General features: G+C 59.9%; 48 protein-coding genes (1 of these 48 running past the window's edge). 17 read left to right on the top strand and 31 right to left on the bottom strand.

Annotated elements, in window-relative coordinates; genetic code table 11:
- Positions 1 to 22 precede the first annotated feature (22 nt).
- The 3 genes from AB5Y84_RS11815 to mscL all read right to left on the bottom strand — a co-directional run bounded on the left by AB5Y84_RS11815 (position 23) and on the right by mscL (position 2,926).
- Positions 23 to 1,054 carry an IS630-like element ISAhy2 family transposase gene (locus tag AB5Y84_RS11815; RefSeq protein ID WP_001809438.1) on the bottom strand — a complete coding sequence of 344 codons (1,032 nt, stop codon included), beginning with the start codon at positions 1,052 to 1,054 and terminating at the stop codon, positions 23 to 25.
- A gap of 88 nt (positions 1,055 to 1,142) precedes the next feature.
- Complete coding sequence (locus AB5Y84_RS11810; RefSeq protein WP_368176999.1) at positions 1,143 to 2,429, bottom strand: diguanylate cyclase; 1,287 nt, start codon at positions 2,427 to 2,429, stop codon at positions 1,143 to 1,145.
- Positions 2,430 to 2,515: 86 nt separating this feature from the next.
- On the bottom strand, positions 2,516 to 2,926 hold the full coding sequence (mscL, locus tag AB5Y84_RS11805) for a large-conductance mechanosensitive channel protein MscL (RefSeq protein ID WP_005335147.1): 411 nt from the start codon (positions 2,924 to 2,926) through the stop codon (positions 2,516 to 2,518).
- A gap of 316 nt (positions 2,927 to 3,242) precedes the next feature.
- On the opposite strand from mscL, the gene AB5Y84_RS11800 reads away from it, so the two are divergent.
- From AB5Y84_RS11800 to nqrE, 5 genes are all read left to right on the top strand, one after another.
- The gene (locus tag AB5Y84_RS11800) at positions 3,243 to 3,890 is read left to right on the top strand and encodes a disulfide isomerase DsbC N-terminal domain-containing protein (RefSeq protein ID WP_005335146.1); all 648 of its coding nucleotides are present in this window, start codon (positions 3,243 to 3,245) and stop codon (positions 3,888 to 3,890) included.
- Positions 3,856 to 5,586, top strand: coding sequence for a single-stranded-DNA-specific exonuclease RecJ (gene recJ, locus AB5Y84_RS11795; protein ID WP_368176998.1), 1,731 nt, complete (start codon positions 3,856 to 3,858; stop codon positions 5,584 to 5,586). Before AB5Y84_RS11800 ends, recJ begins: the two co-directional genes overlap by 35 nt.
- A gap of 152 nt (positions 5,587 to 5,738) precedes the next feature.
- The gene (locus AB5Y84_RS11790; protein WP_368176997.1) at positions 5,739 to 6,920 is read left to right on the top strand and encodes a MerR family transcriptional regulator; all 1,182 of its coding nucleotides are present in this window, start codon (positions 5,739 to 5,741) and stop codon (positions 6,918 to 6,920) included.
- 259 nt (positions 6,921 to 7,179) lie between these two features.
- The gene (locus AB5Y84_RS11785) at positions 7,180 to 7,572 is read left to right on the top strand and encodes a hypothetical protein (protein WP_064335663.1); all 393 of its coding nucleotides are present in this window, start codon (positions 7,180 to 7,182) and stop codon (positions 7,570 to 7,572) included.
- A 199-nt stretch (positions 7,573 to 7,771) separates the two neighbouring features.
- Entirely contained in the window at positions 7,772 to 8,371 is a 600-nt protein-coding gene (nqrE, locus tag AB5Y84_RS11780) for an NADH:ubiquinone reductase (Na(+)-transporting) subunit E (RefSeq protein ID WP_368177003.1), read from the top strand.
- 67 nt (positions 8,372 to 8,438) lie between these two features.
- Here nqrE and lnt read toward each other — a convergent pair whose 3' ends face one another.
- The 5 genes from lnt to miaB all read right to left on the bottom strand — a co-directional run bounded on the left by lnt (position 8,439) and on the right by miaB (position 14,110).
- Positions 8,439 to 9,983, bottom strand: a complete 1,545-nt coding sequence (lnt, locus tag AB5Y84_RS11775) for an apolipoprotein N-acyltransferase (RefSeq protein ID WP_368176996.1) — start codon at positions 9,981 to 9,983, stop codon at positions 8,439 to 8,441.
- 148 nt (positions 9,984 to 10,131) lie between these two features.
- Positions 10,132 to 11,016 carry a CNNM family magnesium/cobalt transport protein CorC gene (corC, locus tag AB5Y84_RS11770; RefSeq protein WP_368176995.1) on the bottom strand — a complete coding sequence of 295 codons (885 nt, stop codon included), beginning with the start codon at positions 11,014 to 11,016 and terminating at the stop codon, positions 10,132 to 10,134.
- Between the two features lie 95 nt (positions 11,017 to 11,111).
- Positions 11,112 to 11,576 carry an rRNA maturation RNase YbeY gene (gene ybeY / locus AB5Y84_RS11765; RefSeq protein ID WP_368176994.1) on the bottom strand — a complete coding sequence of 155 codons (465 nt, stop codon included), beginning with the start codon at positions 11,574 to 11,576 and terminating at the stop codon, positions 11,112 to 11,114.
- On the bottom strand, positions 11,573 to 12,622 hold the full coding sequence (locus tag AB5Y84_RS11760; protein ID WP_368176993.1) for a PhoH family protein: 1,050 nt from the start codon (positions 12,620 to 12,622) through the stop codon (positions 11,573 to 11,575). Before AB5Y84_RS11760 ends, ybeY begins: the two co-directional genes overlap by 4 nt.
- A 54-nt stretch (positions 12,623 to 12,676) precedes the next feature.
- On the bottom strand, positions 12,677 to 14,110 hold the full coding sequence (gene miaB, locus AB5Y84_RS11755; protein ID WP_005335132.1) for a tRNA (N6-isopentenyl adenosine(37)-C2)-methylthiotransferase MiaB: 1,434 nt from the start codon (positions 14,108 to 14,110) through the stop codon (positions 12,677 to 12,679).
- Positions 14,111 to 14,375: 265 nt separating this feature from the next.
- Between miaB and AB5Y84_RS11750 the strand changes: the two genes are divergently transcribed.
- The 4 genes from AB5Y84_RS11750 (at position 14,376) to AB5Y84_RS11735 (ending at position 18,106) form a co-directional block, all read left to right on the top strand.
- A complete protein-coding gene (locus AB5Y84_RS11750; protein ID WP_368176992.1) occupies positions 14,376 to 15,539 on the top strand; it encodes an FAD-dependent oxidoreductase in 1,164 nt (387 codons plus the stop codon).
- A 49-nt stretch (positions 15,540 to 15,588) separates the two neighbouring features.
- Complete coding sequence (locus tag AB5Y84_RS11745) at positions 15,589 to 16,155, top strand: cysteine hydrolase family protein (RefSeq protein WP_368176991.1); 567 nt, start codon at positions 15,589 to 15,591, stop codon at positions 16,153 to 16,155.
- 132 nt (positions 16,156 to 16,287) lie between these two features.
- A complete protein-coding gene (locus AB5Y84_RS11740; protein ID WP_368177002.1) occupies positions 16,288 to 16,968 on the top strand; it encodes an excalibur calcium-binding domain-containing protein in 681 nt (226 codons plus the stop codon).
- Positions 16,969 to 17,167: 199 nt separating this feature from the next.
- Positions 17,168 to 18,106, top strand: coding sequence for a diguanylate cyclase (locus AB5Y84_RS11735; RefSeq protein ID WP_368176990.1), 939 nt, complete (start codon positions 17,168 to 17,170; stop codon positions 18,104 to 18,106).
- 94 nt (positions 18,107 to 18,200) lie between these two features.
- On the opposite strand, the gene AB5Y84_RS11730 is transcribed toward AB5Y84_RS11735, so the two are convergent.
- The gene (locus AB5Y84_RS11730; protein WP_368176989.1) at positions 18,201 to 19,109 is read right to left on the bottom strand and encodes a LysR family transcriptional regulator; all 909 of its coding nucleotides are present in this window, start codon (positions 19,107 to 19,109) and stop codon (positions 18,201 to 18,203) included.
- Between the two features lie 116 nt (positions 19,110 to 19,225).
- On the opposite strand from AB5Y84_RS11730, the gene AB5Y84_RS11725 reads away from it, so the two are divergent.
- A complete protein-coding gene (locus tag AB5Y84_RS11725) occupies positions 19,226 to 19,471 on the top strand; it encodes a hypothetical protein (RefSeq protein WP_368176988.1) in 246 nt (81 codons plus the stop codon).
- 32 nt (positions 19,472 to 19,503) lie between these two features.
- Entirely contained in the window at positions 19,504 to 20,154 is a 651-nt protein-coding gene (locus tag AB5Y84_RS11720) for an HAD-IA family hydrolase (protein ID WP_368177001.1), read from the top strand.
- A gap of 114 nt (positions 20,155 to 20,268) precedes the next feature.
- Here AB5Y84_RS11720 and AB5Y84_RS11715 read toward each other — a convergent pair whose 3' ends face one another.
- The gene (locus AB5Y84_RS11715) at positions 20,269 to 20,871 is read right to left on the bottom strand and encodes a nitroreductase family protein (RefSeq protein ID WP_005348028.1); all 603 of its coding nucleotides are present in this window, start codon (positions 20,869 to 20,871) and stop codon (positions 20,269 to 20,271) included.
- Positions 20,872 to 21,358: 487 nt separating this feature from the next.
- Here AB5Y84_RS11715 and AB5Y84_RS11710 point away from each other — a divergent pair, with 487 nt between their 5' ends.
- Positions 21,359 to 21,841 (top strand): YMGG-like glycine zipper-containing protein, encoded by a 483-nt coding sequence (locus AB5Y84_RS11710; RefSeq protein WP_021229759.1) that lies wholly within the window; start codon positions 21,359 to 21,361, stop codon positions 21,839 to 21,841.
- Between the two features lie 80 nt (positions 21,842 to 21,921).
- Here the strand turns inward: AB5Y84_RS11710 and AB5Y84_RS11705 are convergent, their stop codons facing one another.
- From AB5Y84_RS11705 to AB5Y84_RS11685, 5 genes are all read right to left on the bottom strand, one after another.
- The gene (locus tag AB5Y84_RS11705) at positions 21,922 to 22,878 is read right to left on the bottom strand and encodes a D-2-hydroxyacid dehydrogenase (protein WP_323897021.1); all 957 of its coding nucleotides are present in this window, start codon (positions 22,876 to 22,878) and stop codon (positions 21,922 to 21,924) included.
- A 133-nt stretch (positions 22,879 to 23,011) separates the two neighbouring features.
- The gene (locus AB5Y84_RS11700) at positions 23,012 to 23,776 is read right to left on the bottom strand and encodes a DUF3530 family protein (protein ID WP_368176987.1); all 765 of its coding nucleotides are present in this window, start codon (positions 23,774 to 23,776) and stop codon (positions 23,012 to 23,014) included.
- Between the two features lie 136 nt (positions 23,777 to 23,912).
- The gene (efp, locus tag AB5Y84_RS11695) at positions 23,913 to 24,479 is read right to left on the bottom strand and encodes an elongation factor P (RefSeq protein WP_005335100.1); all 567 of its coding nucleotides are present in this window, start codon (positions 24,477 to 24,479) and stop codon (positions 23,913 to 23,915) included.
- A gap of 45 nt (positions 24,480 to 24,524) precedes the next feature.
- The gene (earP, locus tag AB5Y84_RS11690; protein ID WP_368176986.1) at positions 24,525 to 25,733 is read right to left on the bottom strand and encodes an elongation factor P maturation arginine rhamnosyltransferase EarP; all 1,209 of its coding nucleotides are present in this window, start codon (positions 25,731 to 25,733) and stop codon (positions 24,525 to 24,527) included.
- A 95-nt stretch (positions 25,734 to 25,828) separates the two neighbouring features.
- Positions 25,829 to 26,872, bottom strand: a complete 1,044-nt coding sequence (locus tag AB5Y84_RS11685; RefSeq protein WP_005348017.1) for a GMP reductase — start codon at positions 26,870 to 26,872, stop codon at positions 25,829 to 25,831.
- 381 nt (positions 26,873 to 27,253) lie between these two features.
- On the opposite strand from AB5Y84_RS11685, the gene AB5Y84_RS11680 reads away from it, so the two are divergent.
- Positions 27,254 to 27,748: a RimK/LysX family protein gene (locus AB5Y84_RS11680; protein WP_081990717.1), complete on the top strand. Its 495-nt coding sequence runs from the start codon at positions 27,254 to 27,256 to the stop codon at positions 27,746 to 27,748.
- Between the two features lie 38 nt (positions 27,749 to 27,786).
- On the opposite strand, the gene AB5Y84_RS11675 is transcribed toward AB5Y84_RS11680, so the two are convergent.
- The 7 genes from AB5Y84_RS11675 to AB5Y84_RS11645 all read right to left on the bottom strand — a co-directional run bounded on the left by AB5Y84_RS11675 (position 27,787) and on the right by AB5Y84_RS11645 (position 34,362).
- Positions 27,787 to 29,223 (bottom strand): ATP-binding protein, encoded by a 1,437-nt coding sequence (locus AB5Y84_RS11675; protein WP_368176985.1) that lies wholly within the window; start codon positions 29,221 to 29,223, stop codon positions 27,787 to 27,789.
- Positions 29,220 to 29,906, bottom strand: coding sequence for a response regulator (locus AB5Y84_RS11670; protein ID WP_005335091.1), 687 nt, complete (start codon positions 29,904 to 29,906; stop codon positions 29,220 to 29,222). Before AB5Y84_RS11670 ends, AB5Y84_RS11675 begins: the two co-directional genes overlap by 4 nt.
- A gap of 130 nt (positions 29,907 to 30,036) precedes the next feature.
- Positions 30,037 to 30,603: a tetratricopeptide repeat protein gene (locus AB5Y84_RS11665; RefSeq protein WP_235664727.1), complete on the bottom strand. Its 567-nt coding sequence runs from the start codon at positions 30,601 to 30,603 to the stop codon at positions 30,037 to 30,039.
- Positions 30,604 to 30,670: 67 nt separating this feature from the next.
- The gene (locus tag AB5Y84_RS11660; protein WP_368176984.1) at positions 30,671 to 31,540 is read right to left on the bottom strand and encodes an SDR family oxidoreductase; all 870 of its coding nucleotides are present in this window, start codon (positions 31,538 to 31,540) and stop codon (positions 30,671 to 30,673) included.
- A 34-nt stretch (positions 31,541 to 31,574) separates the two neighbouring features.
- Positions 31,575 to 32,228 (bottom strand): TenA family transcriptional regulator, encoded by a 654-nt coding sequence (locus AB5Y84_RS11655; protein WP_368176983.1) that lies wholly within the window; start codon positions 32,226 to 32,228, stop codon positions 31,575 to 31,577.
- Positions 32,225 to 33,691, bottom strand: coding sequence for an AMP-dependent synthetase/ligase (locus tag AB5Y84_RS11650; RefSeq protein ID WP_368176982.1), 1,467 nt, complete (start codon positions 33,689 to 33,691; stop codon positions 32,225 to 32,227). Before AB5Y84_RS11650 ends, AB5Y84_RS11655 begins: the two co-directional genes overlap by 4 nt.
- Positions 33,688 to 34,362: a thermostable hemolysin gene (locus AB5Y84_RS11645; protein WP_368176981.1), complete on the bottom strand. Its 675-nt coding sequence runs from the start codon at positions 34,360 to 34,362 to the stop codon at positions 33,688 to 33,690. The genes AB5Y84_RS11650 and AB5Y84_RS11645 overlap by 4 nt, the downstream gene beginning before the upstream one ends.
- Positions 34,363 to 34,506: 144 nt before the next feature.
- Between AB5Y84_RS11645 and AB5Y84_RS11640 the strand changes: the two genes are divergently transcribed.
- Positions 34,507 to 35,154 carry a class I SAM-dependent methyltransferase gene (locus AB5Y84_RS11640; RefSeq protein ID WP_368176980.1) on the top strand — a complete coding sequence of 216 codons (648 nt, stop codon included), beginning with the start codon at positions 34,507 to 34,509 and terminating at the stop codon, positions 35,152 to 35,154.
- Positions 35,155 to 35,195: 41 nt separating this feature from the next.
- Here AB5Y84_RS11640 and AB5Y84_RS11635 read toward each other — a convergent pair whose 3' ends face one another.
- Together AB5Y84_RS11635 and AB5Y84_RS11630 are read right to left on the bottom strand one after the other, a co-directional pair.
- Positions 35,196 to 36,584 carry an NAD(P)/FAD-dependent oxidoreductase gene (locus tag AB5Y84_RS11635; RefSeq protein ID WP_368176979.1) on the bottom strand — a complete coding sequence of 463 codons (1,389 nt, stop codon included), beginning with the start codon at positions 36,582 to 36,584 and terminating at the stop codon, positions 35,196 to 35,198.
- Positions 36,585 to 36,612: 28 nt separating this feature from the next.
- Positions 36,613 to 37,536, bottom strand: coding sequence for an ABC transporter six-transmembrane domain-containing protein (locus AB5Y84_RS11630; protein ID WP_139433304.1), 924 nt, complete (start codon positions 37,534 to 37,536; stop codon positions 36,613 to 36,615).
- Positions 37,537 to 37,643: 107 nt separating this feature from the next.
- Between AB5Y84_RS11630 and AB5Y84_RS11625 the strand changes: the two genes are divergently transcribed.
- From AB5Y84_RS11625 to AB5Y84_RS11615, 3 genes are all read left to right on the top strand, one after another.
- A complete protein-coding gene (locus AB5Y84_RS11625; protein WP_368176978.1) occupies positions 37,644 to 38,237 on the top strand; it encodes a TetR/AcrR family transcriptional regulator in 594 nt (197 codons plus the stop codon).
- Positions 38,238 to 38,344: 107 nt separating this feature from the next.
- The gene (locus AB5Y84_RS11620) at positions 38,345 to 39,571 is read left to right on the top strand and encodes a winged helix-turn-helix domain-containing protein (protein ID WP_368176977.1); all 1,227 of its coding nucleotides are present in this window, start codon (positions 38,345 to 38,347) and stop codon (positions 39,569 to 39,571) included.
- 91 nt (positions 39,572 to 39,662) lie between these two features.
- Positions 39,663 to 40,412: a substrate-binding periplasmic protein gene (locus AB5Y84_RS11615; protein WP_368176976.1), complete on the top strand. Its 750-nt coding sequence runs from the start codon at positions 39,663 to 39,665 to the stop codon at positions 40,410 to 40,412.
- Between the two features lie 89 nt (positions 40,413 to 40,501).
- Here the strand turns inward: AB5Y84_RS11615 and AB5Y84_RS11610 are convergent, their stop codons facing one another.
- The 7 genes from AB5Y84_RS11610 to frdA all read right to left on the bottom strand — a co-directional run.
- Entirely contained in the window at positions 40,502 to 41,626 is a 1,125-nt protein-coding gene (locus tag AB5Y84_RS11610) for a M20 family metallopeptidase (protein ID WP_368176975.1), read from the bottom strand.
- A 25-nt stretch (positions 41,627 to 41,651) separates the two neighbouring features.
- On the bottom strand, positions 41,652 to 42,119 hold the full coding sequence (locus AB5Y84_RS11605) for a YjiG family protein (RefSeq protein WP_005335063.1): 468 nt from the start codon (positions 42,117 to 42,119) through the stop codon (positions 41,652 to 41,654).
- Positions 42,116 to 42,844 carry a nucleoside recognition domain-containing protein gene (locus AB5Y84_RS11600; protein ID WP_005335061.1) on the bottom strand — a complete coding sequence of 243 codons (729 nt, stop codon included), beginning with the start codon at positions 42,842 to 42,844 and terminating at the stop codon, positions 42,116 to 42,118. Before AB5Y84_RS11600 ends, AB5Y84_RS11605 begins: the two co-directional genes overlap by 4 nt.
- Positions 42,845 to 43,096: 252 nt before the next feature.
- Positions 43,097 to 43,453: a fumarate reductase subunit FrdD gene (gene frdD, locus AB5Y84_RS11595; protein ID WP_368176974.1), complete on the bottom strand. Its 357-nt coding sequence runs from the start codon at positions 43,451 to 43,453 to the stop codon at positions 43,097 to 43,099.
- Between the two features lie 10 nt (positions 43,454 to 43,463).
- Positions 43,464 to 43,862 carry a hypothetical protein gene (locus AB5Y84_RS11590; protein WP_005335058.1) on the bottom strand — a complete coding sequence of 133 codons (399 nt, stop codon included), beginning with the start codon at positions 43,860 to 43,862 and terminating at the stop codon, positions 43,464 to 43,466.
- Positions 43,863 to 43,878: 16 nt separating this feature from the next.
- Positions 43,879 to 44,613, bottom strand: a complete 735-nt coding sequence (locus tag AB5Y84_RS11585) for a succinate dehydrogenase/fumarate reductase iron-sulfur subunit (RefSeq protein ID WP_005335057.1) — start codon at positions 44,611 to 44,613, stop codon at positions 43,879 to 43,881.
- Positions 44,606 to 45,592, bottom strand: partial view of a fumarate reductase (quinol) flavoprotein subunit gene (gene frdA / locus AB5Y84_RS11580; RefSeq protein ID WP_005362288.1) — the 3' portion only. The gene runs 798 nt beyond the window's last position; only the last 987 of its 1,785 coding nucleotides appear in the window; its start codon lies off the right edge, out of view — the gene reads right to left on this strand; the stop codon is at positions 44,606 to 44,608. The genes AB5Y84_RS11585 and frdA overlap by 8 nt, the downstream gene beginning before the upstream one ends.

Raw genomic sequence — 45,592 nt, 5'->3', positions numbered from 1 at the left:
TAAATAACTGATCCCAATAGTGCTACACCTTCGCTGTGCCATAGCCATTCCCCGGGAAAGGAGACACGGTATCCATGAAGTGTTTCACTCGGGCCAGCAGGTTTGCCATCCCTCTGCATTGATGATTGCGCGTGATGGTTTCATGTAACTTGTGCCATAGCCGTTCTATGTGATTAACCCAAGGGCTGTAAACTGGCTGGAACACCAGGCAGAACTTGGGATTCTTCTTCAACCATCGCTCGGTCTGTTTGCTTTTGTGAATGATGTAGTTATCGAGGATCAACGTGATGGTTTTGGCTCGTCGGTAGTGGTGGCGCAGCTTTTCCAGCATGGCAATAAACAGCGATGAGTTTTTCTTGATCCCGCTGACGTAAAGTACCCTTCCGTTGCCTGCGTGGAGAACGCCTGCCAGATAATGCTTGGCATTCTGCCCCGGTGTGACAACCCGCTTTTGCTGCGCTCTGAACATCCAGTCGGCTCCTAATTTGGGATTGAGGTCTATATCGACTTCATCCTCATAAAACACCGGATTATCGGCATCACAGCGGGCCAGCGCGGCGTCGATATTCGCCATTTTTTCCTGATAGGCTGGGTCTTTTATCCGCAAGGTCGGCACGGGCCTGCGCCAGACAATGCCCATACGAGGTAACCATCGGCGGAGCGTGGAGGCTGCCACATTGAGCCCTGTTAACCGATTGATTTTTATAGCCAATAGTTCAGTACACCAACGGCTGCGCTGATAACCAAAATCTTGCGGAGAAAACTGCATGAGCAGCACCAGTAAGGTGACAATCTTGGCGATAGGTAAGACTGGGGCACGGCCAGCCGGTAAGGCTTCTAGCGCATCTATGCCTTCATCTCGATACCACCGAAGCCAACGACCGATGGTCGAGCGCGCAGCGCCGGTAAGGTGATGAACATCGGTGATCGTGCGTCCTTCATGTAACAGCAAGATGGCCATCAAGCGACGAGCATGTCCTTTATCACGGGTGGCATGGATGATTTTGTGAATGCGGCGCCGTTGTGGTCGTGGCAGAGGTGGTAGGATAGGCATCAACTCAGTCCTTTGGGTGTGGCTTGTTTTGTTTAGCGACTAATCAGATCGCACAAACTGGACTGAGTTCCCTTCCTCCGGTGATCTACTATTCGGAACAGCTATTTAGCAATTGGCTACCTAGCTGAGCGGTGCGTTTCAAAACGGCATCACCGATGGGATGACCATAGGTATCATTTATTTTTTTAAAGTTATCAATGTCGATAATCGCCAATATATATTGGCTATTTTCTTTATGTAGAGTGGCGAGCTCCTCTTCCAAATGACGGCGGTTGTACAAGCCGGTTAATGCATCACGCAGCGATTTTTCTGTTTCGGCCTGCATTTTGTCTGAAATCATCACTATTTCATCCTCCAGCTCCTCTATACCAGCTAGCTTGGGGATAATAATTTGTTGCCCTGGAGGGGTGATACGCAATTGTCTAACAACTTGTACCAATGTGCTGATAGTATGCTCCAGACGTTGCCTGAAAATAATAGCAACCAGTGTGAATATCGATAATGATAATACCAGAGTGATAAATATAGTTGGCAGTATCTCACCAATCAAAATATTGCTCTTGAATGGAAATACGGTAATAACCAGCCACGATGGGTTGTTGTGAAGGGCGTGATATGAAATGAGATCACCATTTTTACTCATTAAGGTACCATTCCTGCCTTTCAATTCAGAAATCCATGGTTGGTCAAGTCGACTGCCGTTTTCCTGAGGGTCGCTGTGAGCCACAATCATCTTGCTGCCTCGGTCAAAGAGCATATATACAACATTGTTACTACTCTCCAGAATCCGCCCTATACGTGCTGAAAATACTTTCAAGTTCAGGTCGATGCCAATCACGCCAAGAAATTCCCCCTGGTTATTAAAAACAGCATGGGAAAGGGTGACGACCGGCATTTTTTCAATCGCGTCAATGTAAGGGGAACTCCAGATATTGATGCCGGGATGCTCGATAGCATTGCGGTACCATGGACGTTCCGACTCTTTGAACTCAATCGGGGTAGGATGAAGAGAGAAATTGATATGCTTGTTATCCTGAAGCATGTAGTACACGGTTTTTATTGGGCCATCAGGGTAAAGAAGGTATTGCCAAATGTCGCGATAACGTTGTTTTAATTCCGGGGGAAGATCTCCATTATTCTCAGTAATGTCGGCAATGATGATATTTATTTGCCTCTCAACCGAAGAGAGTGAGTTATCCCATTGCTGCGCAGTACTATCGTTAAAAAATCTGGCGGTGCTTAGCAAGGTGTTTTTCTGCATAACAGAAAAAAGGTACGCACTACCCAATGTGGTCAAAACAAGTGGCAGCGCAAGCAGCAAAAGAAAACGGAGAATAAAGCTGTGATTGGAGTTTGCAGCAGTGGAGGTTTGCATAGTCACGACGCCTATATAACTTTACGCCATCTAACCATAGCCCATGGGCATCGTGACACACATACACACCAGTCTGGGGAGTCGGCTTAACGCTCCTGTTGAGATTTCAGCAGATCACGGATCTCGGTCAGCAGCTCCTGATCCTTGGTCGGGCCTGCCGGGGCGGCGGCTTCTTCTTCCTGCTTTTTCTTGAGGGTGTTGATGGCCTTCAGTCCCATGAAGATGGCGAAGGAGATGATCAGAAAGTCGATGATGGTCTGGATGAACTTGCCATAGGCGATGACCACGGCGGGTGTTGCACCTTCTGCGGCTTTCAGGGTGACCGCCAGGTCGCTGAAGTCCACGCCGCCCAGGATCAGGCCGATGGGCGGCATGATCACGTCACCGACAAAAGAGGAGACAATTTTGCCGAAGGCGGCACCAATGATGATACCGACCGCCATATCGATGACGTTGCCGCGGGCGGCAAAGGCTTTGAACTCTTGAATCAGACTCATTATTTCCTCCGAAATTAAACAAGATAGCGCGTTGATTACCCTTGCCAAAGGGCGAACTCTTGTCAGGAAAAACAGAGGCTAAGCCGCGTTGTTCCTGTCGTCCTGACTAGCTTGCGGGCGTTATGAGTCCTTGGCAATCGGGGGGAGCCATTTTTTTGGTACAAAGTGATATTAATTTTTTGGTAAGTAGCTGGTTGAATGATGAGCTGTGCTGCTGTAGTTTGCTGGGTCGATTCATTCATACCACGTGAGTAAACAAGTGAAGTATTTACTACTGGGAATGATGCTTTTGTGCACATTTGCTGCCAGAGCGGGGATGGATACCCAAGCCTTGAAACAGACCATCACGGCCCGGCTGGGGGTCCCCGTCTATCTGGTTGAACCGACCCCGATCGCGGGGTTGTATATGCTGGGCACCTCGCAGGGGGTGCTCTACAGCGATGCCAAAGGGGATTATGTGGTGCAGGGGGTCATGCTGGATATGACCCGCGACATGAAGAACCTGACCATCTCGGGTATGCGCGAGCAGCGCCGACTTGGCTTGGCACAGGTGGCCCATGCCCCCATCGTGCTCAAGGCTCGGGATGAGCGTCACCGGGTTGCGCTGTTTCTCGGTGAGCAGGATGCCAAACGTCGTCAGCTCTCCGGCACCTTGCAACACCTGCAGGCATCCGGGGTGAGCGTGGCACTCTATCCGGTGATTGATCACGCCGAACGGGCCGCCGACTGGTGCAGCGATCCCCTGCTGCAAAATGATCCGTTAAAAGCCTATTTGCCTCAAACGGCATGTAGTGAGACCCTTATCCAAAATATTGGCCTGAGCCAATGGTTGGGGGTCAAGGTACTGCCGGCCTGGGTCTCCTCCGACGGGGATCTGGTGCGCGGGTATCAGAGCCCCGAACAGCTGCTCAAGATACTGGATCATATTGATGTCCCTGCAAATCCGTCGTCGTCCGCGAGTTGATGATTCCCATCTGCCTGCCGCCCTGCATCCCCTGCTTCGCCAAATCTTCGCCAGCCGTGGCGTAGAGGATCCCGCCCTGCTGGAGCGCAGCGCCAGCCAGCTGTTGCCGCCCCAGCGCCTTTATGGGATGGAGCAGGCGGTGCCGCTGCTGGCGGATGCCCTGACCGCCCAGAAACGGATCCTGATTGTCGGTGACTTCGACTGCGACGGCGCCACCAGTTCGGCCCTGTGTGTGCTGGCCCTGCGCGCCATGGGGGGTCGCCACATCGATTTTCTGGTGCCCAACCGCTTCGAGTTTGGCTACGGCCTCACCCCCGAAATTGTCGAGCTGGCTGTGGCCCGTGGCGCCGAGTTTCTGATCACGGTGGATAACGGTATCTCCAGCATCGCTGGGGTGGCGGCAGCCAAGGCGGCGGGCATGCAGGTACTGGTTACCGATCACCATTTGCCGGGTCAGGAGCTGCCCGACGCCGATGCCATCGTCAACCCGAACCAGCGCGGTTGCGATTTCCCCTCCAAGTCGCTGGCTGGGGTAGGGGTGGCCTTCTATCTGATTGCGGCCCTCAACACCCATCTGCGTCAGCTTGGCTGGTACGAACGGCAAGGGTTGCTCGCCCCCAATGTGGCGGATTACCTCGATCTGGTGGCCCTCGGCACGGTCGCCGACGTGGTGGCGCTCGATGGCAACAACCGCATCCTGGTTCATCAGGGGTTGCAGCGGATCCGGGCCGGGCGCTGTCGCCCCGGCATTCAGGCGCTGGTGGATGTGTCGGGCCGCGATGGTCGCCGCCTCACCGCCGCCGACCTCGGCTTTGCGCTGGGGCCGCGCCTCAACGCGGTAGGGCGCCTCGATGACATGTCCCTCGGGGTCGCCTGTCTGCTCTGCGATGACCTTAATCTGGCGCGCCAGCTTGCGGCCGAGATGGACAGCCTCAATCAGGAGCGCAAGGAGATCGAGCAGGGGATGCAGCAGGAGGCCCTCGCCACCCTGGAGCAGATCCGGTTTCGCGATGGCGAGGTGCCGTCGGGCATAGTGCTGCACCGGGACGAGTGGCATCAGGGGGTGGTGGGGCTGGTGGCTTCCAAGGTGAAGGAGAAGTACTACCGCCCGGTCATTGCCTTTGCCGAGAGCAGCGAGAGCGAGCTCAAGGGCTCCGGCCGCTCCATCCCCGGCGTGCACCTGCGCGATGCACTGGAACTGCTCGATACCCGCCATCCGGGCCTGATGGGCAAGTTTGGCGGCCACGCCATGGCGGCGGGGTTGACCCTGCCCAAGGCCAATATCGAGGCCTTCGGTCGGGCTTTTGAGGCAGTCATCGGCGAGCTGGTGACCCCTGAGCTCTTGACCGGGGTGCTGCTCACCGATGGCGAGCTGCTGCCCGATGAGCTGAGTCTGGAGCTGGCGGAGCTGATCCGCGCCTCTGGTCCCTGGGGTCAGGCCTTTCCCGAGCCGCTGTTTGACGGCGAATTCGTGCTGGTGCAGCAGCGGCTGGTGGGTGAGAAGCACCTCAAGATGATGCTGACCACGGATTCCGGCCATGCGGTGGATGCCATCGCCTTCGGGGTCGATCTCAAGCGCTGGCCCGATGCCTCGGTCAAGCGGGTGCGGCTTGTCTACCGGCTTGACGTCAACGAGTGGCGCGGCAACCGCAGTGTGCAGCTGCTGGTGGAGCATCTGGAAGCCGCCGGCCTCTGACTCCCGCGAGTCTCTCTTGCTGCCGATGACGGCCACCTCAGGGTGGCCGTTTTTTTTAATGATGTGAACCCGGATTTTGTCGTTGACCCGTCTATTGCTTCACAGTTTAAGCTTCCCTTCATCGGGTCACGGACCCCTCAGCGAGTGTTGTCATGAAAATATCCGAACTGGCCCGGCGCTGCGGCCTGGCCCGCTCCACCCTGCTCTATTACGAGAAGCTGGGGGTGATTGCGGGAACGAGGGGCGCCAACGGCTATCGCCACTACGACGATGAAGATCTGCAGCGACTGCAGATGGTGCAGGCCCTGCATGCCGGCGGGCTCAGCCTCAAGCAGTGCCTCGCCTGCCTGGCGGGCGAGCTAGAGCAGGCAACGCTGGAAGCCCGGGTCAGGGAGCTGGATGAGGAGCTGGCGCGGATGCAGCGCGCCCGGGATCTGCTGGCGGATCTGGCAGGGCTGCGCCCGCGCTCCGGTGAGGAATTCAAGGCCTGGCAGCTGCAACTGCAGCGCGAGGCACCGGAGGCCTACTTCGCGTGGGTGATGAAACAGGGTTTTAGCGAGAAAGATCGCTACCACTTGCAATGGTTGAGCAAAGACATGAATGAACATGAGCGTTACATCAAGGACTTTATCCAGCTGCTGGATGGCATGAGTTACTGGGGGCCGGGGGATCGCGCCTTCACTCAGCAGCAGTTTGCCGACTTGCCCATCCGGCCGCGCCGTATCCTCGACATGGGCTGCGGGCGCGGTGCCTCGACCATGGCGCTGGCTCAGGTGACCGATGCCGACATTGTGGCCATCGATCTGGAAGAGGAGGCACTGGACGCCGTGGCGCACTCCGCCCGTGCGGCGGGCTTTGAGCATGTCTCCACCCTCTGTGCCAACATGGCGGCACTGTCGGACGATCTGGCCCCGGCCGACCTCATCTGGGCAGAGGGGAGCGCTTACGTGATGGGGGTTGCCAATGCACTGAAGGCGTGGCGCCCGTTGCTCGCGAGCCCGCAGGCTTGCATCGTGCTCAGTGATGCGGTCTGGCTGACCGATAACCCGCCCGAGGAGGCATTGGCATTCTGGCAGCAGGATTATCCCGCCATGCAGACGCTGGCGGGCCTGCTTGAGACGGTACAAGCGGCAGGCTACCGCTGCCTGTCACACACACCCTTGCCGATGAGCGCCTGGAACAACTATCTGGACCCTATCGAGGTCAATCTGGTGCGCTATCGAGACGAGCTGGGGGAGAGTGCCGCCTGGCAGGACTTGAGCCGGGAAGTAGCCATCCACCGCCAATATCTGGGCAGTTACGGCTATGTGATCTGCTGCCTGCAGGCGATGTGAAGAGGATGGCTATTGCCATTGAGGGTGAGCCAGTGATCGGACGGGGGAGCAGATGCTCCCCCATTTGTTTTAGTTTTTAAATGCCAAGTTCAGTGATAATTGAGTGTTTAGTGCTGATTTGCATGATTAGGTGAATATCAAAATCCAATAAAGCGATGGCTTGTGATATATTTATCCCCGCATTCCTGTCATCCCTGAAGGAGCTCGATCCTTGCCTCTTGCCAGTCGCTTACCCCCAAGCCGCATACAGCACTGTGCAATGGCCTTTGCCATCGCCTGCATTCTGTGGCTCGCTGCTTTTGCCGCAGCTGGGCTGAGCGCCGTTTCGCAGGGGCCATCTGCCGGGGCGACGGCGGGGATGGCACTGCAAGACCCGATCAACCAGCGTCTGGTCGACACGGTCGGCTTGCTGCCGGGCAACCAGTGGCGCCACGGGGTCGAGCAGGGGCGGCGGTTGGCGAAGGAGCGGGAAGGCCATCTCTATCAGATGCTGCTGGCCTGGTTCCAGTACGACATCCTCGGCCTGCTCTGTGGCCTGCTGTTCTTTGTGCCGCTGATCTATGTCAGACAAGCTTGTGGCCACGTTGGCTATCTGCATAAACGGCAACTCTGCGGCCACCATTTGCAATTTCGCTTCTGTCACGGCGACTAGCTCACCCTGCTGGCGGACGCTCATCCACATTTTCACACGGCTTTTAACGCTCCCGATTGACTGACGGGGCAGGCTGACACCTGCAGCCTGCGCTCTATCGTCCGGAGTTGCGTCCGCGCTTTCTGTTGTTTCGTCCATGCTGCTGGCCATCGGCCAGAGGCAGACTTTCTCTTTGCGCAAACACCTGGTGAGCACACTTATGGACTACTACCTCAACCTGTTTATTCATTCAATCTTTGTCGAGAACCTCGCCCTAGCCTTCTTTCTGGGGATGTGTACTTTTCTGGCCGTCTCGAAGAACATCAAAACCGCCTTTGGCCTTGGCATGACGATCCTGGTGGTGATGGTGATCGCTATTCCCCTCAACAACTTGATTTACCGTCATATCTTGCGGGCAGGCAGTACCTTTTTCGGGGAATTCGATCTGGGATTTCTCGATTACATCATCTACATCGGGGTGTTGGCGGCGCTGGTGCAGGTGATGGAGATGGTGCTCGACAAGTACGCTCCGGCGCTCTATCAGGCGCTCGGCATCTATCTGCCGCTGTTGACGGTGCACTGCGCCATCTTTGGCGGGGTGATGTTTATGGCGCAGCGGGATTACGATTTTGTCGAGTCGCTGGTCTACAGCGCAGGCTCGGGGCTTGGCTGGCTGCTGGCCATTGTCGCCATGGCCGGGCTGCGCCAGAAGTTGAAGTACGCTGATGTACCCGAGGGGCTGCGGGGCATCGGCATCACCTTTATCGTGGCGGGGCTGATGTCCCTTGGTTTCATGTCCTTCTCCGGCATGTCTCTGTGAGGGGATGACATAAAAAAACGAGGCGCCTGCGGGCGCCTCGTTGTTTATCAGGGATTGCGGATGGCCATTACAGCTCGCGGGCCCAGGGGTGAGCCTTGGGGCGCAGCGCCAGCGCCAGACCCAGCAGCAGCACGGTCAGACCGTAGAGGGGCCAGCTGCCAAAGCGCATGTAGGGGGTCTCGCCGTGGGCGGGACGCACCTCGCTGCGCAGCACACCCGCTTCAAACTGCGGGATCTGGCCGATGATGCTGCCGTCGATCTCTGTCACGATAGTGATACCGGTGTTGGTGTCCCGCAGCAGCGGACGAGCCAGCTCCAGCGCGCGCATCCGGGCGATCTCCATATGCTGCCAGGGGCCGATACTGGTGCCGAACCAGGCGTCGTTGGAGACGGTCAGCAGGAAGTCGGTATCGGCATTGACGTTGCGGCGTACCTCCTCCGGGAAGATGATCTCGTAGCAGATGGCGGCGGCAAACTTGAGCCCCTTGGCGATCAGGTTTGGCTGCACTTCGTCACCCCGGCTGAATGAGGACATCGGCAGGTTGAAGAAGGGGGCGATGGGGCGCAGCAGAGCTTCAAACGGCACGAACTCGCCGATGGGCAGCAGGTGGTACTTGTTGTAGCGGTTGGAGTGGTTGTAGAAGTAGGACTCCTTGCCATCCGCATCCTGCACCCCCATGCCGAGCACGGTATTGTAGAAGCGCTGTTGCTGCTCGTCGTAGTGGATGATCCCCGCCAGCAGGCCGGTATCGTTCACCTTCATCGCCTTGTCCAGATTCTCCAGATAGGGGCCCATCGCCTTCTCTATGGCCGGGATCGCCGACTCCGGCCAGACGATGATGTCGGCATCCTGATTCTCGCGGCTCAAGTCCTGATAGGTGCGTACCGTGGGGGCCAGCGCCTCCGGATCCCACTTGAGGGACTGGGCAATATTACCCTGCACCAGTGCCACCTTGACCGGCTCGCCACGGGTCACCCAGTTGAGTTGCATCAGGCCGTGAGCACCGGCAACCAGCAGGGCAGGCACCGCCAGCCAGAGCGGGGAGCGGGATTTCCACACCAGCCAGATAGCGGAAGCGGAGAACAGCAGAGCAAGGGTGATGCCTTGCACCCCGAGAATGGGGGCAAAGCCCTTGAGGGGACCGTCGATCTGGCTGTAGCCAAACCAGAGCCAGGGGAAGCCGGTCATCACCCAGCCGCGCAGCCAGTCAGCCACCAACCAGAGGGCCGGGAAGGCGAGCTGCCAGCGGCTCCAGTGACGGCCGCCAAAGAAGCGGGCAAAGACCCAGCAGGCGAGCGTCGGGTAGAGTGCCAGATAGGCGGAGAGCCCGGCCAGCAGCACAAAGGCGACCGGCAGCGGGATGCCGCCAAACTCGGTCATGCTGACGTGGATCCACCACAGCCCCGGCAAAAAGAGTCCCATGGCGTAGCCAAAACCGCGCCAGGCGGCCTGTTTCGGCGTTGCTTTGTCCAGCAGGGCGTAGAGGCCAAGCAGGGAGGGGATCACCAGCGGCCAGTAGCCGAAGGGGGAGAAGGCCAGCACGGCGATGGCACCAGAGGCCAATGCACTTAGGCTTAACAGAATTTTGGAAGTAAAAGGGGATAATCTCACGGGCGATGGTGCTCGTCTTGGTGTGCAACTGGGGTCGAATGGCCGGTATCTTAACCTGTAAGCGGGGCAACGGCGAGCCTCGATGCCGGTGGCAGAGAGCACAACGCCCCGAGGTCGGGGCGTTGTTTCACACATCGAGCGGATCTGCCTATTGCGGCTCGGATTGCGCCGCCGCGTGGTGCTCGGGGATCTTCACCTGCAACTGCTGCAGACGACGCCGGTCGGCATGCATCACCTTGAACAGGTAGCCATCCAGCTCGATCTCCTCGCCCTTCTTGGGCAGGTGGCTGAATGCGTGCATCACCAGACCGCCTACCGTATCCACCTCTTCATCGCTGAATTTGGTGCCGAAGAAGTCGTTGAAATCCTCGATCTCGGTCAGGGCACTGATGGAGAAGACCCGCTTGCTGAGGCGGCGGATTTCGTCTGGCTCATCCTCGATGTCGTCAAACTCGTCGTCGATCTCGCCAACGATCAGTTCCAGTATGTCTTCGATGGTCACCAGACCGGAGACGCCACCAAATTCGTCGACCACGATGGCCATGTGGTAGCGCTCTTCACGGAACTCCTTGAGCAGACGGTCAACCCGTTTGCTTTCCGGCACGATCACCGTGGGGCGCAAGATTTTCTCGAGATGCAGCGGCTCGCTGGGGTGATGGCCGCCAAACCCGAAGGGGAGCAGGTCCTTGGCGAGCAGAATGCCCTCCACATGATCCTTGTCCTCGTTGATCACCGGGAAGCGGGAGTGGCCGGACTCGATGATCACCGGCAGGATTGCATCCACCGGCTGGGACTTCTCGATGGTCACCATCTGGGAGCGGGGGATCATGATATCGCGCACACGAAGATCAGCGATCTCCAGCACCCCCTCGATCATGTCCTTGGTGTCCTGATCGATGAGGTCGCGCTCTTCGGCATCGGCTATCACGTCTACCAAATCATTGCGGTCTTTTGGCTCGCCCTGGAAGAGTTGGCTGAGTTTGTCGAGCCAGGTTTTCTTCGGCGAGCCGGTACTAGGGTGATCGTCGGTCATTTTCTCTCTTGGTTACTCGTATGAACACACTTGAAATAGTTCGGGTTATATAAGGATGGCCATCTGCTGTTTCAAGACGATGACCATCCGGTTCTTTACTCTTCGTCGTTCAGATAAGGATCGGCAAAACCGAGCTCCTGCATGATGTCGCGCTCAAGCGCTTCCATCTCTTCGGCTTCCTCATCCTCGATATGGTCATAACCTAGCAGATGCAGACTGCCGTGCACAACCATGTGGGCCCAGTGGGCCATCAGGGGCTTGTTCTGCTCCTCGGCCTCGCGCTCTACCACCTGACGGCAGATCACCAGATCGCCGAGCAGCGGCAGCTCCAGACCGGGCGGCGCCTCGAACGGGAAGGAGAGCACGTTGGTGGGCTTGTCCTTGTCGCGATAGGTGAGGTTGAGCTCGTTGCTCTCCGCCTCATCGACGATACGCACCGTCACTTCAGCCTCCTGCTGGAAGCCGAGAATGGTGCCGTCGAGCCAGCCTTGCAGCTGGGCTTCGGTGGGCAGGCCGTCAGTGCTGGCACTGGCCAGTTGCAGATCCAGGGTTACGCTCATTGCTCACTCTCTTTGCTGGCGTTTGTTTGGCCGGCTACCTTCTCGGCTGCCTGTTTGGCATCGAATGTCTCGTAAGCCTGCACGATACGGGCCACCACCGGGTGGCGCACCACGTCTTTGGACTCGAAGAAGTTGAACGACAGACCATCGACCCCTTGCAGCACTTCCAGAGCATGGCGCAGGCCGGATTTGGCGTTGCGCGGCAGGTCTACCTGGGTGATGTCGCCGGTGACCACCGCCTTGGAGTTGAAGCCGATCCGGGTCAGGAACATCTTCATCTGCTCGGTGGTGGTGTTCTGGGCCTCATCGAGAATGATAAAGGCGTCATTGAGGGTTCTTCCGCGCATATAGGCGAGCGGCGCCACCTCGATGATGTTGCGCTCCATCAGCTTCTCGACCCGCTCAAAGCCCAGCATCTCGAACAGGGCGTCGTAGAGCGGGCGCAGGTAAGGATCCACCTTCTGGGATAGATCCCCGGGCAGGAAGCCGAGCTTCTCCCCCGCTTCCACCGCCGGGCGAGTCAGCAAAATGCGGCGAATTTCCTGACGCTCCAGCGCATCCACCGCCGCCGCGACCGCCAGATAGGTCTTGCCGGTACCGGCCGGGCCTATGCCGAAGCAGATGTCGTGGCGCACGATATTGGCGATGTACTGGGCCTGATTTGGGCTGCGTGGTTTGATGAGACCGCGCTTGGTCTTGACCGTCACCTCCTTGCCATAGGGGATGCTAGGCGCCGGTTCGTCATCCTGCTCCAGCACCCGCGACTCCTGAATGGCCAGATGGACCATGTCGGGAGTGATATCGGTCACCTTGCCACCCTTGAGGGGCTGGGTTTCCACATAGAGGTGCTTGAGGATGACGGCGGCGGCATCCAGCTGGGCCGGTTTGCCCACCAGCTGGAAGTGGCTGTCACGGTAGCTGATCTCGACGCCGAGGCGGCGCTCCAGCTGCTTGATGTTGTCATCGAAGGGGCCGCACAGGCTGGCAAGGCGCTGGTTGTCGGCGGGCTCCAGATGCAGATTCAGGGTCGAGATGTGTCGGCTCAAAATATCCTCGTCTCAAGGCGCTCCCCATCCGCCGGGCGAATGGGGAGGAGGGGATTAATGGGGTGTGAAAGCGGCCACGCCCAGCTCGTCCGGTACGTTATCCGGGCGACGGGCCAGGATTTCGCTCGGTGCGGTGGCGATCCGCAGGTTCATCTCGCTCTCGCCGCGGATGAACTTGCCGCGCAGGGAGTTGGGACGCACCTCGGTGATCTCCACGTCGGCAAAGCCGCCGATCAGGGTGTGCTGGCCTTCGAAGTTGACCACCCGGTTGTTCTCGGTGCGACCACACAGCTGCATCGGATCGAGCTTGGAGGGCCCTTCCACCAGGATGCGCTGGGTGGTGCCCAGCATGGCGCGGCCAATCTGCATCGCCTGGTTGTTGATGACGTGCTGCAGGCGGGCCAGACGGGCTTTCTTCACTTCCATGTCGACATCGTCGGGCATGTCGGCGGCCGGGGTGCCCGGGCGCGGGCTGAAGATGAAGCTGAAGCTCATGTCGAAACCCACATCCTCGATCAGCTTCATGGTGGCCTCGAAATCCTCATCGGTTTCGTTCGGGAAGCCAACGATGAAGTCGGAGCTGATGGTGATGTCGGGACGGGCGGCACGCAGGCGACGGATCTTGGATTTGTACTCCAGGATGGTGTGCGGGCGCTTCATCATGGTCAGAATACGGTCGGAGCCGCTCTGCACCGGCAGGTGCAGGAAGCTGACCACTTCCGGGGTGTCTTTGTAGACTTCGATGATGTCGTCGGTGAACTCGATCGGGTGGCTGGTGGTGTAGCGAATGCGATCGATACCGTCGATGGCGGCTACCAGACGCAGCAACTCGGCGAAGGTGCAGATGCCGCCATCAAAGGTCGGGCCGCGGTAAGCGTTGACGTTCTGGCCGAGCAGATTCACTTCGCGCACGCCCTGCTGGGCGAGCTGGGCGATTTCGTAGAGCACGTCGTCCAGCGGTCGGCTCACCTCTTCACCGCGGGTGTAGGGCACCACGCAGTAAGTACAGTATTTGGAGCAGCCTTCCATGATGGAGACGAAGGCGGTGGCCCCTTCGGCGCGCGGTTCGGGCAGGCTGTCGAATTTTTCGATCTCGGGGAAGGCGATATCAACCTGGGCACCACGGCCCTCTTGCACTTCCTTGATCATGGCGGGCAGGCGATGCAGGGTCTGCGGGCCGAACACGATATCCACATAGGGAGCGCGCTGGCGGATGGCATCGCCCTCCTGAGAGGCAACGCAGCCACCCACGCCGATCACCAGACCGGGCTTGTTGGCCTTGAGCTTTTTCCAGCGTCCCAGCTGGTGGAACACCTTCTCCTGCGCTTTTTCGCGGATGGAGCAGGTATTGAGCAGCAAGACATCTGCCTCTTCGGGCTCTTCGGTAAGGGTGTAGCCATTGCTGGCATCCAACAGGTCGGCCATTTTGGACGAGTCATACTCGTTCATCTGGCAACCCCAGGTTTTAATGTGAAGTTTCTTGCTCATTGCTTCTCTTGACTTGTTTTGAAATCGGCATGGTCAAAGGACCGCGCATTTTACTCCGCAATCTGGATACTGCCTAGCTAATATCCAGCTGGCAATGGTGCTCACCCGATACCTGTTGCCAGCAAGCTCAATAAGCTTTCTCCTTGATTTGACGCAGCAATTCCCCGTTTGTCTCACTGTTTATCAGCCGCCCTTGCGCTATCATGCTGCCATCCGGTTCACGTCCGGGCGCTGTCGCCGGACGCACCCTTTCAGGAATAAATGTATGGAACAGTGTGATATCGCCATCGTCGGCGCCGGCATGGTGGGCGCCGCCACCGCCTGTCTGCTGGCGGCTCAGGGCCTCTCGGTGCGGGTCATCGAGACCCAACTGCCGGAGCATTACGAGCCGGAGCAGCCGCTGGATCTGCGGGTCTCTGCCATCAGTCAGGCCTCGGTGGCGCTGCTGGAGCAGGCCGGTGCCTGGCACCATCTGCAGCAGATGCGGCTCTGCCCCTACCGCCGACTGGAGACCTGGGAGCTGGACGGTTTTGCCACCCGCTTCAATGCCGCCGATCTCGGTCTGCCCCAGCTCGGCTACATCATCGAAAACCGGCTGGTGCAGCTCGCCCTGCTCAAACGGATGGAGGATTTCCCCACCATCCAGACCCACACCCCGGCGGCGGTGACCAGCCTGCGCCAGAGTGCAGATGAAGCTGTGCTGACTCTGGACGACGGCACCGAGCTGGCGGCCCGCTGGGTGCTGGCTTGCGACGGCGCCGAATCCCACACCCGCAAGCTGGCGGGTATCGGCGTATCGCGCTTCGAGTACCGCCAGCACTGCATGCTGATCAATATCGACACCGATTTTGCGCAGGAAGATATCACCTGGCAGCAGTTCACCCCGAGCGGCCCGCGCGCCTTCCTGCCGCTGCCCGGTCAGCACGGCTCTCTGGTGTGGTATGACAGCCCGGCCCGGATCCGGGCGCTGGCAGCCATGAGCAATGAGGCGCTCGCCACCGAAGTGCGCCGCCACTTCCCGAGTCGGCTCGGCGGGTTCACCGTCACCGGCAAGGGGAGCTTCCCGCTGGTGCGCCGCCACGCCAACGACTATCACGCCGGTCGGGTGGTGCTGCTTGGCGATGCTGCCCACACCATCAACCCGCTGGCGGGGCAGGGGGTCAACCTCGGCTTCAAGGATGTGGCCTGCTGGGCTGATCTGCTGCAAGGAGCTGGCGCCGACTGGCATCAACCGGCGTTGGCCGAGCGTTACGAGCGACGCCGTCGCCCCGACAACCTGCTGATGCAGTCGGGAATGGATCTCTTCTACGGGGTGTTCAGCAACGAGATTGGCCCCCTCAAGCTGGCCCGCAATCTGGCCCTCAATCTGGCGGACAAGGCGGGCCCGCTCAAGGAGATGGCGCTGCGCTATGCACTGGGGCTGGTTTGACAGGTAGAAACCAGATAACACGGGCTGAATGCGCGAAGGAGCAAAGGTGATGAACAAGGCTCTGCTGGTGATCGACTTTATCAACGATATTGCCCATCCCGACGGGCGCATTGCCGCCTCCGCAGCCCACGTGGTGGAGCAGGATGCCATTGCGCATGCCAATCAGGCGCTGGCCCATGCCCGCACCCATGGCTGGCTGGTGGTGCTGATCAAGGTGGGCTTTGACGGCGGCTATCAGCTGCAACCCAAGGGGTCTCCCATGTTTGGTCGCGCTCACCAGTTCGGCGCGCTGTCGCTTACCGACCCAGGCACCGATTTTCACCCGGATCTGGATGTGCAGCCCGGCGATCTGGTGCTGGCCAAGCCCAGGGGCAGCCCCTTCTATGGCACGGCGCTGGAGCCTGCGCTGCGGGCCAATCACATCGACCACCTCTATCTGTGCGGGGTGAGCACCAGCTGGGCCATTCAGGCGGCAGCGCGGGATGGTCACGATCGCGACTACGCCATCACCATTCTGGAGGATGCCTGCGCCGCCGCAGATGCCACCGAGCATCACACCTCGCTGCGGATGCTGAGTCGCATCGCCGAGATCATCAAGGTGTCCCGGCTGGCTTGACCCTTAACGCAGGCTGCGCTCGATCACCGTTTTGAGATTGACTCAGCGGCTCCCTGTCGGGCCGCTGCGCTTTTGGGCAACATGATTGTCGGGCAAGATAGTGCTCACATGGATAACAACAAGGATGGACAGATGCGTTATCAGGGACGGATCGCGAGCTGGAACGAGGCGCGCGGCTTTGGATTTATTACGCCGGAGCAAGATGGCGCCGAGCAGGCAACCAATGGATCACGCAGTGCGGGGCTGTTTGTGCATGTTACGGCGCTGCAATCAGATGGCCGGGTGCCAGAGCCGGGGGAGCGTGTCACCTATCTGATCGGCAGTGGCCAGGATGGCAAGCCAAGGGCGTTACAGGTCTTTTTCCCCGATCGCCCGCTCACGTTGGCGGATGTAGTGCCGTCGGCCGCAACATCAGCCACAAGGTCAGCCGCACAATCAGCGGCGCCATCGTTTCGGGCGGCAAGTCAGCCGCCACGCCACACCTCGACCAGAGAGAGAAGTAACCCCTATCGACGTCGCAAGAGCAGCTGGAGTGGCAAATTGATCCCTCTGCTGGTGCTCGTCGGCCTCTTTTCCATCTATTCCCGTTTCTCGGCCGAGTCGATGGCACCATTGCCGGTCTCCTCTTTCAATCAGGAGGAGGTCAGTACGCCACAGGCAACGACCTTTATTCGCCAGTGTGATGGTCGGCAGCATTGCTCCCAGATGACCTCCTGCGAGGAGGCAACCTGGTTTTTACAAAACTGCCCTGGTACCAAGATGGATGGGGAAGGAGATGGCATCCCCTGCGAAAATCAGTGGTGCGGTCATTAAATGTGACTTATCAGATACATATGCTCATGATGTGCTCTTGTGATCCGGACCTGGGAAACTGGCCTGAAACCTTGCCGGATAGTGTTCGATGGTGAAATTTGGTCTCAGTTGGCTAAGTGGAAATTGGGTGCTTTACTCTATCTGCTGACTTTATTGTTAATAGATGGCGGTATGCCACTTTTGCCACAGGATGGCCACCATGGCGGATGATATACAGAAGCGGCAGAGTCACTTCGCCGAGCGAGCCCATCATCTGGCTGCGCTGCTGGATTCGCTGGAAGACCAGATATCGGTGATAGATCGGGATGGCGTGATCCATTACACCAATCTCGCCTGGGATCTGTTTGCCGAGCAAAACGGCATGCCCAAGGGATATAACTGGATTGGGGTCAATTACATGGGGGCTTGTGACGATGAAGCCGAGCCCTCGGGCTTGGCTGCCGTGGAGGGGATCCTCCGGGTTATCCGTCATCAGCAGGATAAATTCTATCTGGAATACCCCTGCCACAGCCCCGACACCCAGCGCTGGTTTATGATGCGAGTAGCGCCGGTACCCGGGCTTGATGCCGAGTATTTTTCCATCGCCCATATCAATATCACCGAGCGCAAGCTGCTGGAGCTGGAAGTTGCCAGCCTCTCCCAACATGATCCCCTGACCGGACTGGCTAATCGGCGGCTGTTCAACAGTTTTTTGCATAACGAGTGGCGGCGCAGCATGCGGGAACATACCCCGCTCTCCCTCATCATGCTGGATCTGGATAACTTCAAGGCGTGCAATGACCATCTTGGTCATCAGATGGGGGATGGCTCCCTCCAGCTGGTGGGCCATCTTCTGCAGTCCTTCTGCCAGCGTCCGGCGGATCTGCCCTGCCGTTTTGGTGGTGACGAGTTTGCCCTGATCCTCGGCAATACCGATCGAGATGCGGCCCAGCGGATTGGAGAGGAGATCCGCCAGGCCATCAACGATCTCGACATCGTGGTGGCAAATAATATTCAGCTTAGCGCCAGCATTGGCATTGCCACCTACACGGCTGAGCAACCGCTGGAGGGGGAAGGGGCGTTGCTGGCCGCGGCCGATGCGGCGCTTTATTGCGCCAAGGGGGCGGGTAAAAACCGTAGTCACTGCGCCAGTTGTTGAGCCGCATTACCGCTTTTGTCCTGCATGCGCCCCCTTGATGGGGGCGCACTGTTTTTTGGCTGGTTACGGTGTTAGCTACCAGCGAGCGCTGGTTTCAGCGCTCGGGTGTGGCCGACACCGGCAGGGGATGGCTGGCGATCACCTGCTTGACGAAGTGATCCCGGATGGGGTCGGCAAAGTCCGGATTCCATACCATGCTGACTTCCCACTCGGAGCTGGGACCAGAGAGAGGATAGAGGGTGACATCGGGCCCTGCGATAAAGCTGACGCTGCGTGGCAGGATGGCGTTGCCGATGCCCGCCGCAACCAACGCCACCAGCGTCTGGATATCTTCGGCCTCCTGGACCATGCCGGTCAGCCGATTGGCGCCGAGAAAACCGGCGATCTGCTGGCTGAGCCCGGGGCAGCGGTGGCCCACCATCTGCAACAGGGGTTGACTGGTCAGTGCCTGCTGGACGTCGAATGCGGCCGGGTCTGGCTCGGTCATCCGTGTCGGCACCGCCAGCACCAGCCGGTCGATCAGCAGTCTGTGCTCCTGTAACTGCGGCACCTGAGGTCTGCGCATAAAGCCAAGCTGCAACTGGCCGGAGAGCAGCTGCTCCTGCTGGATGGCTGAGGGCATATCCTGCAGATGGACCATCACGTCCGTGACCTGCTGTTTGAAGCGGGCCACCAGCGCAGGGGCCAGTGCGAAACTCGACAGACCGAAGCCAATTTTGAGCCGACCGGCTACCCCGCTCGCCACCGCCAGTGCATGGCTCTCGAACTCCCGACCGTGCTCGACCAGCGCACTCGCCTGAGTGAGTAGCTGGGCACCGAGCGCTGTCAGCTCGGCGCCGTGGCGGCCCCGCTTGAACAGGGTGCAACCCAGTGTCAGCTCCAGCCCCTGGATCTGCTTGGTGAGGGCCGGCTGGGTGATAAAGAGGCGGCTGGCCGCTTCCCGGTAGTTGGCGGTCTCGGCCAGCATCACAAACGCCTGCAGTTGCCTCAAGTCAAATTTCATTCCAATTGGTTATCCAAAGTGGTGATTTATTGATTATAAATTATCTAATCGCCTTGTTCTAATGGCTCGGCAAGGGGGGAATCGCCCTCCTCTGAACCGGAACAAGGAGCCATATCATGTCCACTCAACGTTATCTTTTTTTGATCAAGAGCACGCTGGTGCTGGCTCAGCCGTTGGCGGCCCCGGAGACGGGGGAGCTGCTCGCCAGCCTGCTGCAACAGGGTTTTGTGGTCGGCCCCTTGCAGGTGTGGGCTGGCAGTACCGAGCAGGCGCTCGCCTGTTATGAACGTGCCGCCCAGCAGCAGGCTTTTGCCGATGCGTTGCAGGGAGCTGAGCCAGAGCTTACGGGAGTATCGGAATGATTACCGGCATGAGTCGCGAACCGGGCGGTTGTATGAGCGGCACCAAAACCGTGGCAGTCGCCGCCCTGCTGCTCGATATGGATGGCACTCTGGTCTGCTCGACCGACGATGTGGAGCAGGTATGGCGGATCTGGTGTCGTGACCATCAGCTGGAGCCCGAGCCGGTGCTGACGATGTGCCACGGCATGCGCTCGCGGGAGGTGATCTGGGCGCTGGCCCTGCAACTGGATGTGGAGCGCGAGGCGGCGCGGCTCGACGAGCTGGAGATGCTGTATACCGGGGGCGATGCCATCGCTGGGGCTGGTGAGTTGCTGCGCCGCTTGCCGCCACAGTGCTGGGCCATCGTGACCTCCGCCAGTGAGCGGGTTGCCCGTCACCGTCTGCGTTGTGCCGGTTTGCCGCTGCCCCACGTACTGGTGGGGGCCGAAGCAGTGATCAATGGCAAACCCGATCCTGAACCCTATTTGCTGGGAGCCAAACGGCTTGACGTGTCGCCCGATTGTTGTCTGGTGTTCGAGGATGCCCCGGCCGGTATCGAGAGTGCCCTGCGTGCCGGTTGCACTGTGGTGCAGGTAGGAGGCGATGCGCCGCTCAATCCGGCGGTGGTGGGGGTGATCCGCGATTGGCGCGAGGTGAAGGTGGAGATTGGAGAGACATCCCTGCTGGTGTCGCTGCCCGCCTGAGCGGTGGATAGAGCGTATTACGATCGCAGATTGCGGTATGATCCAGCGCCATCAACACTGTATGTCGCAATAAAAACGCCCCCGAGATGCGGGGGCGTTTTGCTATCTCAACGGTTATTTGAAAACGCGGAAACGGGTAGCGTCGTCGATAAAGGTTTTGTCACCGGCCGGTTGCTTGATGCTGCCAAAGGGCATCTGGGCGCGCAGCAGCCAGCTGGCGGGCAGGTTCCACTCCTTGCGTACCGCCTCGTCGATCAGCGGGTTGTAGTGCTGCAGGGAGGCACCGACTTTCTCCTGCGCCAGCGTCGTCCAGACCGCAAACTGGGCGATGCCGGTGGCATGTTCCGACCAGATGGGGAAGTTGTCGGCATAGAGGGCGAATTTTTGCTGCAGATCCTTGATGACGTCGGTGTCTTCGAAGAACAGCACGGTACCGAAGCCTGCGCGGAAGCTGCCATCTACCTTGGCCTCACTCTGGGCGTAGGCTTCCGGCGGCACAATCTTTTTCAGCTCGGCTTTGACGATATCCCACAGCTTGTGGTGTTGGGCGCCAAACAGGATGACGGCGCGGGAGCTCTGGGAGTTGAAGGAGGAGGGGCTGTGTCTGATGGCATCCTGGATCAGGGCCGTCAGCTGCTCCGGCGTATGGGAGACCTGGTCGCCCAGGGCATAGATGGTACGACGTGCTTTGATCTGCTCGATAAACGGACTGCTCATAACATCTCCTTTGCTTGATAGTCACCGGGCGCCAGCCTTGTGGCCAGCCATCCCCTGCTGTTCAAGCTATAGACTATACCACCCGATCATCTTCCGGGCGTTTACATGTAGTGGTGACACTTTCAACTGAGGGTTAACACCCCGCACATAGGCGATCCTGCTGCTCCCCAGTGAACGGGGTTGAGGCGCGCTGAACTGTCAGCCCATCTGAGATTGCGCCACCCAACCCTGCGCAGGTGACAGGAGCTGTCCGATCGCCAGTAGTTGGGGTGGGGCTGCGACAGCCTCCCGCCCCTGCCGAGGGACACGCCATATCTGTGAAATAAAAAATTTCGTGTGGTTATTCAAGAGATTGAATTCGGGCTTGCCGGTCACGCCTATTGCCGGGTTTCAAGTGAAAATCTACTTGCCGCTAGTCACCCACTGGTTTGCTGCCTGCCGGTTTGTATAGTGCAGAGGAAATTAATCAGATTGGACAGGAGTACCCATGGAGATGAATTCGCGTGCTCTTCGCGCACTGGCACTGCTGGGCGCCTTGCTGGCTGGCAGCACGACCGTGTACGCCTCCGAGACCCTCAATACCATTTTGGGTGGCGGCGCAGGTGGTGTGGCGGGCACCATGATTGGCAAGGAGCTGGGTGGCGATACCGGTGCGCTGGTGGGGGCTGCGTTGGGCGGTGCTGCCGGTGGGGCTGCGACGGCCAACAAGGGCAACAAGAATGAAGCGGCCCTTGGCGGCGCTGTGGGGGCGCTGGGCGGTGCCGCCATCGGCAAGAGTGTCGGTGGCGATACCGGTCAGCTGATCGGCGCTGGGGTCGGCGGGGCGAGCGGTTCGGCCATCGGTGCCAAGACCGGCGATGGCCACAAGAGCCAGGATCGCTATTACGATGATGACGATGATCATCACCATCACAAGCACCACAAGAAGTACAAAAAGCATAAGAAGCACAGATGGCACGACGACGATTGATGTGCGCGCAGTGAGTGCGAAAGATGCAAAACGGGGCCTGTTGGTCCCGTTGTGCATTATGTGGTGACTCGATCGTGCAGTCACACCAGCCGGTGCTGGCGGCGACCGGCGGCAAAGGCGTTGATGTTGTCGATCAGCTGATCGGCCAGTCGCTGCATCGACTCCTCGCTGGCCCAGGCCACATGGGGGGTCAGAATGAAGTGGGGGTATTGCAGCGCCTTCATCAAGGGATGGTCGGGAGGCGGCGGTTCGACGCTCGCCACATCGAAACCGGCGCCACCGAGGCGACCGTTGGCCAGCGCTTGCAGCAGCGCCTCCTCATCCACCAACCCACCGCGGCCGACGTTGATCAGCAGGGCGCCCGGTTTCATCAGATCCAGCTCCCGCTCGCCAATCAGGTTGCGGGTGTAGGGGGTGAGCGGGCAGTGCAGGCTGATGACGTCCGAGCTTTGCAGCAACTCGTCGAGGGGCAAGCGATCCTCGTCGTGACTGGCGCCGACCTGGCTCTGGGCGTAACGCACTGTCATCCCCATCCCTTTGGCCCGCTCGCCGAGCGCCTGTCCCAGAGTTCCCTTACCGATGATGCCAAGCTGCTTGCCGTGCAGATCCATGATGTTGTGGTCGAAGAAGCAGAACTGGCCGCTCTGTTGCCAGCGCCCCTCCAGCAGCGACTGGCGCCAGCAGAAGAGGTTGCGCGACAGGGCCAGCATCAGCGCCATGGCGTGCTCCGGCACCGAGGGGCCAGAGTAGTTGCGGATATTGCACACCCCGACATTGGCGGCGCGGCACGCCTCCAGATCCACGTTGTCGCTGCCGGTGGCGGCCAGGGCGATGAGTTTGAGCTCCGGCAGCTGGGCCAGTTCGGCGGCGCCGATCCGTACCTTGTTGATGATGGCGATGCTGGCATCTTTGAGCCGTTCCACCACCTGTTCCGGGGGAGTACTTGGATAGCTCTGCCAGTGGTGGGGGAAGTCGGGGTGATGCAGGGTGATGCCCGCATCCAGGGTATCGCTGTCGAGAAACACAATCTGCTGCATGGGCCTTCCTGCCATTGTTCAGGTTCGAGAGGCCATGATGCCAAAGAGGATGCAGTCAGGGCCAGCCTGCCGCCGTGTCATGGCTGGGCTTTATCCGGCAGATGTGATATTGCGCGCGCTTTGTGGCCCGAGGTCAGAGCCAGCCCAGATGGTTGAGCCAGCCCTGAATGCGGGTGGGGGTCTCCTCCAGCTCCATCAGGGCGTAGGGGCGATAGTTGAGCTTGTTGCTGCGCCGGCTCTCGCTTCTGCGGGCCTCGGCGGCCAGCAGGGGCCAGCGACCGCCATCCTCCTGATAGAGATCGAGTGTGGGGATGGCTCCTTGAGCCACCTGTTTGGCCAGGGTCTGGTTGCTCTGCTGATTGGGGAAGAAACCATCGAGCAGCACCAGTGCATCGGGGGCGGGCAACTGTTCGCTGGCGATGAGGTTGGTGGTCCAGGCGGCGCCGGTACCTTGCGCCAGGATCAGCTTGAAGCCCCCCTCCTGCAGCTTGGCATCGGCCAGCTTGCTGATCCGCTCGGCAAACTGCTTGCGAAACTCATCGCTGTTTTTCGCTTTTTTCTCGGCGGCGGGGTCCAGTTCGGTCTGTTGGGGGGAGGGCAGCAGCAGCAGGGTATCAAAGCCCAATCGGCCGAGGGCGCGAGTCAGTTGCCACAGCTGGCCGCTGCGCTGCCAGTCGGGCAGTAAAATGGCGAGCCCCAGATAGTTTTCACTGTCGTGTTTGGCGAACAACACCGTCTGCTTGTCTATCTGGGTGGCATCGGGCAACCCTTTCCAGTCGCTGGCTTGCCAGTGGTCGAGAGGCATAGGTTCGGCAACGGGGGGCGCAACCTCGCTCGCCTGCGCGACATGGCCAGCCAGCATGGTCAATAACAGCAGTGATAAGGATAATCTGGCCATAGTGTGCTCCCCCGGTTATCTGGGTTAGCGGCGGCGGTGGGATTTTCTGAAGGGGGAGGCGGCGTTATGGCCGCGAACAGGCAATAAAAAAGCGAGCCGGAGGCTCGCTTTTTTGCAATCAATTCAACGTGGTCAATTAGTTGACGCGACGCTTGAATTCACCGGTGCGGGTATCGATTTCGATCTTGTCACCGATCTCTACGAAAGCGGCAACAGCCAGCTCGTAGGTAGTGCCTTTCAGACGGGCAGGCTTGGTCACTTTACCGGAGGTGTCGCCACGGGCAGCCGGCTCGGTGTACTCAACTTCGCGCACGATGGTGGTCGGCAGTTCTACGGAGATGGCTTTCTCGTTGTAGAAAGTCACTTCACACAGATCTTCCATGCCGTCTACCAGGTAGTTCAGCACGTCACCCAGGTTGTCTTTCTCTACGTCGTACTGGTTGTACTCGGTGTCCATAAAGACATACAGGGGGTCGGAGAAGTAGGAGTAGGTGCACTCTTTACGCTCCAGCTGAACAACGTCCAGCTTGTCGTCGGCCTTGAAGACAGTCTCGGTGGCGCTGCCGTTCAGCAGGCCTTTCAGCTTCATTTTGACCACGGCGGAGTTACGGCCGGATTTGTTGAATTCAGCCTTCTGGACCACCATCGGCTCGGTGCCGATCATGACTACGTTACCAGCGCGGATTTCCTGAGCGGTTTTCATGTAAAAAATTCCTGTTCGTGAAACGGACGGATAAAAACTGCCAGATTATATACGGCTTTCCAGAAATTTCACCAACCTCGTGACGAGATCCCCATCCCGGAGCAGCTTCTGTGACCAGAGTCGCCCATGTTGCTGCCAAATCGCGCTGTATTGCGGCCATTGGGCCCAGAGTTCGCGGCAATCTTCACCACGGTTGAGAGCCAGATTGAAGCGGCGCAGCCATTGGGCGCAATCGGCAGGCAGATCAGCAAGATAGTGGTCGAGGAACTGCTCCAGCTTGACCAGATGGGCCTCCTCCTCCTGTTGGTAGATATGCCAGAGGAAAGGACGAGCTGCCCACTGGGCCCGCACGAAGGAGTCCTCCCCACGCACCAGATTGAGATCGCAGCTCCACAGCAGTCGATCGTAACCGGACTGATCGGTCATTGGCAGCAGCTTGATGGTGAGGCTGCCCGAGTGGAGCAGATCCCCCGCTTTGGCCGCAGGGATGGCATCTGCCAGACCGGCGCCGGTGAGCACATCGTTGAGAGAGCGCCCCAGCGGCAACAGCAGGGTGACGGGCGTGGTGCTTTGGCACCAGCTCTCGACCAGGCTTTGCAGCGCATCACTCTCGTAGGTAAAGAGGCTGACCCGCAGCTCGTTCTCTTGTTTTGGTGGCAAACCGAGGCTGGCCCAGTAGGCGGTAAGTCCCGCATCATCTTGCTGCCACAGCTCCCGTTCGGCGATGAGGTAGTGCTCGCACAAAAGGCCGCCGGTTTTAGCGGTAAAGCCCGGGAAGAAGAAGTATTTGTTGAGGCTTTTATTGCCAACCCGCTGGGGCGAGGCGAGGCCGTGGCAATCCTCGACCCAGCTCTCTGCCGAGAGGTATTCCAGATTGAGCCAGCATGGGGGGCTGGGTTGGCGCGCCATCAGTTCGGCCATTCGTTCAATGAAGGGGGCGGGCAGCTCGCAGGCAAAGGCTTCGATCACCACTCTGGCCGGGGTCATGTCGGTCGGCAGGGTCTCATGCCAGTGCTGGATATAGATGCCCTCGACCCACTGGCCATCCTGCGCCGGGTCGAGCCCTGGGCAGATGCGGGCGAAACTTGCCAGATCGTCCACCCAGAGCCGCACCTGAACCTCATCGCCATGTACCGCTATATTCCCCTCCCGTTTTAGCTGGCGGGCGAGTCGCCAGGTGACGCCGATGTCACCGAAGTTGTCGACGACGCAGCAGAAGATGTCCCAGTCAAACGGGGGCAGGGGAGTAGTCATGGCGCGGGGTTCCAGATGTAAAAAACCGGTGCGCAGGGTAGCACACCGGTTGACTGGCTTCTAACCGTCAGCGTGTGACGGCGGTCTGTGGCAGGTTACTCCTTGCCGTAGACGTTGTTCTCTTGCTCGCGTACCCGGATAAAGGTGGTGCGCTTGGTGAGCTCTTTCAGCTGGCTGGCGCCGACGTAGGTACAGGTGGAGCGCACGCCGCCCAGAATGTCGCGCACGGCGTTCTCGACCGGGCCGCGGTAGGGCAGCAGCACGGTTTTACCCTCGGAGGCACGGTACTCGGCGACGCCACCGGCGTGCTTGTCCATGGCGCTGGAGGAGCTCATGCCGTAGAACTTCATGAAGGGCTCACCGTCTACATCGACGATCTCGCCACCGCACTCTTCGTGGGCTGCCAGCATGCCGCCCAGCATCACGAAGTCGGCGCCGCCGCCGAAGGCTTTGGCGACGTCGCCCGGGCAGGTGCAGCCGCCGTCACCGACGATCTGGCCGCCGAGGCCGTGGGCCGCATCGGCACACTCGATGATGGCAGAGAGCTGCGGATAGCCGACGCCGGTTTTGACGCGAGTGGTGCAGACAGAGCCCGGGCCAATGCCGACCTTGACGATGTCGGCGCCGGAGAGGATCAGCTCTTCGACCATCTCGCCGGTCACCACGTTGCCCGCCAGAATGACGTGGTTGGGGCAGGCTTCACGAATTTTGCGCACGAACTCGACGAAGTGTTCGGAGTAGCCATTGGCCACATCGACACAGATGAAACGCAGCGCTTCGGACATGGCGAGGATTTGGCGGGTCTTGGCAAAATCTTCAGCCGAGGTGCCGGTGGAGACCATCACATGGCCCAGCAGCGCCGGATCGGTCTCGTTGACGAAAGCTTGCCACTGCTCAAGGCTGTAGTGCTTGTGTACCGCGGTCATCATCTCGAAACCGGCCAGCGTGCGCGCCATGGCAAAGCTGCCGACGGTATCCATGTTGGCGGCGATAACGGGTACGCCTTGCCATTGGGTCTGAGTGTGTTTGAAGGTGAACTGACGGGTCAGGCTTACTTGGGAACGGCTCTTGAGAGTAGAGCGCTTGGGGCGGAACAGGACATCCTTGAAACCGAGCTTCAAGTCTTCTTCGATACGCATTACAAATTCCTTATTGAGCCTTGTTGAAAGTCACTTTTGCAGTGGCAAATTTTCGGCAGGCGCAAAAAAACCGGTGGTTTTCAGGCCCTCCGGTTTACAACAGTGTAGGCAAAAATCCCTTCAGAACAAGACTGATAATTTGTAAATCCTTGTGGTAGCCTTTGGCGTCACAACCTGAGGTTAACCACCAGTTTCATCCAGCACCGTTCGGTGCCTTGCTCTCCTTCGATATTCCCGCCCGCTTGGGCCGCCGTTCGGCCACTCTTTGTCGTCTCTCTCCTGACACGCCAGATATTATCCAAGTAGCTGAAATAAATCGTATTGACCCACAATGGGACTGTGGTAGATCTGGCCGCAGGATTGACAAGGCAGGGCAGTAAAATGGGCAAGATGATGGTGGGGATCACCCTGATGCTGGCACTGTGTGGCAGTGCGCTGGCTGAGACCCCGACCAGCTATGGCTGGATCGAGAAGGGGCTTATTTTGCCCACCGGCGTGGCGGTGAAGATGAAGCTCGACACTGGGGCGCTCACCTCTTCCCTTGATGCACGCTCCATCACCAGATTCAAACGGGATGGCAAGCCCTGGGTGCGCTTCATGCTGGTGGTGACCGATGCCGACAGCGGCAAGCTGGTCAAGCAGCAGTTCGAGCGGCGGGTCGAGCGCAGCGTGACGGTGCGCGGAGCGGGCGGCATGGAGCAGCGGCCAACGGTGACCATGTCCATCTGTCTGGGGGACAAGGTGTATGAGGAGTGGTTTACCCTGCGGGATCGCAGCAAGATGATCTATCCGGTGCTGCTTGGCCGCCGCCTGCTGGCGGAGCTGGGCCCAGTGGACTCCAGTCGAACCTTTACCGTGCAGCCAGATTGTCATTGAAAGTAAAGAGCCCGCATCGCGGGCTCTTTACTTATCGCTTATCTTGCCGGCGGGAGCGGGAGTAACACGCTCACCTCCAGCCCCCCTTCCGGCCGGTTGTGGACATCGAGGTCGGCGCCGTGCAACTGGGCGATGCGCGAGACGATGGCCATGCCGAGCCCCACGCCATCCCCCTGCTGGGGATTGACCCGAAAGAAGCGTTCATACAGCCGGGGCAAGGCGTTGGCGGGAATGCCGGGGCCGTTGTCGCTCACATCTACCCTCACCCGGTTGCCCTCTCGCTGAACTCGCACCCTGATCTCCCCCTTCGACTGGGTGTAGCGCAGCGCATTGTCGATGAGATTGCTGAACAGCAGTTCGAGCAGGGTGGCCTGTCCCATCACCAGCTGCGGCAATTCACACTCCAGCGATAGCTGCTGATCCTTCTTGAGCGCGATGGGTGCCAGGGTCGCGAGGGTGCCTTGCAGCAGGTAGCCTATCTCCAGCTCGGTTAGTACCAGTCCCTGCTGGTTGTCGATACGGGCCTGGGTCAGCAGTTGGCGGATCAGCCGATCGCTGCGGTCTAGGGCTTGCAGCATCTTGTGCAGGGATTGCTGGCGGCTCACTTCATCTTCGGCAGCCAGGGCATTTTCACTGTGGATCCGCAGCACCGCCAGCGGGGTGCGCAGCTCGTGGGCCGCCTCGTTGGTGAACTGTTTCTCCCGCTCTATGGTCTCCGCCAGCGCCTGCATCAGCCGGTTGATCTCGTTGGTGAGGGGGGTCAGCTCCTGAGCGCTTATCTTGAGGCTGAGCGGGCTCAGGTTGGCGGGGTGACGCTCGCTGATGGCCTGGGCCAGCTGACGCAAGGGGGCCAGCCCGCGAGTGATGAGCCACCAGAGCAGGGCCAGCAGAAAGGGGAGGGTGATCAGTAGCGGCAGCATGGTGAGGGTGGCCATCTTGCTGGCCAGTTCGCTGCGCTCGTCGTCCCGCTCGGCTACCACCAGCCAGGTCTGCTCCTGCTGGTTGTAGAGAGTGAAGGTGCGCCACTGGTGGTTATCTTTTTCGACCGTGTCGAAGCCGATAGCCAGGGTGACCAGCGGCTGCTCCGGGGCGCTGGGGGCGCGCAGCAGCAAGCCGCCCTTTTCATCGAGCAGCTGGAAGTAGAGATTGCGTTCGAACTCGTGGCCGTAAGGGGTGATCTCCCGATCCTCACCGGTCAGGTTGAGGCTGGGGTCTTTTTGCCACTCATCGGGGTTCTGCGCCTCCCACTCCTGATAGACGGTGCCGTTGGCGGGCAGCTGCCCCTGCTGGGCCATATAGCGAGCCAGCAGCTGGTTGGTGATGCGGGCCGACTGGGCGAGGCGGGCATCAAACAGCTCCTCCATCTCGTGGCTCGCCTCCATGTAGCCGATAAAGGCGCTGATGGTGAGACTCAGGCTCACCAGCGTCAGGATACCGGTGAGCAGAAAGCGGCGAATGGAGCGGGGGCGTTTCATCGTGCGGGTGTCCGGCTTGGCTGTTCGAGCTGGGGAATGATGTAACCGACCCCGCGAATATTGCGGATGAGGTCGCTGTAGAACTTCTTGCGCAGATGGTGGATATGCACCTCTACCGCGTTGCTCTCGGCCCCTTCATCCCAGCCGTAGAGGCTCTGTTGCAGCTGATCCTTGCTCAGCACCCGGCCGCTCTGGCTGATCAGCTCCTGCAGCAGCTTGTATTCGTGGGGGGTGAGTTTGACCGCCTCCCCCTGATAGGTGACCTGCTGGGATTCTGGGTAGATGAGGATGTCGCCATACTCCAGCACCGCTTGCGCCTGCCCCTTGCTGCGGCGAACCAGGGCGCGCAGGCGGGCGTTGAGCTCCTGCAGGGCGAAGGGCTTGACCATGTAGTCATCGGAGCCGGCATCAAGGCCAACCACCCGATCGTCCAGCGCATCGCGGGCGGTGAGGATCAGCACCGGCAGCTGGTGTCCTTCACGCCGCAACTTGCGCAGCAGGCTGAGGCCATCGATGTCGGGCAGATTGAGATCGAGGATCAGGGCGGCGAACTCGTCGCTCTTGAGGGCTGCCAGAGCGGGCAACCCCTGTTGCAGCCAGTCCACCGTATAGCCGCTATGGCGCAGTGCATCCTGCATACCATCCCCCAGCATCACATCATCTTCCACCAGCAGGATCCGCATTCTTTTCTCCCTGTTTGTTGGGTGTGGCGATCTGGCTCAGCGCCAGGGCGTGCCGTGGCATAAACAACCCTGCCCACCAGTATGCAAGCTGGTGGGCAGAGTTTAAATAGTTCTTTGATCCATCAGGGTTTTATAGCTTGGCCAGCCGATCGCGGATCTCCATTCTGCGCCCTTCGTCGGCCACTTCGCGACCTGGGCGGGCCGGGGCTGCCAGCGCCTTGTCGAGATAGGTTTTGGCCTCGGCCTTGCGACCCTGATCCAGCAGGAAGTCGCCATAGAAGAAGTTGGGGTCGATGCCATCGGGATTGATGGCCAGCGCCTGCTTGAGCAGTTGCTCCGCCTTCTCGTCATCGCCAAAGCCGACCGGCCAGCCGGGCACCTGATAGTAGAGGGAGCCCAGACTGGTGTAGGCAGAGCCATCCAGCGCTTTGGGATCCTGCTTGAGCGCCAGCTCCAGCTTGGCCTTGGCCTCTTTCACCAGACCCAGTGCCCCCAGCCCCCCTTTGGCCCCCGCCCAGGTGCTCTTGACGATGGCAGACCAGATCAGCAGGTCGGCGCGAAAAGGCTCCTTGGCGCTGGCCGCTTCGGCCTGGGTGCTCAGGGTTTCGAGGCAGCTCTCTTTCGCCTTGCCGCTCTGTTGATACTGGCAGACGGCCCACTGTTGCTGGATAGGGATGAGGGCATCATCCGCGGCCATGACTGAGGTGGATCCCAGCAGGATGGCGATGGCACAAGAGGTCACTGATTGACGGAAAAAGTTCATATTAATGCTCCTTCTTGGTCGGGATCGGGCGGGACAAGTCTGGTTGTGGCGCACTGTTGGCGCCGGCATCAGCCGTCCCTGGCTGAAGATGACGGGCATAACGTTTGATGATCGGCAGCTGTCTGGCCAGCGCCTTGTCGACGATGCCGGGCAGCAGGGCGTTGAGCCGCACGAACAGTTTTTCCGGCCAGCCGAGCCAGCTGCGGCGGGTTTCGTTGCACAGGGCGATGACCGCCTCTTCGGCCACCTCCTGCGGGCTGTCGGTCTGGGTGCCGAGCGCCGCATTCATCTCGTAAGCGGCCTCGGAGTTGAGCTTGGTGCGGGTGGCGCGGGGGGCAAAGTGCAGCACCTTGATACCACTCCCCTCCAGCTCCCGTCCCAGCGCTTCGCTAAAGCCGCGCAGGGCAAATTTGCTGGCGCAGTAGACGCTGTAACCGGGGTAGCCGATGCTGCCCAGGCTCGAGCCCATGTTCATGATGATCCCCGGCTTGCGCATGGTTGGCAGCAGGGCACGGGTGAGCTGGATGGGCGCCTCGATATTGAGCAGCAGTTGGCGCTCCACCTGCTCGAAGCTCTGATCTTCCAGCCAGGCAAACTGGTTGCAGCCAGCGTTGTTGATCAGGATGTCGATCCCGTCCTCCAGCGCCGGGTGTTGCAACAGCTTGGCCCGCTCCTGCGCAGAGCCGAGGTCGGCGAGCACCACCTGATGGCGCTCGGGATGAGGCAGTGACTTGCACAGCCGCTCCAGTGCCGGGCCGCGACGACCGTGCAGCAGCAGGTGTGCCCCCTGGGCTGCCAGCTCCAGCGCCAGCTCCTCACCTATGCCACCGCTGGCGCCGGTGAGCAGCACGAGTCTCCCTTCAAGGTTCATGGTATGGATTCCCTTTTTGCTGTCTGCTGCCGACTTACGGTGTGGCGGTGAGGTTGTAGAGCATCTCGCCATAGAGGCGATAAACCACCTTGGCCCCGTGGATGATGGCGGCCTGATCCGCCGGACTCTCGACCCGATCCATCAAGGATTCAAAGAACTTGAGGTGCTCCTGATCCAGGGCGCCGTGGGAACTCAGGTAGCTCATCGCCTGGGGTGGCAGGCCGAGACCCTTTTTCAGCTGGTCGGCGACGGTGAGGGCGATGGCCACGCTGGTGCCTTCCAGTACCTGCACCATGCCGAAGAAGCCCATGGGGTTGCCGCGCTGGATCTGGTCGTAGAGGAAGGCGACCATCAGCTCGATGGGCAGCCCGGGCTGGCCGTGACGCACCGCCTCGGCATCGCCGCCACAGGCGCGGATATCGTTGAGGATCCACACCTGATGGCCATACTCCTCGTCGATGTACTCGGCAATGGCCCCGCGCACCCACTCGTACTCCTGACCCAGCTTGCCGCCGGTTGCCATCAGGAGTGGAACTGTGTGGCGCACGTGGTAGTAAGCCTGCGCCAGAAAGGCGAGATAGGTGTCACGGCTGATATCGCCACGGCGACAGGCTTCGATAATGGGGGCGTTGAACAGATGCTCACGCTCACTGGCAGTGGCTTGTTGCAGAGTCTGGTAGAAGCTCATGACGATTCTCCTGTAAGGCATTGGCTGATTTGCCGGGAAAAGTGTTGGTAAATCTCGTTGCGACGGGGGCGCCCGTTGGCGGTCAGCAGGCCGGGATGTTGATCCAGCGCCACCGGCAACCAGTGGTGCAGCCGGGCATAATCGGGCAGCCGCTGGTTCAGACCTGCGATCTGGCGGGGCAGATCCGCCTCTTTGCCCGGCAGGGGCTGGATCAGCGCCACGTTGGCGGGCTGATCATCGCCAAAGACCACGATGCGGGCGATGGCGGGGCAGAGCTGTGCTTCGGCTTCCACCCACTCGGGGGAGAAGTTGCGGCCAAAGGCGGTGATCTGGACATTCTTCTTGCGCCCGGTGATATGGAGGTAGCCTTCTTCATCGAGATGGCCCAGATCGCCGGTGGCAATCTGTTCGGGAGTCGGTTCGTTGCTGCCGAGATAGCCCAGCATGGCACTGCCGCTCACCATAATTTCGCCGTCGCTGGCGATGGTGACCTGACAGTGGGGCAGGGGGCGGCCGACGCTGCCGGGCTTGTCAGCATCCGGGCTGTTGAGCGCCACCACGGAGCCGCACTCCGAGAGGCCATATCCCTCATACACCGGCAGGCCGAGCTGGCGGGCATGTTTGATCAGGTCGGGTGCTACCTTGCCGCCACCGATGGCAATAAAGCGCAAGCTTTTGAGCTGTTGGGCCAGCGTCGGGGTGCTGGTGCAGAGCGCCAGCAGCAGGCGCAGCAGTTCGGGCACCAGCACCAGACTGTGGGTCGGCCAGCGTAGCAGGGCTTCCCCCAGCATGGCTGGATTGAGCGAACTGGATCCGGTGAAACCGAGCTCCCCGAGGGACGAAATGCGGCTGCAGGCGCCGGTCAGCAGCGGCACATAGAGGCCGGTGATGTTCTCAAGCAGGGTGGCCAGCGGTAGCAGGGTGAGGTGTTTTTCCACCTTGGCTGGCGCGACCCGCTCGGCCAGCGCATGGCTCACCGCCATCATCTGGGTCAGTGACAGGCAGACGCCCTTGGGCTGGCCCGTAGTGCCAGAGGTGTAGGTGATCTTGGCGGTGCCCTTGGGCAGCGCCGGTCGATTAGCCGGTGCGTGGCGCCAGAGCGGCAGCTCTCCGGTGATCAGCGAGAGCGGCTCGGCGGCATGCCACCTCTGATGATGTGGGCCCACCAGCGCATCGGCGCCGCTGCTCTCCAGCAACCAGGCCTGCTGGGCCTGACTGAAGAAGTGGGGCACCGGGATCACCACGATACCGGCGCGGGTGCAGGCGAGATCCAGCAGCGCCCAGGGCAGGCCGTTGTCCAGTTGCAGCGCCAGACGGCTGATGTCGAGCTGTTGCAGCTGGCTGGCCAGACGCTGGATCTGTTGCCACAGGGTCTGGTAATCGAGACGCTGCTGGCTGCTCAGCAGCGCAGGGGATTGCGGATCCTCGCGGGCATGTTTGGCGATGGCGTCGAACAGGCTCATTGGGCGCACCTTTTTTGATGGGGCTGGTTATCACTGCTCTTGCCGGCATCGTCAAACAGGGTCGGCATGGGGGCCAGCAGATTGAGCAGCAGGCTGCGCTGGGACAGCACCTCGCGCCCCTGATTGATGTCGCCCGCCATCACCTTGGGTTGGCAACGGTAGTACTCACCCCAGGCGTCGGCGTCGGCTCCCACCTGATGGGCCTGTGCGGGGGCCAGCTCCACCGGATTGAGTTGCAGGCGGGCAAAGCTGTTGCGCAGCTTGGCTGTGCCGGTAAAGACCACGTAGTCGAGGGCGTTTTCACATAGCAGACGACACAGGGCCGCGAACATCAGGCGGGCATTGCCCGGTTCGCTGCAGGCCAGATTGCCCACTTCGATAATGCGGTTGCGTGCCGGATAGACCCCGAGGCGGGTGTTGATGGCGGCCTCGATGGGTTGCTCCAGATACTGTTCCAGATAGAGAGGCCCTTCACTGGCATGATTGAGACCACAGGCACCGACCAGCGTCCCGTCCGCCCGATATAGCCCCAGCAGACAGGGGAGAAAATGGGGGATGCGGGCGTTGAATTCGAGGGTGTAGGCGGCCTGGATATAGGTTTGCAGCGCCATGACCTGCTGCGGGGACTTGGCTAGCAGCAATCGGTAGGGGGCCTGGATCTCGATGGTCATGGGTGACTCCTTCTCTTGCGATGGTTTGAGAGTAAAAGGGCAAACTTAAGAAACCCTTAAGGAGCAAAAAAAGTTGTCAGCGACGCGACGGGCAGGCAATCTGCGCCGCTGTTATCCAACAGGAATCCCCCAAGAGGAATCGCCATGTCATCCACCGTCAGCTGCCCCCTGTGTGCCAGCCATCGCAGTTATCCCCTGCCGGTGGCGGGCAAACGCTATCATCGCTGCCTCGCGTGCGAGCTGGTCTGGCTGGATGAGGCGGATCATCTGGATGAGGCGGCGGAGAAGGCGGTCTATGACGGTCACGACAACCAGGTGGATGATCCCCGTTATCGCGCCTTTCTGATGCGGGCATTTGGCGAGGTACTAAGTCGGGTGCCAACTCCTGCCTGCGGCCTCGATTTTGGCTGCGGTCCCGGCCCTGCGCTGGTGGCGATGGGGCGTGAGGCGGGTTACGACATGGTTGGATATGATAAGTTCTATGCCGACTTTCCCGAGTTGCTGACGCGTCAGTATGACTTCATCACCAGTACCGAGGTGATCGAGCATATCGCCGAGCCGCGCACTGTGCTGGCTCAGTTGTGGGATTGCCTCAAGCCCGGCGGCCTGCTGGTGCTGCAGACCCAGCGGGTGCTCAGTGACGAGCGGTTTAAAAACTGGCGCTATCGCCACGACCCGACCCACATCGTCTTCTTTGCCGAGGCATCGTTTCAGGTGTTGGCCGCCAGCTGGCAGGCCGAGCTCAGCTTCCCCCACGCCGATGTGGCGGTATTGCAGAAAGGCACGCCCTGAGGCGTGCCTTCGTCTGTTACTCGTCGGATTCTTGCACGGCGCTACTCCTTGTAGCCCTTGTCCTGCCACTGGTAGTACATCAGGGCAGATTTGACGCCGATTGACTTGAACGGCTCCGGCGGCAGCCACATTGGCAGGGTCTGCTCCGCGTGGTTGAACCAGGGGTGCTCCTTGCCCTGATAGAGGCTGGCCACGATGTCGCCAAACAGGAAGGAGAGGTTGATGCCGTGGCCGTTGTAGCCGAGGGCGTAGTAGATGTTCTTATGCTCCCCCATTACCCCCACCGCTTCAGTGCTGTCGCCGGTCATGCCGAGTACCCCGTCCCACACCTGCTCAAATTTGATCCCCTTGAGGGCCGGATAGAGGGTCACCAGCTCGGTCATCATCATCTCGCTGACCCTATTGAGATCGCCCTTGTAGTTGAGGCCGTCGTTGAAGACGTACTCGGCATTGCCGCCACCGATGACGATGCGGTTATCCGGGGTCAACACCAGATGGAACAGGATGTTGCGGGTGTCGTAGTAGGGCTCCCGGCTCTGCCACTGGATGGCGGCCAGCTGTTTTTTGGTGAGCGGCTCGGTGACGGCGCTCTGGGCGTGCACCGGAAAGACCCGTCCACTGAAGTAGCCAAGCTTGGAGGTGTAGCCGTTGGTTGCCAGCACTATGCTGTCGGCGGTCACCTTGTACTTGTCGGCTACATTGAGCTCGATCTGCTTGCCCTCCTTGATCCCCTGCACCGGGCTCTGCTCGTAGATGGTGACGCCTGCCTGCTCCACCGCCTTGCGCAGGGCATTGACCAGTTTCATGGCGTGTACTTGGCCGCCATTGGGGTCGTAGACCGCCCCCACGTAGCGATCGGTGCCGAGCTTCTCTTCGGTGGTATCGGCGTTCCAGTACTGGAGCGGGATGTCGAGACGATTGGCGGTTTTCACATAGTCGCGGTACTCGGCGATATCCTCCTCATCGAGGATCGCTTCCACATAGCCATCGAGCTTGAGGTCGGCCTCGACGCCGGTTGAGGCGACCAGCGCCTGCAGCTTGCGCATGCTGGCGACGGTGAGGTCGTAGTGGCGCTTGCTCGCCTCCCCCTCTTCGTAGAGATCCATCACCTCGGAGCCCGGCAATACCATGCCGCCGTTGCGGCCCGAGGCACCACTGCCCACCTGTTTGGCTTCGAAGATGGCGATCTTGAGCGACGGATTGGCCTTGGCCAGATGCCAGGCGCTGGAGAGGCCGCTGTAGCCACCACCTATGATGGCGATATCCACCTTCATGTCTTGCGCCAGCGGGACGCTCTCCTCTGCCGGTTTCTCCTTGAACCAGTAGCTGGTGTTGGGCTCAAAGTCGCTCATCTTGGGGCCGCAGGCGGCGAGGAAAAAACAGCTGATGCACATGGTCAACGCTCGTTGGCAAAGGGTGGTCGGATTCATCTTCTACTCCGGTTGCAGATACAAAATATTAAATCATTTCATCGGGTTGGGCGGTGTTGACCCGGCGGCCTATGTCTCGCAGCCGGGCCAGCTGATCGGCAAGGCCGGGCCCCTCATCCAGGCTGGTGACAAAGTTCCAGAGGTAGGTCATCACAGCATAGACATGGCCTGCGGAGACCTGGGGCTGGGCCATCAGCATGGTGATGGCCAGCAGGAACAGCAGGGAGGCGCTGATGCCGACCGCCAGAAAGGCGAGCGCCTCCCGATCCGAAATCCGGATACGCAGCCAGGCCAGCGCGCGGTAGTGGCGGGAGAGGCTGGCTGACTGGGCATGAGTGACCAGCTTGACCTCGTGTTCCAGCCGATCGTTGAGCCGCTCGTGCAGAAGCTGGTTCTTGCGCGAAAAGCCGGGCAGTAGCAGGCCGAACAGCAGCAATACCCCCATGCAGGCGATGCCGACCCAGAACTCGATCACCATCAGCATCACGGCCGCCCCGACGATGGAGATCAGGCTGGTGGCCAGGATCGGGATATGTTTCTCGAAGAAGTCGACAAACTCCCGCGCCAGGGTAACCCGCGCCACTATGGTGGATTGCCCCTCCTGCTGCTGGCGTTGTGTCAGGATCACCGGCACCGCCAGTGCCGCATAGATATGGGTAAAGGTGCGGGTATCGACCGCCCGGCGCAGGGCACCGATGAGCCAGAACAGCAGCACGATCAGGGCGTAGCTTGAAGCCTGCCACCACTGGCCCTTGACGATGGCGTCGATGGCAAAGCCGGCGAACAGGGGATAGACCACCAGCAGGATGTTTTCGAGGGCCACCAGCGAGAAGGTGCCCGCCAGCTTGAGGGGATTGGCCCGCGCAATCGCCCCCAGCGAACGACCGGCCGAGTGTGGCAACGGCGTGGCCTGCTCGTCGCAACTGGCTGCCGAAGTGGTTGGTGTTGTCATGGGTTATCTCCTAAGATGTCGGAAACGCCAAGTTTGAGCGAGTGCTCAAAGTTTGTTTGAGCGACTGCTCAAAGTCAAGCAGGTCGATGGATATTGCAGGAGGTCAGATGGCACGCCCATCAGCAGAACAGCGCAAAGAGATGATCATCGAGGCCGTACTGGCCCTGTTTCGAGAGAAGGGGATGGCGGCATCGTCAACCCGTGATATTGCCGAGCGCACCGGTCTGGCGCGCAGCCACGTCTACCACTACTTCAAGGATTGGAAGGAGCTCTGCCTTTGCGCCGTGGAGCGCTTCACCAGTCAGGAGATCGCCGAGCAGCGGGAGTGGTTGCTGCCGCTGCCAGCCCGCGAAGCGTTGCCGCTCTTTGTGCGGGACAACCTGCCGACCAGTCAGGATGCCTCCTGGGCCATCTATCTGGATGCCTGGAACGAGTCACTGCGCGACCCGGTATTGGCCGAGAGCTACCGCAAAATCATTCTGGCGTGGCGCGAGGTGCTGGAGCTGATCCTGCAAAAGGGGATCGACAGCGGCGAGTTTGCAGCGGGTGATGCCCGGCGACTGGCGCGCCAGATCACCTCGCTTATCAACGGCTATGCCGATGACCTTATTCTGGAGCCGACCCCCGAGACGGTCGAGGCCACTTATCAAGAGATCATGCTGGTGGTCAATCAGCTGGTCTTGCCCCCGGCCCACTCATAGCGGCGCTGGCACACAAGGGAGGGGAGGCATGCCAGCGTGGGGCCTCCCCCGGTTTTGTTGGCCATCCGCCGGGCGCGCGATGGTCAGATACCAGGGAGCGGTTGTTGATGTCGATTACCCATTTGTCACTGCAAGATGCCCGTCATCTGCAACTGGCGGCGCAGGGGCTGCTTGCCCCCCGTCGCAGCAAGGCGACCCCGGCCGATCTGCTGGCCACCATTCGCCGCATGGCGCTGCTGCAGATCGATACCATCTCGGTGGTGGCACGCAGCCCCTATCTGGTGCTCTTTAGCCGCCTTGGCCAGTATGAACCGCGTTGGTTGGAGCAACTGCTGGCTGACGGCGAGATCTTCGAATATTGGGCCCACGAGGCCTGCTTTGTGCCCCGCGAAGATTACCGATTGCTGCGCCACCGGATGCTCGACCCCGTCGCCATGGGCTGGAAGTTTTCGGCCAACTGGCTTGCCACCCATCAGCAGGAGATTGGCCAGCTTATCGAGCGCATTCGCCAGCACGGCCCGGTACGGGCGGCCGATTTTGAGCGCAAAGAGGGGAAGGGCAATGGCTGGTGGGACTGGAAGCCGGAGAAGCGCCATCTGGAGGTGTTGTTTACCAGCGGTCAGCTGATGGTGCGGGAGCGGCGCAACTTTCAGCGTGTCTATGACTTGGCCGAGCGGGTCATCCCCGAATGGAGCGACCAGCGGGATCTGCCGAGCGTCGAGCAGGCGCAGCGGGATATGGTGCGCGCCAGCTGCCGGGCGCTGGGGCTGGTCAAAACCGGTTGGGTTGCAGATTACTACCGGCTGCGGCGCGGCAAATACGATGACCTGCTCCATCAACTGGCGGACGAAGGGGAGCTGTTGCCGGTACGGGTGGAGGGGTGGCAGCACGGCGCTTTTGTGCACGCCTCGCTGGCCGATGAGCTGGCAAGGGCGCAGGCGGGCACCCTCAAGGCAACCCATACCACCGCCTTGTCGCCGTTTGACCCGCTGGTGTGGGATCGCAAACGGGCCAGTGAACTGTTCAACTTTGACTATCGCATTGAGTGCTATACCCCGGCGCCGAAGCGTCAGTACGGTTACTTCGTGTTGCCGCTGCTGCATCGCGGCAAGCTGGTGGGCAGGATGGATGCCAAGGCCCATCGCCAGCAGGGGATCTTCGAGATCAAGAGCCTCTATCTGGAAGCCGGTGTGAGAGTGACCCGCACGCTTGCACAGGATCTGGCGAAAGCCCTGCAAAAGCTGGCTGACTGGCACCAGACGCCGCAGCTTCGTTATGGTGCCATTCCGGCCAATTTGCTGGCGTTATGGCATGAAAGCACCCCTGCAAAGTGAGCTCTATCCCTTCTGGGCTAAGCTGCAAGAGGGATAAACAGTTCGGGAGTGGGAGATGAAACGAGTGGCAACATGGTGGGCGGGATTGGCTATGGCCATCTTGTCCCCCGCGCTATGGGGGCAAGAGCCACCAGTGAAGATCTGTCTGGGGGAGGGCAACGAGTGGGCCCCCTTTACCTACTGGGAGCGCAAGGACGGGGTGCCCGATACCAGCCGCCTGACCGGTTCGGCGACGACGCTGGTGCTCGATTCATTACAACAGAGCGGGCTCTCGCACCAGATCCGCTATCTGCCCTGGGCGCGGGTGCAGCAGGAGCTGGCGGATTATCACCAGAACGGTCTGTGCGAGCTGACCTGGGATGCCAGCTACAAGCCGGAGCGGGCCGAGTTTGCCTTCTATAGCGTACCCCTCTATTACACCCACCTTGGTTTCTTCTATCTCAAGCGCCGCTACCCCGAACCGCCGGATCTGCAGACGGTCAATCGCTCCCGTGTGTGCGGGGTGATTGGCTACAACTACACCCCCTACGGGCTCGCGCAAGAGCCACGCCGGGTCAAACAGTTGCAGCAGGCGCTCGACATGCTGGAGCGGGATCGCTGCGACTTTCTGCCGAGCGAAATCGAACCTCTGGTGGCAGGTATCAGCCTTGGCATCTACCGCAGCGAGAGCGGGTTGCTCAATCTCGCCCTGCCCAGCCGCAAGGGCTTCTATCTGCTGGTGAGCAAGGGCTCCCCCCGCGGCCACCAGCTGGTGAACATCCTCAATCAGTCGCTGGTGGCATTTCAGGAAGGGGGGCATACGGATGAGGTGATGCGCCGCTTCTTGCCGCCGATGGAGTAATAGCGAAGGGTTGCTGTCATTCAGGGGGAGCAGATAAACAGAGGGCCAGCCGGTGCAAACCGGCTGGCCCTTTTTTACGTGAGAGGCTGTCAGGCCGCCAGACGGGTCAGTACCTTCACCAGCAACTCGATGCGCGGGGCAATGCTGGCCAGGTCCAGATACTCCTCGTCACTGTGGAAACCGGCACCGATAGGGCCCAGACCATCCAGAGTGGGGATGCCGAGGGCGGCGGTCAGGTTGGCATCAGAGCCGCCCCCCACCTCCTGCCAGCTGATTGGCAGTCCCAGTTCGGCGCCACACTCCTCCACCAGTTGCATCAGCGCCAGAGTGCCTTCTGATGGCACCATGGCCGGTTTGTGGGCCTCGCGGGTCAGCTGGATGGTGACACCATCCAGATGCGGCCGCTCGGCCAGGGTCAGCAGATGATCGTCGATCTGGTGGTACTCCTGATTGTCCCAGAAACGGACATCCACCACGGCGCTGGCATGGGCCGGCACTATGTTGGCGCCGTTGCCCCCCTCGACAATGCCGATGTTGAGGGTGGTGCCGCTCTCGAAGTTGGTCAGGGCGTTGATGGCCAGGATCCAGTGGCCCAGCTCGGTGATGGCGCTGCGCCCCTTCTGCGGTTCGTTGCCCGCGTGAGCCGCCTTGCCGGTGAAGTCGATGCGATAACGGGCCATCCCCTTGCGCGCTTTGACCAGCGAGCCATCGGCTCGGGCCGCTTCGGCCACCAGCACCTGTTTTGCCTGTTTGGCCACCGTTGCCAGCCAGTCGCTGGAGTGCAGGGAGCCGATCTCCTCGTCCGGGTTCATGCAGACGCAGATGCTCAGGCGATCGCGCACCTCGCGGGGGAGTTCACGCAGGGCATAGACGATGTTGAGCAGGCCGGATTTCATGTCGGAGACACCGGGACCGTAAGCGCGCTCACCATCGATGCTCATCGGGCGGGCGGCGGCGGTGCCGAGGGGAAAGACGGTATCCATATGGCCGATCAGCATTACATCGATCTGCGCAGCATCAGGCTGGTTGCGGATCTCCAGTCCCACCCCGGCGGCGCCACAGTCGACCCGCTTGATCTGCCAGCCGCCCATCGCCTCATATTTGGCCGCCATCAGGTCGGCCACTGCCGCAATGCCCGGTTGGTGCAGGGATCCGCAATCCAGATTGATCAGCGGGGCCAGTTCGGTCAGGTATTGATCCAGAGAAAAAGTCATTGCTTGCTCCACTATCAGGTTCGGGTCAGAGAAGGATGTTCATCACCAACATGGCGCCGAAGGCGTTGAGTACCGAGATGGCGACCATGATGGGGATGTAACGCCCTTCGGTGCCGATGCAGCCGAGGATGCGGCCCATGTACTGCACCTGGGAGCCCATCAGGTAGATGGCTGGCGCCAGAATGGCGATGTGAGTGCCGTTGAGGATCCCCTGATCAAACAGGGTGATGACCACACCGACCGCGCCGCCCATCGACATCCAGGCGCCGATCAGCACGGCTGCCGCCTCACCGGGCAACCCGAAGATGGCCATGACAGGGGAGAAGATGGCGCCCATGGCATCCAGCGCGCCGGTGATCTGCAGCGCCTTGATGATGACGAAGGCCATCAGTACGTTGGGTACGGTGGAGGTGGTGGCGATGACCCAGCCCTTCTTGGCCCCTTCGACGAAGATATCGGTGACGATGGGTTTCTTGATGTTGGCCTGGCTCATTTGGCTTGCTCCTGAGTGTTGAGAGTCTGCTGGGTGTTGTTATCGGTCTGCTTGCCTTCGCTCATATTGAGGTAGACCCGGAACAGGTTGGCCCCGACAAATTTGAAGGCGAACATCACGATGACAGCCAGACCGATGGAGGAGCTGACCGCCGGGCTGCCATCTGCCAGCGTCAGGGTGAACAGTACGGCGCCTGAGGAGAAGAAGTTGACTATGGTGGCACCTGCGGAGAACTGGAACATGGTGAACACGTCGGTTTCACGCTTGGTGATGAGCCCTTCATCCTTGAGCTGACGAGTCATGGCGGCACCGGCATCGGTACTCTGCAGGGAGGCGATAAGGGCGAGGCCGGTGTTGCCCGGGATCCCCATCAGCGGACGCAGCAGCGGGGTCAGCAACTTGCGGGCCGCTTCCAGCGCGCCGTAGTGCTCCAGCACATTGATCATACCGAGGGCAAACATCACGGTGGGGATCAGGGTCAGGGCAAACAAAAAGCCATCGCGAGCGCCGTTGCCCCCCTTGCCGCGCATGTCGGTCATGGCGGTCTTGATGCCGTCACCATTCTCGCTGACGCTCTGGACCATGGTACCGAACGAACCGTTCAGTGTGGTGAAATCGAATACCCCGTACCACTCGCCGGATTGCAACAGCCCGGAGAAGAAGACCACGGCGAAGGCCAGTGCCAGGTAACTGCCTATGCTCACCGAGCGTGTTTTGTCTGTCATTAGCTAGCTCCATATGAATAATTATTTAATCTGAATAATTATAATTGATATGGATGTCACTAAATTGATGGTGGTCAAAATGGTTTGCTGCAAATGACGAATGCATTGGGGTTATGTGACTGTGATCGCCATATGCTTGGACGATAATCTGGTTTTTATCGAATTGTTTGAGTGAATAAAAAGCAGGGGCGGGATAGCGTGGCAATAAAAAACCGGGCACTTGGCCCGGTTTGGTCAATCAGTCAGATGTGATTACTGGAGTACCAGTACCATCAGCAGGCCGACACTAATGGCAGATACCAGGAAGGCAAAGCCATAGAACACATAGTGGTGCAGCTTGGTGGTGTGGATCCCCAGATCGTGCAGACCGTGGTAGATACGGTGCATGCCGTGCCAGACTGGCAGGGCGATGATCACCAGCAGGATGCAGGCACCCCACCAGGAGCTGGCGAACGCGTGCACGCGGTCATAGCTCATGGTTTCCACGTCCATGATGCCCATGGGCACCAGCAGACCGGTGATGAGGACAAGGACCGGCAGCAGCATGGCAACGACCATGCCACCCGCACCAAACAGACCCCAGTAAATTGGTTCGTCAGAACGTCTCATTGTTTTCTCCTCAGGCCACGATGATCAGGACAAGCAGGGACACCACCGCCAGCGCCACATACTGGGCGAGAACGATCGGCTTCTCCGGTACCAGGTCTTCACCACGGAAGATACGCATGGCTTTCGGCGCCAGGGCGAACCAGGTTTTGGCATGGAACAGGCACGCCGCCAGAGCGACGACATGGAACAGGATGGCGATCGGGCTTTGCAGGGATTCCAGCCAGCCGTTGAACGCTTCCTGACCCTGAACCAGGCGCATCAGGCCCCACATCAGCACAACGGCGTAGATGGAGACGAAGATACTGGTGCCTTCACGGATCATGTAACCGGTGTAGAAGGCGTTCTTCAGCCACCAGTCTTTCTTCATTTCGCGGACGTAAGGTTTACGTTTGCTATCAGTGTTGTTCATGGTCTCAATCCTGCTCTCAATCTGGCTTGAACATGGCGATCATGTAGTCCTTGGCGCTTTCGACCTTGCCAAGCTGGATGGCCGCCGCCGGATCGACGCCTTTCGGGCACACTTCGGAGCAGTAGCCCACGAAGGTACAGCCCCAGACGCCTTCGTCCTGGCTGATGATGCGCATACGCTCTTTGGCGCCGGCATCACGGTTGTCGACGTTGTAGCGATAGGCCAGAGCCAGTGCCGCCGGACCGGTGAACTTCTTGTTGATGCCGTACTGCGGGCAGGCCGCGTAGCAGAGACCACAGTTGATGCACTGGGAGAACTGCTTGTACTGCGCCATCTGGGCCGGAGTCTGGATGTACTCGCCATCACACAGGCTGCGCGGCTCGCTCGGGATGATGTACGGCTTGATGCTCTCCAGCTTCTCGATGAAGTCGGACATGTCGACCACCAGATCGCGCTCGATCGGGAAGTTGTTGAGCGGCTCGACGGTCATCTTGCCCGGCAGATAGTCGCGCAGGAACGCCTTGCAACCCAGCTTGGGCACACCGTTGACCATCATGCCGCAGGAGCCGCAGATCGCCATCCGGCAGGACCAGCGGAAGCTCAGGGTAGAGTCCAGGTGATCCTTGATGTACTGCAGGGCGTCCAGCAGAGACATCTCTCTCTGGTATGGCACCTGGAAGGTTTGCATCCAGGGCTCGTTATCCTGTTCCGGACGGTAGCGCAGGATCTCAATTTCAATCATCTCAGCCATTCTTCTTAGCCTCGTCTTGTTTCTCACCCTCGGAGCCGTACACGCGTTTTGCCGGCTGGGACTTAGTGATCTTCACATCGGAGTAATCGATGGAGGGCGTTTCGCCATTTTGGTAGAACGAGAGCGTGTGCTTGAGGAAGTTCACGTCATCGCGCTCTTCGTAACCATCCAGACGCTGGTGGGAACCGCGGGACTCTTTACGATTGATGGCGGAGTGCGCCATGGCTTCAGCCACGTCCAGCATGTAACCCAGTTCGATGGCGTACAGCAGATCGGTGTTGAAGACAGAGGACTTGTCGTTGATCTTGACCTTCTTGTAACGGGCTTTCAGCTCGTTGATCTTGTCGATGGTGCCCTGCATCAGCTCTTCGGTACGGTAGATACCGACACCGGCTTCCATGGACATGCCCAGTTCGTTGCGGATGTCTGCCGGGTTTTCAGTACCGTCTACGTCCATCAGGGAGAGGTGCTGCTTGATGAGCGCCTCGGCCTTGGCGGCCAGCGCTTCGGTGTTGCCATGCTTCTGAGTCTTGGCAAATTCACCTGCCTGCTCACCGGCCAGCTTGCCGAATACCACGATCTCGGACAGGGAGTTGGAACCCAGACGGTTGGCACCGTGCAGACCGACGGAGGCACATTCGCCCGCGGCGTAGAGGCCGGGCAGACGGGTGGCACACTTGTTGTCAGTCTCGATACCACCCATGGTGTAGTGGGCAGTCGGACGTACCGGGATAGGCTCTTTGGCCGGATCCACGTTGACGTAGGCTTTGGCCAGTTCGCAGATGAACGGCAGACGCTCTTTCAGGTACTTCTCGCCAAGGTGACGCAGGTCGAGGTGAACCACATCGCCCATCGGGCCCTGAATGACGCGGCCTTTCTGCTGCTCTTGCCAGAATGCCTGGGAAACGCGGTCGCGCGGACCCAGTTCCATGTATTTGCTCTTCGGCTGGCCGATCGGCGTTTCCGGGCCCAAGCCGTA

This window comes from Aeromonas sp. s11 (assembly GCF_040907945.1).
Classification (GTDB): domain Bacteria; phylum Pseudomonadota; class Gammaproteobacteria; order Enterobacterales; family Aeromonadaceae; genus Aeromonas; species Aeromonas veronii.
This window is presented reverse-complemented; position numbering and strand designations above follow the sequence as displayed.

Bases quoted from the DNA above. Each gene is read 5' to 3' on its own strand.
- AB5Y84_RS11815 (WP_001809438.1), bottom strand. From the start codon at position 1,054: ATGCCTATCCTACCACCTCTGCCACGACCACAACGGCGCCGCATTCAC.
- AB5Y84_RS11810 (WP_368176999.1), bottom strand. From the start codon at position 2,429: ATGCAAACCTCCACTGCTGCAAACTCCAATCACAGCTTTATTCTCCGT.
- mscL (WP_005335147.1), bottom strand. From the start codon at position 2,926: ATGAGTCTGATTCAAGAGTTCAAAGCCTTTGCCGCCCGCGGCAACGTC.
- AB5Y84_RS11800 (WP_005335146.1), top strand. From the start codon at position 3,243: ATGGATACCCAAGCCTTGAAACAGACCATCACGGCCCGGCTGGGGGTC.
- recJ (WP_368176998.1), top strand. From the start codon at position 3,856: ATGTCCCTGCAAATCCGTCGTCGTCCGCGAGTTGATGATTCCCATCTG.
- AB5Y84_RS11790 (WP_368176997.1), top strand. From the start codon at position 5,739: ATGAAAATATCCGAACTGGCCCGGCGCTGCGGCCTGGCCCGCTCCACC.
- AB5Y84_RS11785 (WP_064335663.1), top strand. From the start codon at position 7,180: ATGGCCTTTGCCATCGCCTGCATTCTGTGGCTCGCTGCTTTTGCCGCA.
- nqrE (WP_368177003.1), top strand. From the start codon at position 7,772: ATGGACTACTACCTCAACCTGTTTATTCATTCAATCTTTGTCGAGAAC.
- corC (WP_368176995.1), bottom strand. From the start codon at position 11,016: ATGACCGACGATCACCCTAGTACCGGCTCGCCGAAGAAAACCTGGCTC.
- ybeY (WP_368176994.1), bottom strand. From the start codon at position 11,576: ATGAGCGTAACCCTGGATCTGCAACTGGCCAGTGCCAGCACTGACGGC.
- miaB (WP_005335132.1), bottom strand. From the start codon at position 14,110: ATGAGCAAGAAACTTCACATTAAAACCTGGGGTTGCCAGATGAACGAG.
- AB5Y84_RS11750 (WP_368176992.1), top strand. From the start codon at position 14,376: ATGGAACAGTGTGATATCGCCATCGTCGGCGCCGGCATGGTGGGCGCC.
- AB5Y84_RS11745 (WP_368176991.1), top strand. From the start codon at position 15,589: ATGAACAAGGCTCTGCTGGTGATCGACTTTATCAACGATATTGCCCAT.
- AB5Y84_RS11740 (WP_368177002.1), top strand. From the start codon at position 16,288: ATGCGTTATCAGGGACGGATCGCGAGCTGGAACGAGGCGCGCGGCTTT.
- AB5Y84_RS11735 (WP_368176990.1), top strand. From the start codon at position 17,168: ATGGCGGATGATATACAGAAGCGGCAGAGTCACTTCGCCGAGCGAGCC.
- AB5Y84_RS11730 (WP_368176989.1), bottom strand. From the start codon at position 19,109: ATGAAATTTGACTTGAGGCAACTGCAGGCGTTTGTGATGCTGGCCGAG.
- AB5Y84_RS11725 (WP_368176988.1), top strand. From the start codon at position 19,226: ATGTCCACTCAACGTTATCTTTTTTTGATCAAGAGCACGCTGGTGCTG.
- AB5Y84_RS11720 (WP_368177001.1), top strand. From the start codon at position 19,504: ATGAGCGGCACCAAAACCGTGGCAGTCGCCGCCCTGCTGCTCGATATG.
- AB5Y84_RS11715 (WP_005348028.1), bottom strand. From the start codon at position 20,871: ATGAGCAGTCCGTTTATCGAGCAGATCAAAGCACGTCGTACCATCTAT.
- AB5Y84_RS11710 (WP_021229759.1), top strand. From the start codon at position 21,359: ATGGAGATGAATTCGCGTGCTCTTCGCGCACTGGCACTGCTGGGCGCC.
- AB5Y84_RS11705 (WP_323897021.1), bottom strand. From the start codon at position 22,878: ATGCAGCAGATTGTGTTTCTCGACAGCGATACCCTGGATGCGGGCATC.
- AB5Y84_RS11700 (WP_368176987.1), bottom strand. From the start codon at position 23,776: ATGGCCAGATTATCCTTATCACTGCTGTTATTGACCATGCTGGCTGGC.
- efp (WP_005335100.1), bottom strand. From the start codon at position 24,479: ATGAAAACCGCTCAGGAAATCCGCGCTGGTAACGTAGTCATGATCGGC.
- earP (WP_368176986.1), bottom strand. From the start codon at position 25,733: ATGACTACTCCCCTGCCCCCGTTTGACTGGGACATCTTCTGCTGCGTC.
- AB5Y84_RS11685 (WP_005348017.1), bottom strand. From the start codon at position 26,872: ATGCGTATCGAAGAAGACTTGAAGCTCGGTTTCAAGGATGTCCTGTTC.
- AB5Y84_RS11680 (WP_081990717.1), top strand. From the start codon at position 27,254: ATGGGCAAGATGATGGTGGGGATCACCCTGATGCTGGCACTGTGTGGC.
- AB5Y84_RS11675 (WP_368176985.1), bottom strand. From the start codon at position 29,223: ATGAAACGCCCCCGCTCCATTCGCCGCTTTCTGCTCACCGGTATCCTG.
- AB5Y84_RS11670 (WP_005335091.1), bottom strand. From the start codon at position 29,906: ATGCGGATCCTGCTGGTGGAAGATGATGTGATGCTGGGGGATGGTATG.
- AB5Y84_RS11665 (WP_235664727.1), bottom strand. From the start codon at position 30,603: ATGGCCGCGGATGATGCCCTCATCCCTATCCAGCAACAGTGGGCCGTC.
- AB5Y84_RS11660 (WP_368176984.1), bottom strand. From the start codon at position 31,540: ATGAACCTTGAAGGGAGACTCGTGCTGCTCACCGGCGCCAGCGGTGGC.
- AB5Y84_RS11655 (WP_368176983.1), bottom strand. From the start codon at position 32,228: ATGAGCTTCTACCAGACTCTGCAACAAGCCACTGCCAGTGAGCGTGAG.
- AB5Y84_RS11650 (WP_368176982.1), bottom strand. From the start codon at position 33,691: ATGAGCCTGTTCGACGCCATCGCCAAACATGCCCGCGAGGATCCGCAA.
- AB5Y84_RS11645 (WP_368176981.1), bottom strand. From the start codon at position 34,362: ATGACCATCGAGATCCAGGCCCCCTACCGATTGCTGCTAGCCAAGTCC.
- AB5Y84_RS11640 (WP_368176980.1), top strand. From the start codon at position 34,507: ATGTCATCCACCGTCAGCTGCCCCCTGTGTGCCAGCCATCGCAGTTAT.
- AB5Y84_RS11635 (WP_368176979.1), bottom strand. From the start codon at position 36,584: ATGAATCCGACCACCCTTTGCCAACGAGCGTTGACCATGTGCATCAGC.
- AB5Y84_RS11630 (WP_139433304.1), bottom strand. From the start codon at position 37,536: ATGACAACACCAACCACTTCGGCAGCCAGTTGCGACGAGCAGGCCACG.
- AB5Y84_RS11625 (WP_368176978.1), top strand. From the start codon at position 37,644: ATGGCACGCCCATCAGCAGAACAGCGCAAAGAGATGATCATCGAGGCC.
- AB5Y84_RS11620 (WP_368176977.1), top strand. From the start codon at position 38,345: ATGTCGATTACCCATTTGTCACTGCAAGATGCCCGTCATCTGCAACTG.
- AB5Y84_RS11615 (WP_368176976.1), top strand. From the start codon at position 39,663: ATGGCCATCTTGTCCCCCGCGCTATGGGGGCAAGAGCCACCAGTGAAG.
- AB5Y84_RS11610 (WP_368176975.1), bottom strand. From the start codon at position 41,626: ATGACTTTTTCTCTGGATCAATACCTGACCGAACTGGCCCCGCTGATC.
- AB5Y84_RS11605 (WP_005335063.1), bottom strand. From the start codon at position 42,119: ATGAGCCAGGCCAACATCAAGAAACCCATCGTCACCGATATCTTCGTC.
- AB5Y84_RS11600 (WP_005335061.1), bottom strand. From the start codon at position 42,844: ATGACAGACAAAACACGCTCGGTGAGCATAGGCAGTTACCTGGCACTG.
- frdD (WP_368176974.1), bottom strand. From the start codon at position 43,453: ATGAGACGTTCTGACGAACCAATTTACTGGGGTCTGTTTGGTGCGGGT.
- AB5Y84_RS11590 (WP_005335058.1), bottom strand. From the start codon at position 43,862: ATGAACAACACTGATAGCAAACGTAAACCTTACGTCCGCGAAATGAAG.
- AB5Y84_RS11585 (WP_005335057.1), bottom strand. From the start codon at position 44,613: ATGGCTGAGATGATTGAAATTGAGATCCTGCGCTACCGTCCGGAACAG.